The sequence below is a fragment of the Neobacillus niacini NBRC 15566 genome (genome assembly GCF_001591505.1).
GTDB lineage: Bacteria > Bacillota > Bacilli > Bacillales > Cytobacillaceae > Neobacillus > Neobacillus niacini.
In genome coordinates this window covers 1-57,671 of record NZ_BCVA01000037.1, presented here as the reverse complement: position 1 = coordinate 57,671, position 57,671 = coordinate 1, and the positions used below count along the sequence as shown (strand labels likewise).

The following is a 57,671-nucleotide window of genomic DNA, read 5'->3' as shown; positions in this document are numbered from 1 at the left end:
CCAAGCGGATTTATTTAACATTTCATCTATCTTTTTAAATGTTTTACCATTAGAAGAAAGAATGCATAAAGTGTTTCCATCAGCCGATAAGGAAGCGGTAGGGATTAACAAAAAGCTAATCCACTTCTTATCATTTGACCATTTAAATTCACTAGTAGAAGCATATAGTTCATTTTGGTCAAGTTTAACGGTATAAAAATCGTTAACAACAGGCATTTCTTTTTTTCCTAAGATAACTTTTGATAAAGTAATATCTGAATGAAGTTCAGGGCTTTTTTTAGTTGATATAAGTAAACCTTTACCGGATGGCAGCCAAGAAAAGTTTTCTATGTTTCGTGCTGCCTGCGTAAACTGGCCCAATTTGGCGGTATGTAAAATAACTAGATTTTTTGTAACCTGGAAACCAATCGTATTAGCATTTGGGGACCACTGAAAATTTACGTCAACATTCTCTTTAACTTTAAAATATCTATTGCTCTTTAAACTGTATAGCCAAAGATCCAAAATATCCCCTTCCTTTGCTCCCTTTAAATAAGCAACCCAGCTGCCATCGAATGACCACTTTGGATATCTTACATAACCAGTATCGGTAATCTGTATTTCTTTATCTTTCAACTTTATCCATAAATGATCGTCCCTTACAAAAGCGGCTTTCAAATTTTCCTGTGGTTCTGCGGAGGTAGAATTGGAATGGAAAGCAATTATCAGAAAAAACAAGAAAAGTATCTTCTTCATCATTACAGTCACCTGCCTTATATCTTTAAATCTTAGAATTCCCAATAATAGGTTAAAAGTATGTTTAATATTTTTATTTCTTAGTTTTCCGATTTTCTATTTCTTAATTTTATTTAATAATTAAGTTTGCTTAAATATTAACATTTATTTATAATGGTAATATGAAGAGGTGAAAGAAATGAACAAAGATTTAGAAATAATATGCAGTAAAATTGTAGATTACTCCAATGCCTTGAGTTCACTATTTTTAGAGGACTATAAAAAGTTAATTAACGATGAGTTTGCCGACCTATCAACAAAACAGCAAGTAATCTTAGAACTTTTGAGGGTGAAAACAAGAACCGTTAATGAAATTTCCCACTTTTTATCGATTACAGCCAGTGCAGCGAGTCAGCTCATTTCAAAGCTTGAAAAGCAGGATTATGTAAAAAGAGAGATAAATCCTGATAACCGCCGTGAAATTATCGTCCAACTAGGTGAAAAGGGCCATCACTATAATGAGATGATCGCAAAGAATCAACTCTTTATAATTGAAAAATATTATGCGCAATTGCCAAAAGATGATTTGGAAAAGCTATTAGACATCCATGAAAAACTCTATCATATTGCGGTTAAAGCACAGAAAGAATAAATTTTTTTAACTAATACTTAAGTGAGATTAACTATTAAAAGAATTAAATAATGGAGGAGAATTCGATGAGAGACCTTATGGTGCCGCTTAAAGATGGCAGAAGGTTGGCTGTGATTGAATATGGAGATCCAAAAGGGCTGCCAGTAATGTTTTTTCATGGGACACCAGGTTCACGGTTGCTTTTTCTTGAGGACGATGGAATATCAAAAACAGTAGGGATTCGATTGATATCGTTGGATCGTCCGGGCTTTGGATTATCTGACCCGAAACCAAATCGAACACTGCTGGATTGGGCTGACGACATAAACGAAGCAGCTGATTTTTTAAAGCTTGATAAGTTCTCGATTATTGGTGTTTCAGGCGGCGGGGCGTTTGCTGCATCCTGTGCCTATAAGCTCTCAGAAAGACTCCAATCAGTATCATTAGTAGCCAGCACGACTCCATTTGTAAATGGTAAGTCCCCTAAAGGTACCATGACAGCTAATAAAATCGCTTTTTTTCTAGCTAGAAAGGCACCGTGGCTTGTAAAAGCGAGCTATCGGATTACGAAAAGGCTGCTTGAAGAGCAGCCAGAAAAGTTCATGAAGCAAAACAAAAAGGGTAACAAGCATTTACATGAGTGGGATCGTCAATTTTTACAAACAGACGAACAGTTAAAAGGGCTGATGTTGCATTTGGGAGAAGCTTTTCGGATATCCGTGGATGAATGTGTGAATGAGCCTGTATTATTAACAAAGCCATGGGGATTCTCCTTTAAAGATATTACTGTTCCAATTGATGTGTGGCATGGAGTAGAGGATAGGATGGCCCCGGCTGCGGAAATGAGAAAAATCGCTTCGGCCATTCCGATTTGCTATACTCACTTTATTGCTGAGGCGGGACACTTTTTAACAGATGATGAACAAATTTGGAAGGACATACTGACAACTATTCTTGAACGTGCAAAAGAAAATCCTTCAATTTCACTCTCCTTAGTAAAATAATCCTAGTGAAGGGCCTGTCAAATGACGGGTCTTCTTCAATTTAAATGAAAAATTTAACCAAAAGGGTTACACTAACAAAAGAACAATACTAGAATTGGCTAGTATGAAAATGGGAGGTTAGGTCTTTGTTAGAAAATAGTTTTATGATGGTTTTAATTATCTTACTTATCAACATTGTTTATGTTTCATTTTTTACGATAAGAATGATTCTAACGTTAAAAGGTCAGCGTTATTTGGCTGCGGGCTTGAGTATGATTGAAGTTGTTATCTATGTTTTAGGTCTTGGTCTTGTTTTAAATAATCTTAATGAAATCCAAAATCTGATTGCTTACGCGATTGGTTATGGGATTGGGGTTATTGTCGGGATGAAAATAGAGGAAAAACTGGCATTAGGCTATATTACAGTTAATGTTATTACAAAAGAATATGATAAAGAATTGCCTAAAGTGTTAAGAGAAAAAGGTTACGGTGTAACAAACTGGGAAGCAAACGGGCTTGAGGGGAATCGGATGGCCTTACAAATCTTAACACCTAGAAAATTTGAACTGAAATTATATGACTTGATTAAATCATTGGATCCAAAAGCCTTTATTATTGTCTATGAACCAAAGTCAATACATGGAGGATTTTGGGTGAAATCTGTGAAGAAAGGGAAATTATTTTCATGAGTAAAAAGAAAATGCAATTTGAGGTACAAGAAAATGAAAGTATTGAAGATTGTTTAGAGCGGATGAAAAAACAGGGATATATACCGGTTCGAAGGACAGAAAAGCCAATTTTCCAAGAGGTAGTTAATGGAAAGGAAACTTCCTATGAACCGGTCGGAAGGCAGATTGTATTTGAAGCCATTAGCACTGAGTAAAAACGAACAATAATTTTCGAAGAAATAAAATCGTTCGTTTTTATTGACCATTTGCGTCTTAAAATGTAATATAAAGGTGTAAAAAAAATATATAACGTAACACCCTCGTATAATAATGGGAATATGGCCCATAAGTATCTACCCAATTACCGTAAATGATTGGACTATGAGGGGAAGTGGAAATGCCAGAAACGTTAACTTGTTTCATGGTCATTTACTGTGCCGATTTCAGCCCGGACAGACTGCTTTCTCTCATGAAATTGGGAAAGTATATCTGTTTTGGGCTTTTTATATTGGTAAAGTAAGAAAAAAGCGTAAGCGCCTTGAACAGGGGAAAACAGAAACTGCTTCTTTCCTAGGGTAAAATGAAGTCAATTTTACCTAAGGTATAAAATACAGTTCAATTTTTCCTAGGGGCTTATGACTGAAAGGCGCTGGAGCTAGAAAAAAGGAGAGAGAGTATGAATCCAAGTGTAGCGGTAATAATGGGGAGCAAATCAGATTGGGAAACGATGAAGCTTACTTGTGAAATCCTTGACCAGTTAGAGGTTCCTTATGAAAAAAAGGTGGTTTCAGCACACCGTACTCCTGATTTGATGTTTGAATTTGCTGAGAATGCTAGAGTAAGAGGAATTAAAGTAATCATCGCAGGTGCAGGCGGTGCTGCTCATCTGCCAGGAATGGTTGCCGCTAAAACGATATTACCAGTAATCGGCGTTCCTGTTCAATCGAGAGCACTGAATGGTATGGATTCTCTATTATCGATCGTGCAAATGCCAGCAGGGGTACCGGTGGCAACCGTTGCGATTGGTGCAGCAGGAGCAAAAAACGCAGGACTGCTGGCTGCTCAAATTGTATCCATTAACGATCCTAGCTTACAAGAGAGACTAGAGCAGGTCCGCAAAGAAGCTGAAGCAGCGGCTATAGAAAGTAGTGATGAGCTTGTCTAAAACGATTTTTCCAGGACAAACGATCGGAATTATAGGCGGAGGTCAGCTAGGCAGGATGATGGCACTTGCGGCCAGAGCAATGGGTTATCGAATTGCTGTATTAGATCCTGTAGAAGATTCACCGTGCGGCCAAGTGGCAGATTATAAGATTATCGGCAACTATGATGATCTGGCAGCCATTAGCCAACTAGCTGATGTCAGTGATGTCATTACCTACGAATTTGAAAATATTGACGCTGCGGCGCTTGAATGGCTTTGTGATCAGGCATATGTGCCACAGGGTAAAAGTTTACTTGAGATTACTCAGGACCGGGTGAAAGAAAAAGCGGCAATTGTAAATGCAGGTGTCCAGGTAGCACCATATGCAGTCATTAATTCCGTGAATGACCTTGTAGAAAATTGTGAACGACTTGGCTACCCTGTTGTATTAAAAACAGCACGGGGCGGCTACGACGGCAAAGGGCAAGTAGTTCTAAAAAATAGTCAGGATATTGAAAAGGCTCAAGTACTTCTTGAGTACGGACAATGTATCTTGGAAAAATGGATTTCTTTTACGAAAGAAATTTCAGTGATTATTACTAGAAATCCAAATGGCGAAACAGCAGTATTTCCGGTTGGAGAAAATATTCATCAGGATAATATCCTACACCAAACGATTGTTCCTGCACGTATTAGTAAACTAGCGGAGGATAAAGCAATTCAATCGGCGGTACAACTTGCTAATGCATTTGAGTTAGTAGGGACATTAGCGGTTGAAATGTTTTTATCAGCGGGGGATAAGATATACATAAATGAACTCGCTCCTAGACCGCATAATTCAGGGCATTATACGATTGAAGCATGTGAAACTTCACAATTCGAGCAGCATATCAGGGCTGTGTGTAACTTGCCCCTCGGTAAGACAGAGCTATTAAAGCCAGCGGTGATGGTTAACATATTAGGAGAGCATGTTCAAAACGTGTTAGAAACATTAACAAACGTACCGGATTGGAAAGTTCATTTATATGGTAAAAAAGAGGCTAAATTTAAGAGAAAGATGGGGCATGTAACGATTCTTTGTGATACGGTTGATACTGTCCTTGAAGATGTGGCTAACAGTAACATCTGGGAAGAAAAAAGTCTGGAGGCAAAAAGATGATTGATCGTTATACAAGACCTGAAATGGGTGCGATTTGGACAGAGGAAAACCGCTTTAAAGCTTGGCTGGAGGTTGAAATCCTTGCTTGTGAAGCATGGGCTGAGTTAGGTGAAATTCCGAAAGAAGACGTAAAGAAGCTTCGTGAAAATGCATCTTTTAATATTGACCGGATTAAAGAAATTGAAGAAGAAACTAGACATGATGTTGTTGCCTTTACGCGCGCAGTATCCGAGACATTAGGGGAAGAACGCAAGTGGGTACATTACGGATTAACTTCAACAGATGTAGTGGATACGGCTTTATCTTACTTATTAAAACAAGCTAATGTAATTATCCGGAAGGACCTTGAAAACTTTATTGAAATTTTAAAGAACAAGGCAATTGAGCATAAATTTACTGTTATGATGGGACGTACTCACGGAGTACATGCGGAACCAACAACATTCGGCTTAAAGCTTGCTCTTTGGTACGAAGAAATGAAACGAAACCTGGAACGTTTTAATCAAGCAGCTGCCGGTGTTGAGTTTGGGAAGATTTCCGGGGCAGTTGGAACATACGCCAACATCAACCCGTTTGTTGAACAATATGTGTGTGAAAAACTTGGCACTCAGCCTGCAACGATCTCAACCCAAACCTTGCAGCGCGACCGTCACGCACACTATATGTCTACTCTTGCATTGATTGCTACTTCGATTGAAAAATTTGCTGTGGAAGTGCGCGGATTACAAAAAAGCGAAACGCGTGAAGTAGAAGAGTTTTTTGCAAAAGGACAAAAAGGTTCATCTGCAATGCCTCATAAACGAAACCCAATTGGGTCTGAAAATATGACAGGTTTGGCACGCGTCATTCGAGGCTATATGATGACAGCCTATGAAAATGTTCCACTATGGCATGAGCGCGATATCTCCCACTCTTCTGCGGAGCGGATCATTTTACCGGATGCAACAATTGCCTTGAACTACATGTTAAATCGTTTTGGTAACATCATTAAAAACTTAACCGTTTATCCGGAAAACATGAAACGTAACATGGACCGGACGCTTGGTTTGATTTATTCCCAGAGAGTTCTTTTAGCGCTGATTGACAAAGGTTTATCTCGTGAAGAGGCATATGATACCGTTCAGCCAAAAACAGCGGAATCATGGGAAAATCAAGTTCCATTCCGCGGTTTGATCGAAGAAGAACCAAAAATTACAAGCCTGCTTTCTGCAGAAGAAATTGCGGACTGCTTCGATTACAACTATCACCTTCAGCATGTTAATACGATTTTTGAACGATTAGGGTTGAACGACTAAAAAATAGAAGGGGTGCACGAGCACCCCTTACTTATCAAAAAGATTCCCAATATTGGCAATTTAGGAGGCATTCTTTATGAGAGAACTTCTTTATGAAGGAAAAGCGAAGCGAATTTTTAGTACAGATGATGAACAAACTGTTTTGATTGAATATAAGGATTCGGCAACTGCTTTCAACGGGCAAAAGAAGGCAGATATTACCGGTAAAGGGCGTTTAAATAACGAAATTACTAGTTTGCTATTTTTAAACCTTCAAGCACAGGGCATCCCGTCGCATTTTATTAAGCGTATTTCAGAAACCGAGCAGCTGGTGAAAAGGGTAACCATTATCCCGCTTGAAGTTGTCGTTCGCAATATTGCTGCAGGAAGTCTTTCAAAAAGATTAGGAATCGAGGAAGGTAAAGAATTATCAAAGCCGCTTGTAGAGTTTTATTTAAAAAATGACGATCTTGGCGACCCATTACTAACTACTGAACATATTTACGAATTGAACTTAGCAACAGAAGAGGAACTAACCGTCCTAAAAGAGAAGGCATTAAAAATTAATACAGTTTTATCAAGCTTTTTTAACGAATTAGGGATTAATCTTATAGACTTCAAACTTGAGTTTGGAAAAGACGCTGAAGGCAGCATTTTATTAGCGGATGAGATTTCACCAGACACTTGTAGACTTTGGGACAAAAAGACAAATGAAAAGCTCGATAAAGATGTATTCCGTCGTGACCTTGGTAGTTTAACAGAAGCATATGAAAACATATTAGCTAGATTAGGGGGAAAACAGCATGTTTAAGGTAAAGGTATATGTCACGTTAAGAGAAAGTGTATTAGATCCACAAGGTAAGGCAGTAACTCATTCTCTGCATTCATTAAATTATCCGGAAGTATCCGATGTACGAATCGGTAAATATATGGAACTAACGATCGAAAAATCAGAGCGCGACCTTGATGAAGTAATCAATGAGATTTGCAGCAAGCTATTAGCAAATACAGTCATTGAAGACTACCGGTATGAAGTAGAGGAGTGTGTTCCTCAGTGAAGTTTGCAGTCATCGTTTTTCCGGGATCTAACTGTGACGTAGATATGTACCATGCGATTAAGGATGAACTTGGAGAACAGGTTGAATATGTGTGGCATGATACTGAGAGCTTAGATGAGTTTGATGGAATCTTACTTCCTGGCGGTTTCTCATACGGTGATTATCTACGTACAGGAGCCATTGCCCGTTTTAGTAAAGTCATGCAGGCAGTTGTAAAAGCAGCAGAAGCAGGGAAACCGATTTTAGGTGTCTGCAACGGATTTCAAATTCTTTTGGAAGCAGGATTACTGCCTGGTGCCATGAGACGAAATGAAAGTCTATCATTTATCTGTAAACCAGTTGATTTAAAGGTAGTGAACAATCAGACGATGTTTTCAACCGCCTATACGCAAGAAGAAACGATTTCAATCCCTGTCGCTCATGGTGAAGGAAACTACTATTGCGACGAAGAAACGCTTGCTGCGCTTAAAGAAAATAACCAAATCGTTTTTACTTACCAAGATAACCCGAACGGAAGTTTAGAAGATATAGCAGGAATTATCAATGAAAAAGGAAATGTCCTTGGGATGATGCCACACCCTGAAAGAGCCGTTGATGAGTTACTAGGCGGAGCAGATGGACTAAAATTATTTCAATCGATTGTAAGAAGCTGGAGGGAAGCAAATGTTGTTAAAGCATGAACCAAGACCAGATCAAGTAAAGGCAGAAAAACTTTATCAGCAAATGGGCTTATCCGATGAAGAATTTACCCTGATTGAAAACATTCTTGGACGGACACCGAATTACACTGAAACAGGCCTTTTCTCAGTAATGTGGTCTGAGCACTGTAGTTATAAAAACTCAAAACCGGTTCTAAGAAAATTTCCAACGACAGGTGAGCGTGTTCTTCAGGGTCCTGGAGAAGGGGCAGGAATTGTCGATATCGGTGACAATCAAGCGGTTGTATTTAAAATCGAAAGCCATAACCACCCATCAGCGATCGAGCCATATCAAGGGGCGGCTACAGGTGTTGGCGGGATTATCCGTGATATTTTTTCAATGGGTGCACGTCCTATCGCACTATTAAACTCACTTCGTTTCGGAGAACTTGATGAATCTGCTAGAGTACGCTACTTATTCAAAGAAGTTGTTGCCGGAATCGCTGGCTACGGTAACTGTATCGGAATCCCGACGGTTGGCGGCGAAATTCAATTTGAGCCATGTTACGAAGGCAATCCGTTAGTAAACGCCATGTGTGTCGGCTTAATTGACCATAAAGATATTAAAAAAGGTCTTGCACAAGGTGTTGGCAATACGGTGATGTATGTTGGAGCGAAAACAGGTCGTGATGGAATTCATGGTGCAACCTTTGCTTCGGAAGAATTAACAGAACAGTCTGATGAAAACCGCCCGGCGGTTCAAGTGGGCGACCCATTCATGGAAAAACTTTTACTAGAAGCCTGCCTTGAATTGATTCAATCTGACGCCCTTGTCGGTATTCAGGATATGGGTGCTGCCGGTTTAACAAGTTCTTCAGCAGAAATGGCAAGTAAAGCTGGAATGGGTATAGAAATGAATTTAGACCTTGTTCCACAACGTGAAACAGGTATGACGGCATATGAAATGATGCTTTCAGAATCACAGGAGCGTATGCTGATTGTTGTTACAAAGGGAAGAGAACAGGAAATTCAAGATCTATTTACAAAATACGATCTTGAAGCAGTAGCGATCGGTACAGTGACAGATGATAAAAAACTACGTCTTGTGCACCATGGCGAAATCGTGGCAGATGTTCCAGTAGATGCGTTAGCTGAGGACGCGCCTGTATATCATAAGCCATCAAAAGAACCAATGTACTATCAGGAATTCCAAGCACTAGATGTGGAAGTCCCACAGGTTGGAGATTTAAAAGAAACATTAAAACAAATTATCAGTCAGCCTACAATCGCAAGCAAGGAATGGGTTTATAATCAGTACGATTATATGGTACGTACGAATACAGTCGTTGCACCTGGATCTGACGCCTCTGTTGTCAGAATCCGTGGAACCCGTAAGGCATTGGCGATGACGACTGATTGTAACTCACGCTATGTGTTTTTAGACCCTGAAGTTGGCGGCGCAATTGCGGTTGCTGAAGCAGCACGAAATATTGTTTGTTCGGGTGCGGAACCATTAGCGATTACTGACAACCTTAACTTTGGAAATCCCGAAAAGCCAGAAGTGTTCTGGCAGATTGAAAAAGCAGCAGATGGAATCAGCGAGGCTTGCCGTGTTCTTAATACTCCAGTTATAGGCGGTAACGTCTCTTTATATAACGAAACAAGCGGAACTGCGATTTACCCAACACCAGTCATTGGAATGGTTGGCTTAGTCACTGACCTTGATCATATTACAACTCAAAACTTTAAGACTAGTGGAGACCTTATTTACTTAGTCGGCGAAACAAAACCAGAATTTGGAGGCAGTGAGTTACAGAAACTGCAAAACGGCCGGATTTTTGGTAAAGCTCCAGAACTTAATGTTCAACTAGAAAAGGAAAGACAGGATCAAGTGTTGGCTGCTATTCGTGCAGGAGTGGTTCAATCGGCACACGACCTATCTGAAGGCGGTCTAGGTGTAGCGGTTGCTGAAAGTCTTTTTGGCCAAGAACAGCTTGGGGCAGCTATCACAATCGAAGGTAACCCAGTAACTGCTTTATTCAGTGAAACACAATCCCGTTTCTTATTAACAGTGAAAAAAGAACATCAATCAGCGTTTGAAAGTTTAGTAGCTGCAAGACTGATTGGTGAGGTAAATGATACAGCCGTTTTAAAGGTGAATGCTGAGAATAACACGATTTTAGAAGCTTCAGTAAACGAATTAAAGGATGCCTGGAAAGGAGCTATTCCATGCTTGCTGAAATCAAGGGGTTAAACGAAGAATGCGGAGTTTTTGGTGTCTTTGGACATCCAGATTCCGCACAGCTTACCTATTACGGACTCCACAGCCTGCAACATCGTGGTCAGGAGGGTACGGGTATTGTCGTATCCAACGGGGAAAAGCTTAGTGTTGTGAAAGGTGAAGGACTAGTTTCGGAAATTTTCACAGCTGACGTGATGGAAAAATTAAAGGGTACGTCTGCAATTGGGCATGTTCGCTATGCTACAGCTGGGGGCGGCGGTTATGAGAACGTCCAGCCCTTGCTGTTCCATTCTCAAACTGGAAGCCTGGCACTTGCTCATAATGGTAATTTAGTAAATGCCAATTTCTTAAAACATCAGCTTGAAGCACAAGGAAGTATTTTTCAAACAAGCTCTGACACAGAAGTATTAGCTCATTTAATTAGGAGAAGTGGTTATCCCCAGTTGAAGGATCAGGTAAAAAATGCGCTTTCGATGTTAAAAGGTGCCTATGCCTATTTAATTTTAACAGAGAAGGAATTAATGGTTGCTCTCGATCCTCATGGATTAAGACCACTTTCACTTGGCTGTCTTGGAGAGGCCTATGTGGTTGCTTCTGAGACCTGCGCCTTTGATGTTGTTGGAGCAGAATACATCCGTGATATCAGACCTGGAGAATTATTAATCATCAATGAAGAGGGAATCACCTCAGAACAATTTGCGTTTAACTCGACAAAGTCCATTTGTGCGATGGAATATGTTTATTTTTCAAGACCTGATAGTAATATCCAAGGAATCAATGTTCATACAGCCCGTAAAAACATGGGGAAAAGATTGGCAGTAGAGGCACCTATTGAAGCAGATGTAGTAACTGGCGTTCCAGATTCTAGTATCTCTGCTGCGATAGGATATGCCGAATCGGCAGGTATTCCTTATGAAATGGGATTAATTAAGAACAAATATGTCGGCAGGACCTTCATTCAGCCAACCCAAACGTTACGGGAGCAGGGTGTGAAGATGAAGCTGTCTGCAGTTCGCGGCGTTGTTGAAGGAAAACGTGTGGTTATGGTGGATGATTCTATTGTCCGAGGAACGACGAGCAGAAGAATTGTAAACCTGTTAAAAGAGGCAGGAGCAACAGAGGTACACGTTGTGATCAGTTCACCTCCAATAAAAAATCCATGTTTCTATGGAATTGATACATCATCTAAAGAAGAATTGATCGCTTCAGATAAATCAGTGGAAGAAATTAGGCAGTTGATTGGTGCAGATTCTCTTACGTTCCTAAGTACGGAAGGAATGGTAGGAGCAATCATGAAAACTGAAGGAACAAATGGTTTCTGCCTTGGCTGCTTTACAGGAGACTATCCAACAGAAATTTATCCGGACACACTCCAATATTACTATCAAAAATAGGGGGGACCATCATGGCGAATGCTTATACACAGGCAGGGGTAAACATCGAAGCAGGCTATGAAGCTGTTGAGAGAATGAAAAAGCATGTACAAAAAACAGCCAGAGCTGGCGTAATAGGTGGTCTCGGCGGTTTTGGCGGTATGTTTGATCTATCATCGTTGAATTTGAAAGAACCAGTTCTAGTATCAGGAACGGATGGCGTAGGTACAAAGCTGATGATTGCATTTTGGATGGATCAGCATGAAACAATCGGCATTGACGCAGTAGCAATGTGTGTCAACGATATCGTTGTTCAAGGCGCAGAGCCAGTGTTCTTTTTAGACTATATTGCTACCGGAAAAGCAAAGCCTGAAAAGATTGAAGCGATTGTCAAGGGCATAGCTGATGGATGTGAGCAGGCTGGCTGTGCACTGATCGGCGGAGAAACAGCTGAAATGCCTGGATTATATAGTGAAAATGAGTATGATTTAGCAGGATTTACGGTTGGCGCATGTGAAAAAAGTCAATTGATTACAGGGGAAACCATTCAGGCTGGCGATGTGTTAATCGGATTAGCTTCAAGCGGAATCCACAGCAATGGTTATTCACTCGTAAGAAAGGTGTTTAACAATTGGGCGCTAACAGAATATGTTGACGAGCTTGGCTGCACCTTAGGAGAAGAGTTATTAAAACCAACGAAAATCTATGTTAAACCAATTCTTTCAGCATTGAAGAAGTTCAACCTAAAAGGAATGGCTCACATTACCGGAGGCGGTTTTATTGAGAATATCCCTCGGATGCTTCCTAATGGACTTGGAGCAGCCATCTTTGAAAAAAGCTGGGACATCCCGCCGATTTTTAATTTAATTACAACAGTTGGACAAATTGACCAACTGGAAATGTATAATATCTTTAATATGGGTATCGGCATGGTGATTGCAGTGGATAAGGATATCGCTGCAGACGTGATGGATCATTTAAAGCAATGCGGAGAAACTGCCTATGAAATTGGTGTTGTAACGGCAGAAGAAGGCATTACAATCGGTGGCCGCCGATGAGAAAGATTGCTGTTTTTGCCTCAGGAAACGGAAGCAATTTTCAAGCGATTATTGATGTAGTACAAACTGGAGAGCTAAAAGCGGATATAGCTCTTCTTGTTTGTGATAAGCCAGGTGCTTTTGCTATTGAGCGGGCAAATGCCGCCCGTATCCCGACATTTTCTTTTAATCCAAAGGAATTTAGCTCCAAAGAAGCGTATGAAAAAGTCATTACGGAGCAATTAACGAGTTATGGTGTAGAATTTATCGTGCTTGCAGGTTACATGAGGCTAATAGGTCCAACCTTGCTTGGTGAATATGCTGGACGTATTATTAATATACATCCTTCACTACTTCCAGATTTTCCAGGTAAAGACGCAATCGGTCAAGCATTAGCTGCAAAAGCAGAATGGAGCGGAGTGACCATCCACTACGTTGATGAAGGAATGGACACTGGACCGATTATTGTACAGGAACGCGTTCGGATAAGTGAAAAGGAAACAAGAGAGAGTCTGCAACGGAAAATACAAGGTATCGAGCATAAGCTATATCCATCTATCCTGCAAATGCTGTTAACGAGAGGGGAAGTTCAACATGACGAAAAAGCGCGCACTTATTAGTGTTTCCGATAAAAATGGTATTTCTGATTTTGCAAAAGAATTAGTCAGCTTAGGTTTTGAAATTATTTCAACAGGCGGAACGAAAAAGACTCTTCAAGAACAAGGCATTCCCGTTCTCGGTGTGAGTGATGTTACCGGCTTTCCAGAAATATTAGAAGGACGTGTAAAAACGTTAAATCCGTTCATTCATGGAGGCTTGCTAGCTAAACATGATGACGAACAACACCAAAAGCAGCTCCAAGAACATAGTATTGATCCGATTCAAATTGTTTGTGTAAACCTTTATCCGTTTCAACAAACGATTGCAAAACCAGATGTAACAACGGAGGACGCGATTGAAAATATCGATATCGGCGGGCCGGCGATGTTACGTGCTTCAGCAAAAAATCATCAATATGTAACAGTGGTTGTTGACCCTGTTGACTATAGTAAGGTGATTGAGGAATTAAAGGCAGATGGTAAAACGACGCTAGAAACACGTAGAAAACTTGCGGCAAAGGTTTACCGTCACACAGCTGCTTATGACGCATTAATTGCCGAATACATGACAGAGCTAGCGCAGGAAGAAACACCTGAAAAATTAACCGTTACATATGAGCTAAAGCAGTCGCTCCGTTACGGCGAAAATCCGCACCAAAAAGCTGCATTTTATAAAAAACCACTTGGTTCCACGTTCTCCATCGCTAATGCAGAGCAGCTTCATGGTAAAGAGCTTTCTTATAATAATATTAATGACGCCGACGCTGCATTGCAGATTGTGAAAGAATTTACAGAGCCTGCAGCGGTTGCGGTGAAGCATATGAACCCATGCGGTATTGGTACTGGAACAAATAGTTTTGCTGCTTTCGAAAAAGCTTTTGCTGCTGATCCTGTTTCAATTTTTGGTGGAATTATTGCCTTTAATAGTGAAGTGGATGCACAGACAGCTGGCAAGCTTCATGAGATTTTCTTAGAAATCATTATTGCTCCTTCATTCTCTGAGGAAGCATTATCAATATTAACAGCAAAAAAGAACTTACGTTTATTAACAATTCCATTTTCAGGTGCAAAGAAACCAGAAATGAAGTTAACAACAATCGAAGGCGGACTGCTTGCGCAGGAACAAGATCGCTTTACATTAGAAAATGCTACAATCTCTGTACCAACAAAGAGACAGCCAACGGAGCAAGAGTGGGAAGCATTAAAGCTTGGCTGGAAGGTAGTAAAACATGTTAAATCAAATGCCATTGTCGTGACGAAAGAGGATATGACAATTGGAATTGGTGCAGGTCAAATGAACCGGGTAGGTGCCGCTGAAATCGCCTTAAAACAAGCAGGTGAAAAAGCAGCAGGGGCAGCACTCGCTTCCGACGCCTTTTTCCCAATGGATGACACCGTTGAGGCAGCTGCAAAAGCAGGAATCACTGCAATCATTCAGCCTGGCGGTTCCATCCGCGATGAGGATTCCATCAAAAAAGCGGATGAATACGGAATTGCTATGGTCTTTACCGGAGTTAGACATTTTAAACATTAAAATGAGGTGGAATGGATGAAGGTTCTTATCATTGGCCGAGGCGGAAGAGAGCATGCATTGTGCCGAAAGGTAAGCGAAAGCACGCTTGTGGAGAAGGTGTTTGTGGCTCCTGGTAACCACGGAATGGAAGAAGTTGCAGAACGTGTGGCAATCGACGAAAGTAACCATGAACAACTAATTCAATTTGCGACAGAACAGGAAATAGGTCTAACGATTATCGGGCCAGAAGTACCTTTACTAGAAGGGTTAGCAGATAAATTTGAAGCTGAAGGTCTGGCAGTGTTCGGACCACGTAAATTGGCAGCCGAAATCGAAGGAAGTAAATCGTTCGCAAAGGAAATCATGAGGAAATATGAGATTCCTACTGCAGATTATGCCGTATTTACCAATTATGAGGAAGCCAAGAAGTATATTGAAGAAAAAGGCGCGCCTATCGTCATCAAAGCTGATGGATTAGCAGCAGGTAAGGGCGTGACAGTAGCATTAACACTTGAAGAGGCATTACAAAGTACAGAAGAAATGCTCGTTGGACAAAAGTTTGGTGACGCATCATCACGAGTGGTGATTGAAGAGTTTTTAAGCGGTGAAGAATTTTCTCTTATGGCATTCGTGAATGGCGAAGTGGTTATACCGTTAGAAATCGCGCAAGATCATAAACGTGCTTTTGATGGTGATAACGGTCCTAATACAGGTGGAATGGGTGCATATTCTCCTGTTCCGCATATTGCCCATGAAACAGTTGAAACAGCAATCGAAACAATCCTTATACCTGCAGCGAAAGCAATGGTTCAAGAGGGAAGAAGCTTTTGTGGAATTTTATATGCAGGGTTAATTGCAAGTGAAAAAGGGCCAAAGGTGATCGAGTTTAATGCCCGCTTTGGTGACCCCGAAACACAAGTAATTTTACCAAGGTTAAAATCTGATTTGGTTCAGACTATCTTAGCTATTTTAGACGGCGGCACCCCAGAGTTAGTTTGGGATGAACAATCAATGATTGGCGTTGTGGTTGCGGCTAAAGGCTATCCAGAGCAATATGATAAGGGTGCTGTTCTAAAAGGATTGGCGGACTTTTCTAATGAAGTCTATACCTTCCATGCAGGAACAAATAAAAATGGTTTAGGTGAATTTGAAACCGCAGGAGGCCGGGTTCTCTTAGTTGGTGCAAAAGCAGATAATTTAAAGGAAGCGCAGGATATTGTCTACCAAGAGCTGGATAAACTAAAATGTGACGGAGTTTTTTATCGAAAAGATATTGGCTTTAAGGCTATCGGGCGCGTCTTCTGTTAGAGCGGCGGATAAACACAAACAGAAGAGCAACAATACCACCGATTAAGCTAATAAGCACGAACGACATATCTAATAAATATTCCCAAAACATGACAGATTACCTTCCTTTCAAGGGCTGACCAAACACGGTCAGCCCGTTTATTTTTTGGTTTGTCGGTTAAACATTCATAAACCCCAAGAAGGGTAACAAATAGCGTCTATTCCTATTCGTTACCGTAAGCCCAAATAGTCGGGGGAGAAGGGCACGAATAACGTCTATTCGTTACCGTGAACGTAAAAAGTCGTGGAAGAAGGGCACGAATAGAGTTTATTCGTTACCACAAACCCCAAAAAGCTGAGGATAAGGGCACGAATAGCGTCTAACTATCGGAAATCATAAAAGATTAAGTCGGGTTATATGGCAGCACTTCATCAACATCGCCATTGTCTGCCCCATCACCAAGTGCCAATACCGGTTTTTCCTGTTCCATTTCCTGATATCTTTCAAATAGCGCTGTCACAGGGCAAAAACGAACGATTCCCTCTGCCACCTTCATTGCGCCGCATATCGCAATAAATAAATAGGAATCTCTCCAAGGAAACTTCACCATTTTTGCTGTACTCCAAGATAGGACGGTAAGCCCAATTGTAATCCTTATTAATGCATTCAGAATCCCGATATTTTTAGTAATGTTCACATTGTTCACTCCTTCACAATATTTTTACAGGAATTATCCAATTCTTTAATGCGTTAAAAAGTAAAGTATGTTAGTATAGAGATAAACTAATTTTTGTAAGGGCTTTCTTTATTGAGAAATCAACATTCTTACTAGATAAATAGCTTCTTAGAAAGGGAGGGTATCGTATGCTCGATCAACGTTTTCGATGGAAAAACAAACATTTACGCATGCATGTATCCGTTTTAGATGGAAAAACTTCACCAACCATTTTATTAAAAAATGCCTTATATTTAAATCAGACATTTCGCCAGTGGATGCGCGCGAATATTTGGATATATGAAGATCGGATTGTATATGTTGGCGAAAATTTACCGCCAAAAGTGGAAAACTGTGAGATCATTGATTGTACAAATGAAATTCTTGTTCCTGGGTATATCGAGCCACATGCCCATCCTTATCAATTATATAATCCCCATACGCTGGCGGCTTATGCATCCCAGTTTGGGACAACGACCCTAATCAATGACAACATGTCCTTGATTATGAATTTAAAGAAAAAGGAAGCGTTTTCTTTATTAAAGGACTTGCGATCCATACCTACAACCATGTTCTGGTGGTGCCGGTTTGATCCGCAAACGGAAATTCTAAATGAAGAAGATGTATTTTCACATAGCAATATAAAATCGTGGTTAGAGCATGACGCTGTTCTTCAAGGCGGTGAATTGACTGGATGGCCAAAATTATTAGACGGCGATGATATGATGCTGCATTGGATACAAGAAGCAAAACGAATGCACAAAAAGATTGAAGGACATTTTCCTGGTGCTTCCGAGAAAACATTAGCGAAAATGATGCTGTTAGGTTCAGATAGTGATCATGAGGCAATGACAGGTGAAGAAGTATATAACCGACTAATGCAGGGCTATATGGTTTCACTTAGATATTCTTCTATACGTCCTGATCTGCCGGAATTACTGGATGATATGAAACGATTAGGAATTGAAGCTTATGATCGTTTGATGTTTAACACAGATGGTTCAACATCCACATTTTATGAACAAGGTATCACGGATCAAATGATTCGCATCGCCATTGAAAAAGGCGTACCACTTATTGACGCCTATAACATGGCTACAGTAAATATTGCACGATATTACAATATTGATCATTTGCATGGCAATATTGCAACTGGACGTGTTGCAAACATCAACTTCTTATCAAGTATCGAGAACCCGACACCTCATTCTGTGCTGGCAAAAGGTAAATGGGTAAAACGTGAAGGACAAGTGGTCGAGGCTTATCACTCGATTAATTGGGCTGATTACGGTCTAAAGCCAATGGAACTGGACTGGAATCTAAGCATTGATGATTTACAATTTTCAATGCCGTTTGGGATTAAGATGGAGAATTCAGTCATTACGAAACCATATTCCATTGCGATTGACGCCTCATATGATGAATTGTCAACAGACCATGACGAATGCTATTTTACCCTTCTGGACAGGAACGGCAAGTGGAGGATAAATACATTATTAAAAGGATTTGCTACGAATCTTTCTGCATTGGCAAGTTCATTTTCCAATACAGGTGACATTATCTTAATTGGAAAAAATAAACGTGATATGCTTACTGCCTTTGAGAGAATGAAGGAGTTAGGCGGCGGTATTGTTATGGTCGAGGAAGAGCAAGTGGTATGTGAGATTCCATTAAAACTTAACGGAATTATGTCAAACCTTCCGCTTAAGGAATTAATCGACGAAGAAAAGAAATTATTAGTTGAATTGAAGGATCGCGGGTATTCCTTCTCAGATCCTGTGTACAGTTTATTATTTTTTTCGGCAACTCATTTACCTTATATTCGAATCACCCAACAGGGTATGTACGATGTAATGAACAAAACTGTTCTCTTTCCGTCGATAATGCGTTAAACTATAAAAGTAAATTAATTGGATAATTCCGCTTCTGAGGGAAGACGATAGGAGTGTTAAAGTATGAAGAATTGGGCTGTTGCCATAACAGCGGTTCTTTTACTCCTCACCGGCTGCAACGATAAAGAGAAGGCTAGCGACCCAAAGGAGCCGGTTAAAGAAGTAGAAGAAGTGATACAGGAAGAGGTAGAAAATGAACTCCCATATGTCTTCCCATTAACTGGGGTGGGTTCGGAAGCGAAGACAGATGGAAGAGCAGTTGCCGTCATAATTAATAATCATCCAAAAGCTAGGCCTCAATCTGGCTTAAATAAAGCGGATATTGTATATGAAATTCTAGCAGAAGGAGATGTGACCCGTTTCCTTGCTGTTTTCCAAAGCGAAAAACCAGATAATATGGGTCCAGTGCGAAGTGCAAGGGACTATTACATTGACCTGGCAAAGGGTCTGGATGCGCTTTTTATCGCCCATGGCTATAGTGAAGAGGCAAGAGAATTGCTCGAACGTGAATTTGTTGATAATTTAAATGGTATGGTCTATGATGGTACCCTGTTTAAAAGGGCAAGCTTCCGTGATGCCCCTCATAATTCCTATATTACGTATGAAAATGTTTTAAAAGGAGCCAAGGAAAAGAAATACTCAATGAATCAGTCCCCGCCGGATTTTCATTTTTTATCAGAGAAAGATAGTCAATCCATAACGGGAGACGAAGCAAATACAGTAATGATTTCTTACTCTGCTAGTGGAATTTTCAATTCCATCTACGAGTATGATGAGTCAGTCGGAAAATACAAGCGATATTCTAATGGGGATCAAACCATAGATTATGAAACGAAAGAACCCATTCTGTTAGATAATTTGTTTATCATTGAGACTAAACATCAAGTCATTGATGAGGCTGCTCATAAGGAAATTGATTTAGTTTCTGGGGGATCTGGTTACTTGCTGCAAAAAGGTAAGGTCATGGAAGTAGAATGGAAAAATGATAACGGCTTAATTGTTCCAATAAGGGATGGAGAAGTGGTACCGTTTGTTCAAGGGAAGACGTGGGTGAACGTGGTTCCGACCAATCCTGGACTTCAATCAAGCGTTTCATTTAATGTAAATAATCTTAACTAATTAAAGGGGTAAAATATATGCAAATTAATAAGTTACGTGGAAAAGAGCTTGATCAGTTATTCCAAGCTGTTCTTTCACTGAAGGACCTTGAAGAATGCTATCGCTTCTTTGACGATTTATGTACAATAAATGAAATCCAATCATTAGCACAGCGTTTAGATGTAGCAAGAATGCTGCGTGAAGGAAATACCTATCATAAAATCGAGACCGAAACAGGTGCAAGCACAGCAACGATTTCTCGTGTAAAGCGCTGTTTGAATTTCGGCAATGACACGTATGAAATGGTATTAGAGCGGGTCAAAACAGAAAATGCAAGCGAAGAGAAGTAAGCCAAACCGAAGAGACCACTCTTCGGTTTTTTATATGGGTACATTTTCTATTAAGTAATTTAGTGTTTTCTTTTTTTATCGAATGAGCTAATGCTATAATGGTGTAATGTAAGATTGAATGGGAGGATCTTGGGATGTACGATTTTCGCGAGTGGCGCCATGTGTTTAAACTCGATCCAAATAAAGAGATAAGTGATGAACAGTTAGAAAGAATATGCGAATCTGGAACAGATGCGGTAATGGTTGGAGGAACAGACGGGGTAACCCTGGAAAAAGTCCTTGATTTAATGGCGCGAATTCGCCGCTACACCGTTCCTTGTGTCCTCGAAGTTTCAAGTATTGAAATAGTTACCCCTGGATTTGACCTTTATTTTATTCCGACAATTTTAAATAGTAATGATACAAAGTGGATAACTGGTCTGCACCATCAGGCTGTAAAAGAGTTTGGTGAAATTATGGATTGGGAAGAAATTGTCATGGAAGGCTACTGCATTCTGAATGAGGAATGCAAAGCGGCAAAATTGACTTCTGCCAATACAAATGTTTCACAAGAAGAAGTAACGGCATATGCGATGATGGCAGAGAAAATGTTTCATTTACCAATCTTTTATCTGGAATATAGCGGCACGTATGGAGATGTAGAAGTGGTATCTGCAGTTAAAAAGACTTTAGAGGAAACGGTCCTGTTTTATGGCGGGGGAATCTCAACGCTTGAACAAGCAGTTGAAATGGCTGAACATGCGGATGTCATTGTGGTTGGAAATGCTATTTATAATGATTTCGACCAAGCCTTAGCAACAGTAAAAAGCGTACGTTGAAATTTGCTTAATTAATCATATAGAGTTAAAATAAGAACAAATGTTTGGTATGGTGGTGAAGGAATTGCAATATTTATCAGAAAAACTTTTAAATGGTTTGAATCCAGAACAACAAAATGCAGTGAAAGCAACGGACGGTCCGCTTTTACTTATGGCCGGCGCGGGTAGTGGTAAAACGAGAGTACTAACACATCGTATTGCTTATTTAATTGTTGAAAAACGTGTAAATCCTTATAATATTCTAGCGATTACCTTTACAAATAAAGCTGCGCGAGAAATGAGAGAGCGTATCGGAAAAATGATGGGTGGAGCAGCAGAAGAAATATGGATTTCCACTTTCCACTCCATGTGTGTAAGAATTCTCCGAAGAGACATCGACAGAATGGGCTTTAATCGCAACTTTACAATCTTAGATACAGGTGATCAACAATCGGTGGTTAAAGGAATCCTTAAAGATAAGAACCTAGATCCGAAAAAATACGACCCACGTGCGATTTTAGGTGCAATCAGCTCAGCCAAAAATGAATTAATTGACCCGGAAGAGTATGCAAAAACCGCTGGAGGCTATTTCGAACAAACAGTCAGCGATGTCTATACAGAATATCAAAAACGACTGCGAAAAAATCAAGCACTCGACTTTGATGACTTGATCATGATGACGATTCAACTGTTTCAACGTGTACCTGAGGTACTTGAATATTATCAACGGAAATTTCAATACATTCATGTAGACGAGTATCAGGATACAAACAGAGCGCAGTATATGCTAGTTAAATTTTTAGCAAACCGCTTTAAAAACCTATGCGTAGTCGGGGATTCCGACCAGTCGATTTATCGCTGGCGCGGAGCGGATATTGCGAATATCCTTTCCTTTGAAAAGGACTATCCCGCTGCAAAGGTCATTTTACTGGAGCAAAACTACCGCTCAACAAAGAGGATTCTCTTAGCAGCAAATAAGGTAATTGAAAATAATGTAACCCGAAAGGCAAAGAATCTTTGGACGGAAAACCCTGAGGGAAACAAGCTTGTTTACTATCGTGCAGATAGCGAGCAGGGAGAAGCTCAATTCGTTGCTGGTAAAATTAAAGAATTAACACGCGAAGGCAAGTATACGCTCTCCGATGTCGCGATTCTTTATAGGACGAACGCTCAGTCCCGTGTAATGGAAGAAGTACTGTTAAAATCAAATATTGAATACAGCATCGTCGGCGGAACAAAGTTCTATGACAGAAAAGAAATTAAGGACATGCTTGCCTATTTGAGGCTCATTTCGAATCCCGATGATGACATTAGTTTACAGCGTGTTATTAATGTGCCAAAACGTGGAATTGGATCGAGTTCAGTAGATAAAATGGCCAACTTTGCTGCCATGCATGATATCTCTATTTTTCAAGCACTTGATTCCGTTGAGTTACTTGGACTAAGTCCAAAAATCACCAAGGGTGCTAGAGAATTTAGGGATTTAATCAAAAACTATACACAAATGCAAGAGTTTTTATCGGTTACGGAACTGGTTGAGGATATTTTAGATAAATCTGGTTATCGTGAAATGCTTAAGGCAGAGAAATCAATTGAAGCCCAGAGCAGACTCGAGAACTTAGACGAATTATTATCTGTGACCAAGAACTTTGAAGAAGTGAATGAAGATAAGAGCTTAGTTGCGTTCTTAACAGATTTAGCACTAGTTGCTGATATTGATTCATTAGATGAAGACGGTGAAAAAACAGACGCGATTACGCTTATGACTTTGCACTCTGCAAAAGGATTAGAATTTCCGGTAGTCTTTTTAATTGGATTGGAAGAAGGGGTATTCCCGCACAGCCGGTCATTAATGGAAGAAGCTGAGATGGAAGAAGAGCGCCGCTTGGCTTACGTAGGTATTACGCGGGCGGAGCAGACTCTATTCCTGACAAATGCCCAGATGAGAACGTTATTCGGGCGTACAAGCATGAACCCTGCATCCCGATTTATTAGTGAAATTCCGGAAGATCTTTTAGAAGGCGTGGAAAAAGAGGAACGTAGAAGTACTTCGTTTGGATCCAGAGGAGGGAATTCTTTTGGAAGAAGCACTTCTGGTACAACAGGAGCCTCTTTTGGACGAAGCGCATCTGGTACAACCAGTACTTCGTTTGGTACACCAGTAACGAGAAAACCAGTTATGAGACCAATAGCCTCTTCAACTGGCGGGGATACTGTCGGCTGGAAAGTCGGCGATAAAGCAGAACACGGTAAATGGGGCATAGGCACGGTGGTAAGTGTAAAAGGTCAAGGCGAAGGTACAGAACTTGATATTGCTTTCCCAAGTCCTACTGGAATCAAGCGTCTTCTGGCTAAGTTCGCTCCCATTACAAAAAAAGTATAATCACAATAGCGTAAGATAAAAAAATGAATTGCCCCTGTTACGGGGCTATTCTCGTATCATTTTACAATGAAAGGGCTGGATATATGGACCTTCAAACAGCTGAGTTGAGAATCAATGATCTAAGAAGCCTGTTAAATCAATATGGCTACGAATATTATTTGCTTGATATGCCTACAGTACCTGACGCAGAATACGATCGTTTAATGCAGGAACTCTTAGACTTAGAGACAGCATTTCCAGAACTAATAACATCAGATTCACCATCTGTGCGTGTTGGCGGTAAAGTACTGGACGTATTTGAAAAAGTAGAGCATCGAACACCCATGTTAAGCTTAGGAAATGCCTTTAACGAACAGGACCTAAAAGATTTTGACCGCCGTGTTCGTCAGGCAGTTGGTGATAATGTCTCCTATGTCTGTGAATTAAAGATTGATGGTCTTGCAGTTTCTTTACGCTATGAAAATGGCCTGTTTATCCAAGGTGCAACAAGAGGAGACGGAACGATTGGAGAAGATATTACGGCAAACTTAAAGACAATCAAATCCATCCCGCTCCGATTGCGTGAAAATGCAACATTAGAAGTCCGCGGTGAAGCTTATATGCCGAAGAAATCCTTTGAAGCATTAAATAAAGCCAAGGAAGAACGAGGGGAAGAATTAGCTGCAAATCCACGAAATGCGGCAGCTGGATCATTAAGACAGCTTGATCCAAAAATTGCTGCATCAAGGAATCTTGATGTCTTCCTATATGGAATCGGCGGCGGTGCGATAAATGCAGCGTCCCATAGTGAAGGGTTAGATTACCTAGATCAACTTGGCTTTAAAACAAATAAAGAGCGCCGAAAGTGCCCTACAATTAACGAAGTAATCGAGTATGTAAATAGCTGGGGTGATAAGCGCCCGCATTTGCCATATGAAATAGATGGAATTGTGATTAAGGTAGATTCCTATGAGCACCAGAGCAAGCTTGGAACAACTGCGAAAAGTCCGCGTTGGGCAATTGCCTTTAAATTTCCAGCTGAAGAAGTCGTTACAACACTTTTAGATATTGAATTAAGCGTTGGAAGAACAGGTGTTGTTACTCCAACAGCGATTCTAATACCTGTGAAGGTAGCTGGTACCACTGTTCAGCGTGCCTCCTTGCATAATGAAGACTTAATAAGAGAAAAAGATATTAAAATAGGCGATCAAGTTGTGGTTAAAAAAGCAGGGGATATCATTCCTGAAGTGGTCAATGTGCTTGCAGAACAACGAACTGGAAATGAACGCGACTTCCAAATGCCAACGCATTGTCCTGAATGCGAAAGCGAACTTGTCCGGCTTGAAGGAGAAGTGGCGTTACGCTGCATTAATCCCAAATGCCCTGCGCAAATCCGTGAAGGATTGATTCACTTTGTATCACGAGATGCAATGAATATTGAAGGCCTTGGTGAAAAAGTAATCAGCCAGCTTTTCGCTGAGAAATTAATCAGTGATGTTGCGGATATTTATAAGCTTACACATGATCAGCTTATAGCTCTTGAACGAATGGGCGAGAAATCCGTTACTAATCTTTTAAAAGCAATAGAGGCTTCTAAAGGAAACTCGCTAGAAAAATTATTATTTGGCCTTGGGATTCGACATGTGGGTGCAAAAGCAGCAAAAACACTTGCTCAAAGCTTTGATACTATGGAAAAACTCGCTCATGCCAAAAAGGATGACTTATTGGCAATCAATGAAATTGGTGATAAAATGGCAGATTCTATTGTTGCTTTTTTTGATCAGGAAGAGGCAGAGGAACTGTTGAGGGAACTCGCTTCTGTTGGAGTCAATATGGAATATAAAGGTGCCAAACCGGTTTCTGCTGAAGAATCCAACAGTATCTTTGCTGGGAAGACAGTGGTTTTAACAGGGAAGCTTGAGCAGCTTTCAAGAAATGAAGCCAAGGAAAAGATTGAAGCTCTTGGAGGGAATGTATCAGGAAGTGTCAGCAAGAAAACGCATCTTGTTATTGCTGGTGAAGATGCTGGTTCCAAACTTGCCAAGGCCGAGGAGCTGGGAATTGAAGTGTGGGACGAGGAGAAGCTCTTGATAGAATTAAATAAATAAGAGGTGTATGACGTGAGAAAACTCTCATTGCTCGCTCTTTCCCTTCTCTTACTGCTTAGTGGATGTGCACCAAACTTCCAAAAGCAGGACAACGTTGTCAAAACAAAAGAAGAGGCGGAAGAGAAAGCAATTATTCCGAAATATAATATTTCCGACAACTATTATCGGACGATTTTACCGTTCGAGCCTGGGGAAGCACGTGGTTTGATCGTTGGAAATATTAATACTAGATATGACATTAATGAATTTGAGACCGGATTGATGAGGATTGCCCAGAATCAATTTGACCCTAAAACCTATTTGTTCCGTGAAGGCCAGGAGCTAAAGCGTAATACCGTAAGACTTTGGTTAAATCGTAAATTTACAGAAGCACAATTGAAGGAAGAGGGTTTAAAAGCAGATGAAAATATCGGCTTAAATCCGCTAATGGAAGACGGAGCTGATTTTAAAGAAGGGAATAGCAATAGTCCTATCTATTTAGCCCATATCTTAGAACATGATTACCTAATCAAAGGGGAAAACGATACCGTAAAATTAGGTGGTGTTGTAATCGGATTGGCATTAAATTCCGTCCACTATTACCGCACAGCAGTGGGTGAACCTTATTTTGAGAGGAAAATTGAATTTGCTGAAATGGAACGGGAAGGGAAAAAAATTGCCGAGGAGGTCATTAAGCGTCTAAGGGCTATGAAAAACTTAAAGGATGTTCCGATTACCATTGCACTGTTTGAGCAGCAGAGCCGATCGTCTGTTGTGCCTGGCACCTTTTTTACGTATACAAATGTCGAAAAAGGAAGCTCAACGATTAATTCGTGGGAGCCTGTTGCGGAAAAGTATTTCCTCTTTCCTTCTACTGAGGCACAAGAGGCACATCGTGATGATGTAACGGCATTTTTAAACTTTAAGCAGGATGTTGAGGAATATTTTCCAAACTTTAATGGTGTTATTGGACGTGCCTTTTATATTGGAGATCAATTTACTGACTTAGATATTTCGATTCCCATTCAGTTCTACGGAAAGTCAGAAGCCATTGGGTTTACTCAATATGTAACAGGGCTTGTCTTAGAACATTTTCCAAATTATATATCGGTTTCGGTAAGTGTTACATCTGTCGATGGACCAGAGGCAATAATCGTCCGCAAGGCAAATGAAGCAGAACCGTTTGTGCATATTTATTAACCTGGTGAAAATTAGCAAGACCTAAATTTAAAAAACTTTATTAAATAAAGGACAATACATCTTTTATATGACTAACATGTATTGTCCTTTTGTTTATTTATTTCTACAGCACTCCAAGAATTTTATTGATAAATATTACCCCCAGATTGTTTAAACTCTGTAGCTTTTTCCTTCATACCCTTTTCGATAGCTTCATTCGTATCAAGCTTGTTTTCTTTGGCGTAATTACGAATATCTTGAGAAATTCTCATGCTGCAAAACTTTGGTCCACACATTGAACAGAAATGTGCCGTTTTGGAACCTTCTGCAGGTAACGTCTCATCATGATATTCTAAAGCTCGTTCAGGGTCCAACGATAAATTAAACTGATCTCTCCAACGGAATTCGAAACGAGCTTTTGATAAGGCATCATCTCTTTTGTGTGCACCTGGATGTCCTTTTGCTAAATCAGCAGCATGTGCAGCTATTTTATAAGTTATAACACCTTCACGTACATCATCTCGGTTTGGTAAACCTAAATGTTCTTTTGGTGTTACATAACAAAGCATAGCCGTACCAAACCAGCCAATCATGGCTGCACCAATCGCGGATGTAATATGATCATAGCCAGGAGCTATGTCAGTTGTAAGTGGGCCTAGAGTATAGAAAGGGGCTTCCTTACAAATCTCCAGTTGTTTGTCCATGTTTTCTTTTATAAGGTGCATAGGTACGTGTCCTGGACCTTCAACCATTACCTGTACATCATGCCCCCAAGCAATTTTTGTTAATTCTCCAAGAGTTTCTAATTCCGCAAATTGTGCTTCATCATTGGCATCCGCAATTGAACCAGGACGTAGACCATCTCCTAAAGAGAATGAAACATCATAAGTTTTCATAATCTCACAGATTTCTTCAAAGTGAGTATATAAAAAGTTTTCTTTGTGATGGTGAAGACACCATTGCGCCATAATAGATCCACCTCGAGATACAATACCTGTTAAACGCTTTGCTGTTAACGGAACATATCGCAAAAGAACACCAGCATGAATGGTGAAGTAATCCACGCCTTGCTCGGCTTGTTCAATTAAGGTATCACGATAAACCTCCCATGTTAGATCTTCGGCAATACCATTTACTTTTTCAAGTGCTTGGTAGATAGGAACGGTTCCTACAGGAACAGCCGAATTGCGAATAATCCATTCCCTTGTTGTATGAATGTTTTTACCTGTTGATAGGTCCATAATATTATCAGCACCCCACCGTGTGGCCCATGTCATTTTTTCGACCTCTTCTTCGATGGATGATGAAACAGCAGAATTCCCAATATTTGCGTTGATTTTAACATGGAAGTTCCGTCCTATAATCATAGGCTCTGCCTCTGGATGATTGATATTGGAAGGAATAATTGCTCGCCCTCTTGCAACCTCTTCACGCACAAATTCAGGTTTCATATTTTCCCTTATTGCGATAAATTCCATTTCAGGAGTGATAATACCCTTCCTTGCATAATGAAGCTGTGTGACATTTCTCCCTTTTTTTGCACGTAAGGGTTTACGCTTTAAACCAGGAAAAACGTTATGATTAGCACGAGGATCTTTCTCATCCTTATATCCATTGTCTTCAGCCTTAATTTCTCTTCCTTCATATTCCTCAACATCTCCGCGTTCATGGATCCATGAGCTTCGAAGAGAAGGAAGACCTTTTGTAATATCTACTGAATAATCAGCATCCGTATAAGGCCCACTTGTATCATAGACCCGAACTGGCGGATTTTCTTCTTCACCAAAGGTGCCTGTTGTCGGACTAAGTTCAATTTCCCGCATAGGTACCTGGATATTGGGTCTTGAGCCTTCAACATAAACCTTTTTACTACCTGAAAAGCTAGACATGATGGAAATGCGTTTTTCGTTTAATGAATTTGTTGACATAGAGTAAATCTCTCCCTGTTTTTAAAATTAAAGGTCGAGATCTAGAACAAAACGAGTGGATGAAAAGTAATGAAGTACAAAAAAAAAGCCGAGTCCAAAAAGGATGGACCGGCTTTTTATGTAGAAGTTTATTCAATACATGATGACTTTTTCTAACTTCCCCACGCTAGTATGATCTAGATCAGGTCCAAAGGGTCAAGAAACTTCAACGTGTTTCTCTCTCAGCCCACCTTATTGGACTCCCCTAGTTATTTCTATTCAATTTGGTTTTAGTATACATAAATTATAAGAAAAGTTAAAGAAATATTAAAAAATAGTAAAAAAGTTATATACCCTTCTATGCCTCAATGGTATCCGTTGATACGTGTAAAAGAAACATGTTAGAATGAACGAGGATGTAATGTTTTTAATACATAGGAGGTTTTAAGACATGGTACAACCTTATAAGCATGAACCATTCACAGACTTTTCAATTGAAGAAAACCGCCAGGCATATCTTAACGGAATTAAGACAGTTGAGAGCTATTTAGGCAAAGATTACCCACTTGTAATTGGCGGTGAAAGAATTACAACAGAAGATAAAATTGTTTCTTATAATCCTTCAAATAAAGAAGAAGTAATTGGTACGGTTTCAAAGGCTAGCAGAGATCTTGCAGAACAAGCAATGCAGGCTGCTGTGGAAGCGTTTAAATCTTGGAAAAAAGTGAAAGCAGAAGTACGTGCGGATGTTTTATTTAAAGCAGCGACCATTATTCGCCGCCGTAAGCATGAGTTCTCCGCTCTTTTAACAAAGGAAGCAGGTAAACCATGGAAGGAAGCGGACGCAGATACTGCAGAGGCAATTGACTTTCTTGAATATTATGGCCGTCAAATGCTGGCACTAAAAGATGGTGTTCCCGTTAATAGCCGTCCAAATGAATTTAACCGTTATAACTATATTCCACTAGGTGTTGGAATCATTATCTCACCTTGGAATTTCCCATTAGCGATTATGGCTGGTACAACAGTAGCAGCGATTGTTACAGGTAATACGGTTCTATTAAAACCAGCTTCAACAACTCCAATTGTTGCAGCAAAATTCGTAGAAGTAATGGAAGAAGCAGGTCTGCCTAAAGGCGTACTAAACTTCGTACCAGGAAGCGGTGCCGAGGTGGGTGACTACTTAGTAGACCATAAGGATACTCGCTTCATCAGCTTTACAGGTTCACGCGATGTTGGACTTCGTATATTCGAACGATCTTCTAAAGTAAATCCAGGTCAAGTTTGGATGAAGCGTCTCATTGCGGAAATGGGCGGAAAAGATACGATCGTGGTAGATTCAGAAGCAGATCTTGAACTGGCTGCACAATCAATCGTTGCAGGAGCTTTTGGTTTCTCTGGTCAAAAATGTTCAGCATGTTCACGAGCGGTAATCGTTGAGGATGTTTATGATACGGTATTGAGCCGTGTGGTTGAATTAACCAACCAATTAACGGTAGGAGATCCAACAGAGCAAGGAACGTTTATGGGGCCAGTAAACGACAACAATGCGTTCAAGAAAATCATGGAATATGTTGAAATTGGAAAGCAAGAAGGTAAGGTAATGACTGGCGGAGAAGGAGATAATTCCAAAGGGTATTTCATTCAACCGACTGTTATTGCTGACCTTGCTCCAGATGCACGAATAATGCAGGAAGAAATCTTTGGGCCTGTTGTTGGTTTCACTAAGGCTAAGGATTTCACGGAAGCAATCGAAATTGCCAACAACACTGAGTATGGCTTAACAGGTGCGGTTATCACAACGAATCGTGAACACCTAGAGCAGGCTCGTGAGGACTTCCATGTAGGTAACTTGTATTTCAACCGTTCATGTACGGGAGCCATTGTTGGATATCAGCCATTCGGTGGTTTCAACATGTCTGGAACGGATTCCAAAGCAGGCGGTCCTGACTACCTGTTGCTGCATATGCAAGCTAAGACTACATCTGAAATGTATTAATATCTATATTTCAAGCCCAATTCATATGAATTGGGCTTTTTTAATAGTGATAAATTTCATGGATTATTCACTATTTACGGATGCTATCGAATCAATCCATTTAACTTGTCGGACGCATTAGGTAACGTCCGACAACAAAGTTTATAGTTTATAAAAATGTGCTGCAATAGCAAGAGCGTTAGATATAATCATACATAGACATTCGCTGAACTTTATTATTCTCATACATTTTTTCAACGACTTCTTGATGGATAGCTTCTTCAATACTTATTTCTCGTTTTTTGACCATAATGGTTAAGAACAAAATATTCACAGTCATTAAAATCCCTCCTCTAAATGACCATTTATTAATTATAATTTTTCCTTAAACTTTTATAGGTAAAGTATATAAAGTGTGTGAACGAAAGAAATCGTGACTATGGAGTATTGTTTATTACTGCTTTAGTCTGATATATTTCTCCAAGCTTTGACGTATATAAACTAAGAATAGTCAGAGTCATTTACAATTCCCCTTTCTAAATATCTCTTCAATCTATAAACGTTTTGAATTAGGATCAAAGATACGGGGCAATAAATTAAATTCTTTTAAACAATGGTGAATGATCGTTGCACAAGTGTACAAATTAAATCGTCATGAACAATTTACATTATTGTCATGAAAAAATTATAGTATATGTGGAAGCTATGTAAAATAATGTATAAATGTCCAAAACTCACTGAAAAAAGTCCAAAATCATTTGAAAAACGTCCATGTTCCTACAAAAATGATTCAAAACCCCACTAAAGTAGTCCAAAACATTATTACCCTTTCAATTTCATATTAATATTTGACAATGATGTGAAACGATTCACAAAGTAAGAGTATATTGTGACGTACCTCACAATTTTTTAACACCTCAGCATTTACAATGTAACTATAGAGAAAAACTTAAATAAGGGAAATTCATAGATAATCAAATATAAGGAGCGATCCAACATGAAAAAACTAGTAATGATTGGAAACGGGATGGCGGGCGTTAGAACGATTGAAGAAATTCTTAAACTTTCACCAAATCAATTTGAAATAACTATTTTTGGACAAGAACCACATCCAAACTATAACCGCATAAAATTATCGAATATCCTTCAAGGAGATACAAGTTTCGAAGAAATCATTATTAATCCGCTAGATTGGTATAAAGAAAATAATATTCAATTGTTCACCGGTGAAGCAGTAACGAAGATTGATGTAGAAGCAAAGAAGGTTATTTCTGACCGAGGCCGTGAAGTAGAGTATGATGACTTAATTATTGCAACAGGTTCGAATTCTTTTATTCTGCCAATTCCAGGTGCGGATAAAATTGGCGTTACCGGTTTTCGGGATATAAAAGATTGTGAAATGATGATCAATTCAGCGCGAAACTACAAAAAGGCTGTAGTAATTGGGGGCGGGCTTCTTGGACTTGAAGCAGCAAGAGGATTACTGAACCTTGGAATGAAGGTCGACGTGGTACACTTAATGCCGAATTTAATGGAACGGCAGTTAGATCCAATTGCTTCTAGTCTCCTAAAAGCGGAATTAGAATCCCAGGGCATGCGATTTTTAATGGAAAAGGAAACGGTTGAAATTATCGGAGATGAGCGTGTTGCGGGCCTTCGTTTTAAAGATGGGTCACACATACCAGCGGATCTTGTTGTAATGGCAATCGGTATTAAATCAAACACAATGGTTGCTAGAGAAAGCGGAATTTATGTAAATCGCGGAATTGTCGTCAATGATTTTATGGAAACAAGTTTACCAAATGTGTATGCAGTAGGTGAATGTGCCGAGCACAGGGAGATTGTTTATGGGCTGGTTGCACCATTATACGAACAAGGTAAAATTCTTGCCGAAAGAATTTGTGGGAAAAATTCAACACTATATGAAGGCTCCGTAACTGGAACTCAACTTAAAGTCGCTGGAGTGGATCTTTACTCAGCAGGTGAGATTTATGAAGACGGTACAATAAAATCAATTATGGTCTATAACGAATATGAAGGTATCTACAAACGCGTTCTAGTTCGAGATAACAGAATTGTTGGGATTGTTCTTTATGGCGACACCAAAGATAGTACAAGGTTGTTCCGAATGCTTTCAAAAAAGGAGGATATCACAGAAATCTCTATTTTTGAATCACAATGTTCAGCCGAAGGCGGAAGCGGAGATATTGCCTCTATGCCGAATGATGAATTGGTGTGCGGCTGTAATGGTGTAACAAAAGGAGCAATTGTAGAGGCAATTAAAACTCAAGGTCTGACTACACTTGATCAAGTTAGTCATTGTACCAATGCTGGCCGTTCCTGCGGCCGCTGTAAGCCAATGGTCAATGACATTCTTGCTTATACACTAGGTGATCAATTTGACGCAGCTGCTGCACAGAAAACAAGTATTTGCGGATGTACGACCATCAGCCGTGAAGATCTGGTTGCTGAAATTAGAGAAAAGGGCTTAACAAGTGTCAAAGAAGTGATGAACGTTCTAGAGTGGAATAACGAGGAAGGCTGTACGAAATGCCGTCCTGCAATTAACTACTACCTAGGTATGATTCACATGGATGAATATAAGGATGACCGTGACTCCCGTCTTGTAAACGAGAAAATACACGCCAATATCCAAAAAGATGGAACATACTCCGTTGTTCCCAGAATGTATGGCGGTGTTACGACTGCTGCCGACTTGAAAAAGATTGCGGAAGTGGCAGAAAAATATGAGGTTCCACTTGTGAAATTAACGGGAGGACAGCGGATCGGCTTGTTTGGAGTTAAAAAAGAAGACCTTCCAAGTATGTGGGAGGAGCTAGATATGCCATCAGGCTATGCATATGGAAAAACACTTCGTACGGTAAAAACTTGCGTAGGAGCACAATTCTGCCGCTATGGAACACAGGATTCAATGTCACTAGGTATTGAACTGGAAAAGAAATTTGAACGTCTTGATACTCCACATAAAGTGAAGATGGGAGTATCAGCCTGCCCAAGAAACTGCTCAGAAGCAGGTATTAAAGACATTGGCTTTGTTGGAATTGATGGAGGCTGGGAAATCTATGTGGCAGGTAATGGCGGTGTAGACCTGCGAGCAGGTGATCTATTAGCTACAGTAAAAACAGAAGCTGAAGTAATGGAATTGACCAGTGCATATCTACAATATTATCGTGAAACTGCAAATTATTTAGAGCGTACTTCTAAGTGGGTAGAACGTGTTGGCTTAGAGCATGTAAAAGAAGTCCTAGCAAACGAAGAAACTAGAAAAGAATTAAATGCGCGTATGGATCAGACATTGAAGAGATATATTGAGCCTTGGAATGAAGCAATCCAAAGTGAAGACATTAAAGATAAATACTACGCAGTACACACTGTTAAGGCTGGGGAGTGATGATAAAATGATCGTAACAAAAACTCGGACTCTAGTTGCTAATTATTCTGAACTTCAAGTTAGGTCTGGCTATTCTGTGAAAATCGATGATAAAGAGATTGCTTTATTTAAAGTAACAAATGGTAAGGTATATGCTATTGAAAATAGGAGTCCGCATCCAAAAGGCGGAGTCTTAACGGAAGGCCTCGTAAGCGGTGAATATGTTTTCTGCCCAGTCTATGATTGGAAGATTTCCTTAAGTGACGGAAAAGTTCAGGCACCAGATGAAGGTCAGGTAAAAGCGTATCAAGTGGAAGTCGAAGGAAATAACGTTTATATTATTATTTAAGATAGTTCTCGTAAGATTGTTGTGTAAAGGATCTTATATAGAGAGTTTGGAAGGATGGCTGCAGAATGGAGACAGGAAAAGTATTTTTAGTAGGAGCAGGGCCAGGGGATGTTCGTTTAATCACCGTAAAAGGATTGGAAGCCATTAAACAAGCAGAAGTCATTCTTTATGACCGGCTGGCCAATCCTAAATTGCTAGAGTATGCACCAGCGGATTGCGAGCTGATCTATTGCGGTAAATTACCTGACCGCCATACTTTACGCCAAGATAATATCAATGACCTTTTAGTAGAAAAGGCACTAAAAGGGAAAGTGGTCGTCCGGTTAAAAGGCGGAGACCCTGGTGTTTTTGGACGTGTCGGTGAAGAAGCAGCAGCCCTTGCTCATTATCAAATTCCATTTGAAATCGTTCCTGGTATCTCATCGGGGATTGCAGCCCCCCTTTATGCAGGAATTCCTGTCACCCACAGGGAACATGCTGAAAGCTTTGCAGTTGTAACCGCACATGATAAATCGAAAGATGGAAAGCCAATGCTTGATTGGGAAGGGCTTGTCCGTGGTGTCGATACGATTGCTTTTTATATGGGGGTAGGAAATCTCCCTTATATTTGTGAAAGTCTTATTGCACATGGCAAACCATCCTCAACTCCTGTCATCTTGATTCAATGGGGTACCTTTGGCCGTCAGAAAACATTGCAGGGAACATTGGAAGATATCACAGTTAAGGTTCAAAAGGCTAAATTTAGCAACCCGGCAATTATTCTTGTTGGAGATGTTATCTCATTACGTGAAAAAATCAGCTGGTTTGAAAAAATGCCTTTGTATGGCCGTCAAATATTGTTAGCACGGACTAGTGAGAGTGTTAGCGGCTTAGCAAAGGAATTAATGGAAAAGGGAGCAGATGTGATTGAATTTCCAAAATGGAAAAAGACCATTCTACCTGTTGATTTAGGGAAAGTAGCAGAATATGATAGAATACTGTTCTTCTCTCCTGAAAGCGTCAGTGATTTTTTTAATGCGATGATAGAGGAAGAAATTGATATACGAAAAATAAAGGCTGATTTCTATGGCGGCTCCAGCAAATCAATAAATGCACTAAAAGGACGCGGATTTATCGCTGGACACAGCCAGGACATGCCAAAAGAAGGCCGTTTACTGGTGGTCGGAGACGATCGGCAATATGAGGTTGAAAAGGCTGATTTCTTAGTGACAAGTAAAAAAGAGCTCGACCAACAGTTCCTGCCAATTTTTCAACGAATGCTTGAGGAAGCTCAAGTAAATACAATGGTATTTCCAAGCGGGGCATCTGTAGGCGTATTTATCGAAGGCTTAAAGAAATGCGGTATTGACCTTTTCGACCTTTTAGAAGATGTACAAGTAGTCTGTATGGGACAGCACTCAAAAGAGCAAGTGGAACGTGCAGGTCTAGAATCAGTTGGCATGCCGATTTCTGCAACGAGAGAAGCGTTGATTGACTACTTAATTCAGTGTCCGATTGTTTAGGGAAGGCAGGGTGTATGCTTGAATTCGAATTATCCAATTATGTTAAAGCTAGAGGGTAAAAAAGTAGTCGTTGTAGGCGGCGGAATGGTTGCTGAACGGAAAGTTACCGGTTTGCTTGGTACGGGCTCACATATCATTGTGATTAGTCCTAATGCTACAGATGAACTAAAAAGGCTAGCTGGCTCCGAAAGGATAGAGTGGCTAGAAAAATCATTTTCAAAAGAAGATATGGATGATGCGTTCTTAGTCTTTGCCGCGACGAACGACAATGAATTAAATCAATATATTAAAATGGCGGCCAGTGATCATCAGCTTGTTACCATTGCCGATGACCCGGAAGGATCGGATTTTCATGTTCCCTCCCATATTCAGCGGGGACGATTAAGTATTGCAGTATCAACAGGTGGAGCGAGTCCAACGTTGGCAAGGAAAATAAGGGAACAGCTAGAACAGCAATTTGATGACGAATATGAGGGCTATCTAGAATTCCTATTTTCAGCAAGGCAGCGTATTTTGAAAGATGTGAACGAAACTACTATAAAACGAAAACTATTAACAGCAATCGCTAGTAAAGAGTTTTTAAATAGCCAGAATCGTGAGGCTGACTTGTTACGGTTATTGCAAAACACAAGAAATGACGTGTGAATCCACACGTCATTTCTTTATAAATTGATTACGTCGTTATCGTATTCTTCTAGTTGTTCTTGTAAATTTATAATGTAATTCATCATTGCTATTCTTACGATCGAAGGATAATACCGATTATTAAGCTCATGTTCACATTCCTCTAAGTCCATCTTTTTTACTGCAATAATTTTACTTAATTCATCAACGCTCATCTCTAAACACTCCCCATTTTAATCGTTCCTTCCTTTTTCCAACCATCAAAATTATCACACTCTCCTAATCTATTTCTATATCTTCAGCATTGGCAAATGTTTGCTAGTTTATACATCATTTTTCTTGTATAAAAAGTCCATGAATTGGCCAAAAAGATAGAAAAAAGCTGCGAGGGTGAATTATGAACGAAAAAATAATCCATAGCTATCAAATCCTAGATCAGTTACGGTTACCGCATGGTTTGTATTTAGCTTCTTCGTCCCATGACTATCAATATGTTTGGTTACGTGATTCTTTTTATATGTCACTGCCATATTTGAATCAAAACAATCAGATTTATGAGATGACCTACCACCGGATTCTGGACCTATTCAGAGAATACGAATGGAAGCTGGATATTCATACCGTTCAAAGACCAAGAGAGCAATGGGAATACATTCATTCGAGGTACTCTGCTTCGGAAGTAAGGGAAATGGATACCCCTTGGGGACATGCTCAGCATGATGCCATTGGAGCGATACTGTGGGGAATTGGAATGGGTCAGAAGAAGGGGAAAAATATTATTAGAGATGCAAAAGATCATGAAATTGTTCAAAAGCTGGTTGGCTATTTAGGTTGTGTTCGATACTGGGAGGACGAGGATAATGGAATGTGGGAGGAATGGAGAGAGATCCATTCAAGCTCAGTCGGTGCCTGCGTTGCTGGCCTCCAAGCTGTAAGAGATCTCGTATTTGTTCCCGGAGAATGGATTACTAATGGGTATCAAGCCCTATCGAATATCTATCCACAAGAAAGTAACCAGCGCCCATTTGATTTAGCTCAATTGAGTTTAATCTATCCATACCGAGTTTTTTCAGGGGGAGAAGCGAAAGTAGTTGTCGACCAAATTGAAACGCATCTTTTACGGGAACGAGGCGTAATCCGCTATAAGGGAGATTCCTATTATTCAACCATCGAACATATGGGAAGGCACCACGATTTATCTTTTTATTATGGAACTGAAGCAGAGTGGACATTTGGATTACCATGGCTGGCGCTATGCCATTTAGAATTAGGTAATGTCAAAAAGGCAAAACAGTATATAGAACAAACCGAGAACGTCATGCTTGATGATGGCAGCTTACCAGAATTGTATTTTGCCCAATCCGAAAGGTACAACTCTAATACCCCATTAGGCTGGGGAAGCGCAATGTATATCCTAGCTAAAGAACGATATGAAGGATTAATGTAAAGTGCGGGGCTGTTGAGAATTTCAACAGCCTCTTTTTTTAGTTTTCAAAGAACAGCACCTGGCTAGTTGATATGGAATTGGTTAGGCAGATAAACAAGGGGAAATTGCAGGTGAAATGAGAAATAGCCAGGTAAGAGGTATTTGAGCGACTGGCTTGTTAATAAAAATAGGACTAATGTATTATTTTACCTATTTTTATAAAATTTTCTGAAAACTAGTTCCATTTTTAAAAAATGTGTTATATAATACAACACATGGTAATACACTGTATTATAACAAAGAGGTGAACGAGTCCATGTCGACGCAAACAGCAGGTATAGAAGTAGTTGGAGCTCTCAAAGCGCATTACAATGAGATTTTAACACCCGAGGCGCTGAAATTTATTGAGGAGTTGGAGCAAAATTTCGGGGCAAGGCGGATTGAACTGTTACAGTACAGAGAAAAACGCCAAGAGGAAATCAATAACAGTAATCTTCCAGATTTCCTTCCTGAAACAAAACAAATTCGTAATGGTGATTGGACAATCGCGCCATTACCGAAAGACCTTCAGGACCGCCGGGTAGAGATTACCGGACCAACAGAAAGAAAGATGGTCATCAATGCTCTAAATTCGGGCGCAAAAGTTTTTATGGCGGATTGTGAAGACGCTACTTCACCAACCTGGGAAAATATCGTCGAAGGACAAATCAACTTAAGAGATGCAGTAAATCGGACGATATCGTATGAAAATCAAAATGGAAAAAGATATGTGTTGAATGAAGAAACAGCTGTCCTGTTTTTAAGACCGCGTGGACTTCATTTAGAAGAAAAACATGTGCTGCTTAATGGCAAGCCTATTTCTGGGAGCTTTTTTGACTTTGGTATGTACTTTTTCCACAATGTAAAAAATTTGTTAGCTCGTAGAACAGGACCCTATTTTTATTTGCCTAAGTTAGAAAGCCATTTAGAAGCAAGGCTATGGAATGATGTCTTTATTTTTTCGCAAAGCAGACTTGGCATCCCTCAAGGTACCATTAAAGCGACTGTCTTAGTAGAAACGATTATGGCGGCGTTTGAAATGAATGAAATCCTATTTGAATTAAAGGAACATTCAGCGGGCCTTAACTGCGGCAGATGGGATTATATTTTTAGTTACTTAAAAAAACTGCGTAACCATGAAACAATCATTCTGCCAGATCGATCCCAGGTAACCATGACTGTACCGTTTATGCGTTCCTATTCATTGCTTACCATTCAAACCTGTCACCGCCGGAATGCACCAGCAATTGGAGGAATGGCGGCACAAATACCCATTCGCGATAATCCACAGGCAAACGAAGAAGCATTTGCGAAGGTTCGTGCTGACAAAGAACGGGAAGTACGTGATGGTCATGATGGTACATGGGTAGCACACCCCGGGTTAGTACCAGTAGCGCTTGAAGTATTTGATAGAGATATGCCGGTAGCCAACCAAATTCATACCACCAAACAACAAAAGATCACGATAACAGCTAGTGATTTGCTCGAGGCACCAGGCGGTAAGATTACCGAAGAAGGTGTCCGCGTTAATATCAATGTTGGAATTCGTTACATTGCTTCCTGGTTATCAGGAAGAGGAGCTGCACCCATTCATAACTTAATGGAGGACGCAGCAACTGCTGAAATCTCACGGGCTCAAGTTTGGCAGTGGATCCGCCACCCAAAAGGTATTCTCGCGGATGGCAGAAAAATTACTTCAGCCATGTATGAGCAGTTAAAGGCAGAGGAATTAGAGAAAATTAAAGATGAAATTGGCTTGTCTGCCTATGAGAATGGGCGTTTTACTGAGGCTGTAGAGCTGTTTGACAGCTTAATCTTAAATGATGAATTTGAAGAGTTTTTAACCTTACCTGGATATACGCTTTTATAAAAAATTTAAATAGATTAATAGGAGGAATTTAAAATGACAAATTCAAGAGCGATGGAGTTACAAGAAAGCTGGGAAATGGATAATCGTTGGAATGGAATTACTCGGCCATATAGTGCTGAGGATGTTATTAAGCTTCGAGGTTCCATTGACATCGAGCATACATTGGCTAGACGGGGAGCAGAAAAACTTTGGAAGCAAATGAATGAAGAAGACTACATTAATGCTTTAGGAGCACTAACAGGAAATCAGGCTGTTCAGCAGGTCAAAGCAGGATTAAAGGCCATTTATCTAAGCGGCTGGCAGGTTGCAGCGGACGCTAACCTCTCTGGACATATGTATCCGGACCAAAGCTTATATCCAGCAAACAGTGTACCGAGTGTGGTAAAACGAATCAACCAAGCACTTCAACGTGCAGATCAAATCACCCATTCAGAAGGTGATAATTCTATCGACTGGTTTGTGCCGATTGTAGCCGATGCAGAAGCAGGCTTTGGCGGGCAGCTAAACTGCTTTGAATTGATGAAAGGCATGATTGAAGCCGGAGCTGCCGGTGTTCACTTTGAGGATCAGCTGTCTTCTGAGAAAAAGTGTGGTCACTTAGGAGGTAAAGTCTTGCTTCCAACACAAACAGCAGTTCGTAACTTAATTGCTGCTCGTTTGGCCGCAGATGTTATGGGTGTTCCGACTGTATTGGTTGCCCGAACAGATGCAAATGCTGCTGATTTAATTACTAGCGATATTGATATGAACGACGCACCGTTCATTACAGGTGAGCGGACTGCGGAAGGTTTTTTCAGAACAAAAGCAGGACTTGACCAGGCGATTGCACGCGGTCTAGCTTATGCACCATATGCTGATCTGATTTGGTGTGAAACATCTGAACCAAACATTGAGGAAGCAAGACGCTTTGCAGAAGCAATTCATGAAAAGTTCCCTGGCAAAATGCTTGCTTATAACTGTTCACCATCCTTTAACTGGAAGAAGAAGCTTGATCAGGATACAATTGCAAAATTCCAGCAAGAGCTTGGAAAAATGGGCTATAAGTTCCAATTCGTTACACTTGCCGGGTTCCATGCCCTAAACCACAGCATGTTTGAACTTGCTCGCGGCTACAAAGAGCGCGGTATGGCGGCATACTCTGAATTGCAGCAAGCTGAGTTCGATAGTGAGCAATACGGCTACACAGCCACAAGACACCAGCGTGAAGTAGGAACAGGCTACTTTGACCAAGTTTCAATGGTAATTACAGGCGGAACCTCCTCCACAACCGCTTTAAAAGGATCAACAGAAGAAGAGCAGTTTACAAAATAATTTTTGGTGGTATAACCCCTCTCTCCAATTGGAGAAGGGGGTTTCTTGCGTATTGGCGGATTACATCTCACAGATAGCCGAAAACACTCTCAGATAAAACCAACACTAAACCCGCATTTTTGGAAAAGAACACTTTTTAGGGTATTATCATACATAATAATAGCCCTTTTAATGGAGTTGATCTATTTGAAAAAGCAGAATGTGGAGGAAGTCCTTCAACAGGGGATTCATGGCCCTTTGGAAACGAAGCCGGATGAGAGACGGGAGTTTTTAGGAACATTACGGGAACGTATTATTCTTGCTCTTAAGAAGAACCAAGTGGCGGAAGCAACGATTTATCCTCAAGTGGAGAGGGAAATGAAAAAAAATCCACAGGCAAATCTCTTATTAAATGGAAATATCGAGTACTCCGCTTTATCCAAATATGTAAAGTTGGCAGCCAAACACAAGATTGAACACACAATTGTAACCAATAAGGAACACGATACAGATATCGGCCTGCTGTTGGCTATGGACCATGCCATTGATAAGGATGATATTTATATCACCCAAAAGGAAATCAGCCAGCCTGAACCCCCAAAAAGCAAAGGCCTATTTGCGAAATTATTTAAACGATAATAGGCAAACAGCCAAGCAGTCAATGAGACTGCTTTTATTATTTATTGGGTTAATCAGAGGAGGTAATTCGACCTATATTTGGGTATAACTGGAATTACGTAAGGAATTAGAATATTATAAATATATGGAAGCTCTATTTAGAATCATTTATAAAAGGGGGAAAGAAGAACTCATAATGGAAACGAAAAGAAAAATGGTCAGGTAAGGTCCGGGGATTAATAATCCTTTTACCTTTCACAAGATTACTAGATTACTATACTCTGACCAAGTCTAGGAGGAGAATTATGAGAAAAGGTAAGGTTCTTATTATCGTGATTATTCTAATGCTTACTCTTACGGGGTGCAAGTATCCAACACTAGAAAAAGCCATTGCTGAAACGATACCCTTTAAAGTTCAAGAGGTTTTGTACAAGAAGAAAAGTGATGGAATAACGATCGTTCTTTACACTACGAAAGCAGAAGGAAAAGAAGTAGAACATATTAAAGAGCCAGTTCTAGGTGTCTCGTTCTTTGAAGGGAATGATGACAAGGGATGGAAAAATGATGGTCCAAATGGCTGGGAGCATGCAGAGAGCGAAACATATTCTATTTACAATGAAAATTACACAAAATATGATGAAAAAGGGAATGTTCTTAAAGATATTTACGTTGTATTTGGAGAAATCAAAAATGAAGATATCACTACGATTGAAATAGCCAATCAGGATACCGAGGATTATAAAAAGGCAAAGATAATTAAGAAAGATGGAAAACGCTACTATGTGGGAATTGGCTTTCGCCCGCATGTTAGAGCTTTAAATAGTAATGGAGAGGTTATTCCACAGCAATAAACGAATACATAATTCAGGGAGCTAAATGCTCTTTTTTTTTTGACTAATAATCTAAAAAGAACATAATACGCCAATACTGATGAAGCAATCATTGCGGTGAAGCGAAAAAGTTTGGTATTATCAATAGTAAATTAACTAAGACATAAGGGATTGGGGGATTGAAAAATGACACGAATCTCAAACGAGCAGGTTAAGCATGTGGCCAACCTAGCGAGATTAGCCATAACGGAGGATGAGACGGAAAGGTTCACGAAGCAGCTTGACGCGATTATTACTTTTGCAGAACAGTTAAATGAACTGGATACGACAAATGTTGAACCAACTTACCATGTACTCGATATGAAAAATGTATTCCGTGAGGACATTAAGGAAAAAGGATTGCCGATTGAAGAAGTATTAAAAAATGCACCTGAACATCAGGAAGGCCAAATCAAAGTTCCAGCGATTATAGGCGAGTAATGCCTAGTTGCTGGAGCTAACTAAAGGAGGGGAAAAAATGAGCTTATTTGATTATAAAGTTTCAGATCTTCATGAACTTTTACATAAAAAGGAACTAAAGGTTACTGATCTGGTAGATGAGTCGTATAAACGTATTGCCCAAGTAGAGGGCAAGGTTCAAGCATTTTTAACATTGGATGAAGAGAAGGCTCGGCAAACAGCCAGTTCCCTTGATGACAAGCTTACCACGGAATCCAAAAATGGTTTGTTGTTTGGAATGCCAATTGGCATAAAGGACAATATTGTCACCAAAGGACTTCGGACAACCTGTGCAAGTAAGATTCTAGAAAACTTTAATCCCATCTATAATGCTACCGTTGTGCAGAAGCTGCAGCAGCATGAGACGGTAACAATCGGAAAGTTAAATATGGACGAGTTTGCAATGGGCTCTTCTAACGAAAATTCCCACTATCAAAAAACACGCAATCCGTGGGATCTTGATAGAGTACCAGGCGGTTCTTCAGGCGGCTCTGCTGCTTCGGTAGCTGCAGGTGAGGTGCTATTTTCTTTAGGTTCCGATACGGGGGGATCTATACGACAGCCAGCTGCTTTTTGCGGAGTAGTAGGGTTAAAACCGACTTATGGAAGAGTATCCCGCTTCGGACTAGTTGCATTTGCTTCGTCCCTTGATCAAATTGGTCCTATAACAAGAACCGTTGAAGATAATGCCTATTTATTACAAGCAATATCCGGATTAGACCAAATGGATTCAACATCAGCAAATGTAGAAGTGCCGAATTTTGTATCTGCGTTAACGGGGGATGTGAAAGGGTTAAAAATAGCGGTCCCAAAAGAGTATCTTGGTGAGGGTGTGACTGACGCTGTCCGACAGTCTGTCCTAGATGCATTGAAGGTCCTTGAAAAACAAGGTGCTGTTTGGGAAGAGGTATCCTTGCCGCATTCTAAATATGCATTAGCAGCCTATTATTTGCTATCATCTTCTGAAGCGTCTGCTAATCTAGCCCGCTTTGACGGTGTTCGCTATGGGTACCGGAGTCCAAATGCTGATAATTTACTTGATTTATATAAGAAGTCAAGAGCGGAAGGTTTCGGGGATGAGGTAAAACGCCGTATCATGCTTGGTACGTTTGCATTAAGTTCAGGTTATTACGATGCCTATTATAAAAAAGCACAGCAAGTCCGTACTCTCATTAAGAAGGACTTTGAGGATGTGTTTGAAAAATATGATGTTATCATTGGACCAACGACTCCAACTCCAGCGTTTAAAATCGGTGAAAATATTGAGGATCCGTTAACTATGTACATCAACGATATTTTGACGATTCCTGTGAACCTAGCAGGGGTACCGGGAATCTCTGTACCGTGTGGATTTGATAATGGGCTGCCGCTTGGATTACAAATCATTGGCAAGCACTTTGATGAGGCGACCATTTATAAGGTGGCACATGCATTTGAACAAGCAACAGATTATCATAAACAAAAGCCAGGAATATAGGGGGTGAAATAGATGGAATTTGAAACTGTCATTGGTCTAGAAGTTCATGTTGAGTTAAAGACGGATTCGAAAATCTTTTCGGCAAGCCCAAACCATTTTGGTGCTGAGCCTAATACAAATACAAGTGTCATTGACCTTGGTTATCCCGGTGTACTGCCGGTCCTAAATAGAAAGGCCGTTGAATACGGAATGAAGGCAGCGATGGCCTTGAATTGCCAGGTAGCCACTCATACAAAATTTGACCGGAAGAACTATTTCTATCCCGATAATCCGAAGGCCTATCAGATTTCTCAATTTGATAAGCCAATTGGAGAGCATGGCTGGATTGAAATTGAAGTGAATGGATATACAAAACGAATTGGAATCACAAGGATTCATCTAGAAGAAGACGCAGGAAAACTCAGTCACGGGAATGGTTATTCACTAGTCGACTATAACCGCCAAGGAACACCGCTTGTGGAAATCGTTTCTGAACCTGATATCCGTACACCTGATGAAGCTTATGCTTATCTTGAAAAACTAAAATCGATTATCCAATATACTGGAGTATCAGATTGTAAGATGGAAGAGGGCTCTCTTCGCTGTGACGCCAATATATCCATTCGTCCCGTTGGACAAGAAGAGTTTGGAACGAAGACAGAATTAAAGAACTTAAACTCGTTCAATTTTGTTCGAAAAGGGCTGGAGTTTGAAGAGAAAAGGCAGCGTGAAGTGGTCTCGAATGGCGGAAAAATTGATCAGGAAACACGTCGTTTTGATGAAGCAACAGGCGCTACCTTACTTATGCGGGTAAAAGAAGGATCGGATGATTATCGATACTTCCCGGAACCAGACTTGCTGGATATTTATATTGATGAGGAATGGAAAGCTAGTATAGCAGCTGAAATACCAGAACTCCCTGATCAGCGCCAAAAGCGCTATGTAGAAGAGCTGGGATTACCTGTTTATGACGCTAAAGTTTTGACGGTAACGAAAGAAATGGCGGATTTCTTTGAAGGTACCGTCGCTGCGGGTGCAGAGGCGAAATTAGCTTCAAACTGGATCATGGGAGATGTGTCTGCTTACCTAAACGCAGAAGGGAAAGAACTTCATCAAATTTCCCTGACACCGGAAAGCTTAGCAGGTATGATTAAGCTCATCACAAACGGAACGATTTCATCAAAAATTGCTAAAACCGTTTTTAATGAGCTGATTGAAAACGGCGGGAATGCTGAGCAAGTTGTTAAGGACAAAGGCTTGGTGCAAATTTCTGATGAAGGAACACTGTTGAAAATCATATCGGAAGTTCTTGACGCAAATCCACAATCCATTGAGGATTTTAAAAATGGTAAGAATAAGGCAGTTGGTTTCCTCGTTGGCCAGTTAATGAAGGCAACAAAGGGTCAGGCGAACCCACAACTGGTAAATCAATTATTGCAGCAGGAACTAGGCAAACGATAAACGGCAAACAGACAGATTCTACTCTGTCTGTTTTTTTGTCGAATCTATCATCGACTTATTCCGCATCATTTCCTGGGAAAAAGCTTTATTTCCTAAGGCTTTGAGCAAAACTAATTAAACGTTTGATTAGACGACAAAAATCTACTCTTTTTTGGGAATAAATCCTTTTGCAATAGGCATGAAAGCCATTTTAATTAAACGTTTAATTAGTATATTTTGAGTGGTTTTTTGTCGAGTAGTTAGGCAAATATAAAAAAGTTGAAAATTCAGGAAATAATAGTGTGAAAAGTGACAATAAATTCATAAGAAAAGCTGTAGAAAGTAAGTGGTTACAAGGGTTTATTCCAATTCTAATCAAACGTTTGTTTAGTCGACAGAATTCCGCCCTTTTTTATAGATAAAATCCTTTATAACAAAGGTTAAAGTCCATCCTAATCAAACGTTTGTGTAATGGAAAAAGGAGAAATTTGCTGAATACCCAATAGAAAAACGCTCGAAATATTTCGAGCGTTTCTTCGTGACTTAATTTTGTTTTAATAAACGTACACTTTCATCAAACTCTTTTTCAATTGCTTCATTTTTCTTGTATGTGATTAGACTTACGATAACAGCAACAAGTAAGTTAAAAACAAATCCAGGAACGATTTCATAAAGTGTATCGCCAAGTCCAATATTTTTCCACACAATAACGGTGACTGCACCGACGATCATACCAAAGAGGGCTCCCCAATTCGTAATCTTCTTCCAGAATAAGCTTAATAGAATAATTGGACCGAATGCTGCACCGAAACCAGCCCATGCATAGGCAACTAAATCTAGAATCGTACTGTTTTGTTTGAAAGCCAGTGCTGCTGCAACCACAGCTACAAGGAGAACAGCCATTCTTCCTAAGAATACTAGATGTTTATCACTTGCATTTTTGTTCATGACCACTTTATATAAATCTTCAACAAGTGCACTAGAAGTGACGATTAATTGAGAAGAAATGGTACTCATTATCGCAGCAAGAATTGCAGCCAATGCAAATCCTGCAAACAATGGATGAAACAAGATTTGACTTAATTCAATGAAAACAGCCTCAGGGTTTTCCAATACATGTTGTGGATTCTGATGGAAGAAGGCTATTCCAATCAATCCTGTAAAGATAGTACCGACAAGCGAAATAATCATCCAGCTCATACCAATACGACGAGCACTTTTTGTTTCATTAACCGTTTTGATTGCCATAAAGCGGACGATGATATGCGGCTGGCCAAAATAACCAAGTCCCCATGCCATTGCAGACACGATACCTAAAAAGGTCGTTCCTTTTAATAAATCAAGTTTAGACGGATCGATTGCTCTGATGGTATCAAATGTTTCGGCAGGACCACCAGTACTGAAAATGCCAATTGCCGGAACAAGCATAAGGGCAATGAGCATCATCAATCCTTGGATAAAGTCTGTATAACTTACGGCTAAAAAGCCGCCAAATAAAGTATAGGCAACGACAACGCCGCCAACGATATAAAGACCTGTATGGTAGCTTGTGCCAAAGGAGCTTTCAAAAAAGACAGCACCTGAAACCATCCCGGAAGAAACATAAAAAGTAAAGAATATTAGTATGACGATACCAGATACGATTCGGAGAAGTTTCGTATTGTCTTTAAAGCGATTTTCAAGATAGCTTGGAATGGTAATAGAATCGTTGGCTACCTGTGTATAAGAGCGCAGGCGAGGTGCAACCAATAACCAGTTTAAATAAGCGCCAATCGTTAAACCGATAGCAATCCAAGCATCCGCTAAACCGGTAACATAAATACCCCCAGGCAACCCCATTAATAACCAGCCGCTCATATCAGCAGCCCCAGCACTTAAGGCCGTTACAGCAGGTCCTAAGGATCTTCCTCCAAGCATATAATCTGTTAAGTTGCTTGTTTTGCGATAAGAATACCAACCGATGAAAAGCATCATCGCAATGTATATTCCAATCGACACAAGCTGAAGTGTTTCAGTGGACATCCATTTTCCCCCTTTATTATCTTAGAAAAAATTTAAAATAATTTTTTTTATATATAAAATATTCTATCAACTTGATATAGCAATATCTACTAGTATTTTTTTACTTTCTCAAAATAGGTTAAACTACTCTTGGAATAGTAGTAAAAAAGGCAGAAAGCCTTTTATTTGTAAGTAGAAAATGAAAGGATTATGATAAGAGAAATTGAAGGGAGTGTTACATTTGGAATTAAATTCTTGGTTTCAAAAGGGACTAACGAAAGATGAGTACATAAGCTTAATGACTCGGAATAAAGAAGAAATGACCTCCATCTATAATCGCTTTGAGTTAACGGAAAGCGATAAACAGAAACTTAAAGCTGTTCAGTCAAAAAAATTACGCGCGATTGTTCTAACAGAGGATTGGTGCGGTGACGCTATGCTTAACAATCCAGTATTGCTAAGAGTGGCTGAAGCTGCAGGCATGGAGGTCCGGTTTGTACTACGGGACCAGAACCTTGAACTAATGGACCAATATTTAACGAATGGCACCTCCAGAGCAATTCCTATTTTTATTTTCATTGATCAAGAGGGAAATGAAGTTGGGGTATGGGGACCGCGTGCGCCTGAAATGCAAGCCCTAGTGGAAAAAGGCCGTGCAGAACTGCCTGATAAGGAAGCTCCGGAGTTTCAGGAGAAGCAGATGGCGTTATACAAGCGTCTAGGTCAATCTTATCAGATTGACTCATCGATTTGGCAGACCGTAGCAAATAGTATTATGACTGCCTTCTTGTAATAATTAAGAATCCCTGGCCATTGGCCAGGGATTTTCTACATTTTTAGGTTGCTGTTCTTTGGTGGAATGCGGTCATCAATTAAATTTTTATCATTAATTTTTGGTTCAATTCCTAAGATGAGGTTACGAATATTTGAGCGGTGAAGATAAATTAAAAAGAAAGTAAAGAATAAGAAGATAAGTTCAAAATCGACTTTAGATGAAAAGTAAGAATAAATTAAAAGGCTTAAACCAACTGAAATGGAGCCAAAGAATACGTATTTCGATATAAAAATTACCAAAAAGAAAGTACCAAAAGCAATCAAGGCTAATGGGAAATTAGCTACTGCCAAGGTTCCTGCAGTGGTAGCAATGGCTTTCCCTCCGCGAAAACCAGCAAAAATGGGATAGCAATGTCCAATCACAGCCAGAAGACCAAAATAAAGCGGTTCCACACTAAGGTTGAAGTGTAGAGGAAGGTAAGCAGCGAGTGCCCCTTTACCAATATCCACAAGTACCACGATAACGGCTGATCCTTTGCCAAGAACCCTTAACGTATTGGTGGCACCAGGGTTTTTACTCCCATGGTCACGAATATCAACACCAAATAACAGCTTGCCCACAATTAGTGCAGTCGGAATGCTTCCAATCAAATAGGAGGAAAGGAGCAGCAACCAAAGCATATCATCATTCCTTTGTCAGATTCTCTTCTATAACAATAGCATTTTACTATACTTAAATGGTATCATTTTTATAATTCCTAAAATAGGAAATATTAAAGGGGCGACCAGCATGAAACAGATCGATTTTGGTCAAGTTGCTACAAGTTATGCGAAAGCAAGAGAAGATATTCCTGTAAGTTTAATGGATAGCCTTTATGTCCGAGGGATTTTTTTCGATGGGAGAAAAGTCGCGGATATTGGCTGTGGAACAGGAGCATTAACAAGGAAAATCGCTATGAGGAAGGCAGAAGTCACTGGAGTAGATCCATCAAAAGAATTACTTCATCATGCAGTTGCGTTAAATAGGACGAAAAATTATACGATTCCGTATCTGCAAGGTACTTCGGAGAATACAGGTTTAGATGATTCCAAGTTTGATATCGTAACGGTTATGCGCGCCTGGCACTGGTTTGACCGTGAACTGGCAATCGCTGAAATGAAGCGAATCTTAAAAGAAAAAGGGACACTAATTGTCATAGATTCTGGTTTTCTTGCGGGATCCTCAGTGATTGAAAAGACGTTTGAAGTTCTATCAAGGTACATTAGTGGAGGTCTTAAGCCAGCAGGAACAAAGGCCAATTCGAGTCAGAGGATCAACGGCTTTCCGGTAGAGTGGTTTGATGAATGGCAAACCAATGGATTCGCGTTAAGAGATTTTTATAAACTTAACTATAATGTGTCCTTTACAAAAGAGGCATGGATAGAAAGAGTGGAATCCATCTCATGGTTAGCAGGGTTAGAAATAGATGTTAGGAATGAGGCGCTGAATGCTTTAACCGAATCCTTATCTGGCCATGAAGCGTTTGTCATTCCACACGAATGTAATGTTTGTATATTAAGGCTTCAAGAATAGTTATCCTTAAGACGTGCGGTTCTTCCGTACGTTTTTTTATGTGGTTTTCGTAGTGTTTGTTCTCTTGAACTAAACTCAGTTTATTTTAAGAATTTTAAAATAGCAGCTAATTGGATCAGTTGCGTTCGTTTTCTTAGGCTAGTTTGAATACGGCAGGAAGAATAGTCTTAAGTAGGGGTCTTGGGGACAAAACGCATGCAGTGGCCAAAGGATTTGTCCTCAATGGAGGGTCTTGAGGATAAAGTGCATGCAGTCGTCAGAGGGATTTGTCCTCAATCGATGGTCTTGGGGACAAAACCCATGCAGTGGTCAAAGGATTTGTCCTCAATGGAGGGTCTTGAGGACAAAGCACATGCAGTCGTCAGAGGGATTTGTCCTCAATCGATGGTCTTGAGGACAAAACGCATGCAGTGGTCAAAGGATTTGTCCTCAATGGAGGGTCTTGGGGACAAAACGCAGGAGCCACCAGAAGGATATGTCCTCAATGGCGGGTCTTGAGGACAAAGCGCATGCAGTCGTCAGAGGGATTTGTCCTCAATCGATGGTCTTGAGGACAAAACGCAGGAGCCACCAGAAGGATTTGTCCTTAATGGAGGGTCTTAAGGACAAAACGCAGCAGTCGTCATAAGGATTTGTCCTCAATCCATGATTTTGACACGTATTCTATCATCAGCACATAAATCCATGACAAGACTCTTTTATGCTACTATTTTAAATGGAATCAAAAATATTTTTTAAAATAGTGTAGGGGTTTCAAGATTGTATATCGTCTATTAAGGTGAAGGTCAGAGAGAAAGGGGGAGAGTGCGATTAGTGATTCAGCTTTAATACAAAAAGTGATCGATGGCAGTGACCATGCCTTTCGCCTTTTGGTTGAGAAGTACCGTAATGATGTGTTCCGGACCGTCTTTGCTGTTCTTCGTGATCAAAAGGAAGCAGAGGACGCTGCTCAGGAAGTATTTATGAAAATATATTCCTCTCTCTCCCAATATGAAAATCAAGGCTTTAAGACGTGGATGACCAGGATCGCTGTTAATCATGCAATTGATATAAAGAGAAAGCAAGCACGAAGAAAAGAAGAAGTGATGGAGGCTTTGGAGCAGGAGACGCTTGGCACTCCAAAGGATGGCGTGGAAAAAGAACTAATCGTCAGTGAAAGACGAAGGCTGGTAAGAAAGAGACTGGATCAGCTTCCTGAGAATTATCGGGATGTCATTTATGGTTTCTATATAGCGGAAAAAAGCTATCAGCAGATGGCTGAAGAACAAAATGTACAGGTGAAAACAATTGAAACAAAGCTTTATCGGGCACGTGTTTGGATGAAAAAGAATTGGAAGGAGGACGATTTTTCATGAAGCATTTCAGTTATGATGAGTGGTTGAGTTATGTTAAAGACGAAGTAAACGACCGGAATCGAGAGGAACTTGAAAGTCATTTGTATACTTGCGACCAATGTCTAGAGAATTATTTATTAGCTGTCTCAGAACATGAATCATCACTTCCAGTTCTTTCAAATGAGATCAGCTTTACAGACTTGGTAATGGCGGAAGTCTCTAAACAAAAAGAGTTCAGAGAAAAACCGGCAGTATTGAAACAACCTGTAAAAAAGAAAAAGCCATTCTATCAACAGTCGGCTTTCCACTATTTAATCGCAGCTGCTGCAACACTATTACTTACTTTTTCAGGAGTGTTTCAATCACTTGCCACGTATGCAAGTGCTATAGAGGCACCACAGCATATCAAGGAAAAAAAGCCAACAGTCACTGAGGGCGTTATTGATAAAACATTTGCATGGATGGATTCTTTGGAGAAAAAGGAGGCAAATAAAAAATGAAAAGTTCAACGAAGGCGTTAACACTATCACTCTTTCCAGGCCTCGGTCATATTTATTTTGGTAACATGATTCGTGGTGTACTGTATTTAATGTCTGTGGTGGGTTTAGCATTCATTACGGTCATAGCGGTTTTTTCCAACAGTGGTGAAGTGGCTGTACTATGCTTTATGGTAGGAATCTTTATCTATTTAGTTAGTTTTATCGATTTGGGGTTAAAAATCTCAAAACAAAAGAGGGCATTGACAGCAGCAAATCCTGATGTACCACCTGCACAGGCTACACAGGAATCAGAGCGGTTTTATACGATTGTCCTATCATTTGTCCCGGGTTTAGGCCATTTTCAGCTTGGACTGATGAACCGAGGACTCACCTTGTTGGCAGCTTTTTTAGGCCTTGGTGTTATGGTAATTTTCATAACGGCTCTTAGCAGTCGTTCGGAGTTTCTCGTTTTCTTAGCAGGCTTGCCAATTATCTGGGTGTATGGTTTTTTTGATTCTGTCCAGCAATTAAACAAGAAACAGCGTGGCGAGGAACTTGTTGACCGCACTATTTTTGAAGACTTTGAAACACGAAGAGAGGATGGGAAGAAGAGCAAATCCATTGCCACATTCCTTGCGATTTTTCCTGGTGCAGGACACCTTTATCTAGGTTTACAAAAACGTGGGATTCAGTTAATGGCAGCTTTCCTGTTTTCCATCTATATTTTAGATATCTTACGCCTTGGAATCTTCTTGTTCCTAATCCCGATTATCTGGTTTTACAGCTTCTTTGATGCTATGCAAAAGGTTTCTAAGTATGGGGAGGAAGAAATGGAGGATGTTCCGATTATTTCTTACCTCATTAATCATCAAAAGTGGGTTGGAATTGGTCTAGTGGTGATGGGGCTCTATTACCTATTAATGAATGTAATCATTCCTGTCTTTGCTCCAATGCTATCAAATTTAATCCAAATCGATTTAATGTATTGGGTACAAAGCTATTTTCAAACGGGTATTGTTTGTGTGCTGTTAATTGGCGGCGGTATTAAGCTTTTAGCAGGCAGCAAGCATAAGAGGGAGGAGAAAAAATCATGAAAAGGTGGCAAAACGCACTGACAGGGGTGCTCTTAATTGGGGCTGGAATAGGTTTTCTTTTTAGAAAAAGAAAGGAGGAACAGGCATGAGAACATGGCGTGTTGGTACGTTTTCAATGGGGGCCTCACTTCTTTTCCTAGGTCTCTTCCTCTTTCTCTTAAGGTTCATGGGGCTGGATCTTGTCCATGTGATGTCGGCATGGTGGCCGGTTCTATTGATTGTTTTAGGGATTGAAATTCTACTTTACCTATTCTTCTCAAGACAGGAGAAGCCAATATTGAAATATGATTTTGTCAGTATCCTCTTTGTTGGTTTGCTCGGAATGGTTGGAATATTGTTTGCTACACTAAGTGCAACCGGTATTATGGGAAAAGTGGAGGAAGTGGTAGCTAGGGAAGAACGATCGTTTGAGCTGCCGGACTTCTCCTATCAAATAGACGATACGATTAAACGAGTGGTCTTAAAAACGACAGCCTATCAAACGACAATTGAAGCAACCGATGAAAAAGAGGTATCCATGTTTGGGACGTACCGTACCCAGACCGCGAAAAAGGAGAAGCTCTTAGCGAGTGCAGATGATTATGTGTATGCAAATAAAAAGGGAGATACTCTTTATGTAAATGTGAAGACACTTCCGAACGAATTAGGTCCTTTTTATAGTCATCAGGAAGTTGCTTCTACCATTCTCATTCCAAAGGGTGTTGAACTTGAGGTAATTAGTACCGGAGCAGATCTTACGTTAAATCCGAGGGCACTCGAGAATAATTGGAGTATTAAAGGTGCATCGTCACTGGATGTAAAAGTTGATCAAAGCAGCAATTTGAAAATTGAAGCTGTTGGTGTAGACTCCATTAATGGTGCATGGAATGTAACAGAAGAAGGTGATCCAAATACAGGGGATAGTGTTGACGCTGTTCACCAGTCTGGTGAGGGTAAGTATAATATTACAATTTCGAATACCCATTATGTTAATTTAACAACTAATTAATTCACATCTAATTTTTTGCAAAAAAATAAAAAAAAGGTATGATAGAAGACGGCAGTGATATGGACATAATAATATTTGTGTCTAGGGTTAATAATTGTAAGCCTAGGAGTTAATTGGTAGAATATTGAACATATCCATCAGATACCATTTATTTATTTGATTTCATAAAAATAGGATGATGAATAATGAAACGAGCACGATTAATATATAATCCTACTTCAGGGCGGGAAATCCTTAAGCGTCATCTAGCAGAAATATTAGAAAAACTTGAGATTGCCGGGTATGAAGCCTCTTGCCATGCAACCACAGGTGCTGGTGATGCAACGGCTGCTGCTCGGATCGCGGTTGAACGGCAATATGATGTTGTCATAGCTGCTGGAGGTGACGGTACCATTAATGAAGTGGTTAACGGGCTTGCTGAGCAGGAGTTCCGGCCAAAACTAGGTATTATTCCAGCAGGTACGACAAATGATTTTGCGAGAGCGCTGCATATACCAAGAGATATTGGCGCAGCGGTAGATATTATCACAAAGGGTGATCGAATCCCGGTGGATATTGGCCGGATTAATGACCGTTATTTTATTAATATCGCCGGCGGCGGGAGAATCACGGAGCTTACATACGAAGTTCCAAGTAAACTAAAGACGATGCTTGGCCAGTTAGCCTACTATCTAAAAGGTATGGAAATGCTGCCTTCCATCAAGGCGTCAGATATCAGTATTGAGTATGATGGCAAGCTTTTCGAAGGAGAGGCCATGTTGTTCCTTGTAGGGCTGACGAATTCAATCGGCGGCTTCGAAAAAATAGCTCCAGATTCATCGATTAATGATGGGTTATTTTCATTATTGATCTTGAAAAAAATTAATTTGGCGGAGTTTATTCGAGTTGCAACGCTGGCCATTCGCGGAGAGCATGTGAATGATCCCAATGTTATTTATGCGAAAGCGAGCCGAATTAAAGTACATTCTAATGAAAAGGTTCAATTGAATCTTGATGGAGAATTCGGTGGATTGCTGCCCGCTGAATTTGCAAACTTGTACAGGCATTTAGAAGTATTTGTACCAATCGATGACATCCGTCCCCTCGATAAACCAACCGATTGGGTGCCGGGGCAGAGATATAGCTGATAAAGGGTTCGTTCCGCTGTGGAGCGAACTTTTTTATTTAGAGGAAAAAAGATATTGGTACAGAATATAATAATAAAGTATGAAAGGGGAGGCAGTGAAATGGGAAAAAAGGCACTCATTAATATTGATTATACATACGACTTTGTTGCAGATGCAGGGGCATTAACCTGCGGGGAGCCGGGGCAGCTTATTGAAGAGAGAATTGTTCAAATAACGCAAGAGTTTATCGAAGATGGCAACTATGTGGTTTTTGCTATCGATGTTCATGATAATGGGGACTCTTTTCATCCAGAGACAAAACTATTTCCGCCGCATAATCTTCGTGGTACTTCCGGAAGACATCTGTTTGGCAGACTGCAAGCACTTTTTGAGGAGAATAAAGAGTGCGACAATGTGCATTTCATGGATAAAACCCGATACTCCGCATTTGCTGGTACAGACCTTGAAATTAAGCTTCGGGAACGAGGGATTTCGGAGCTGCACCTCGTTGGGGTTTGCACCGATATTTGTGTTCTTCACACAGCGGTAGATGCCTATAATAAGGGGTTTAACATCGTTGTTTATAAAGACGCAGTTGCTTCATTTAATCAAAAAGGACATGAATGGGCATTAGGGCACTTTGAACAATCCCTTGGAGCGCTGGTTAAATAGTTTTTATAATGGTAAAATTATTTAATATGTTGAAAAAGTAGTTGTTCGGAGGGTTATGATGAAAAACATTTATCAGGATGATAGCTTAGCTTTACATACTGATCTATACCAGATCAATATGGTAGAAACCTATTGGAGAGACGGCAGATATAATAAACGAGCAGTGTTCGAATTGTTTTTCCGTAAACTTCCCTTTGGAAATGGATATGCGGTATTCGCTGGCTTGGAAAAGGTCATTCAGTTTATCCAAGGCTTCCGCTTTTCTGAAGATGATCTGGAGTATTTAAAAAATGAAGTAGGCTATCAGGATGATTTTTTAGCTTATTTAAAAGACTTACGCTTTACGGGCACCATTCGCTGTATGAAAGAAGGCGAGCTTGTTTTTGGAAATGAGCCGATTTTAAGCGTAGACGCTCCACTTTGTGAAGCTCAGTTGATTGAAACGGCACTATTGAACATCATTAATTATCAAACATTAATTGCGACGAAGGCTTCTAGAATTAAACAGGTTCTTGGAAGTGAAATTGCAATGGAGTTTGGTACTCGCCGCGCTCAGGAGATGGACGCTGCCATTTGGGGGACGCGAGCGGCTTACTTAGCGGGTTTTGATGGAACGAGTAATGTTCGAGCGGGAAAATTATTTCAAATTCCTGTTTCTGGCACGCATGCCCATTCGATGGTCCAAGCCTACAAGGACGAATATATCGCATTCAAAAAATATGCTGAATCTCATAAAGACTGTGTCTTTTTGGTTGATACATATGATACCCTGCGTTTGGGTGTTCCGAATGCAATTAAAGTGGCAAGGGAGATGGGCGATTCTATTAATTTCATAGGAATCCGTTTAGACAGCGGTGACCTTGCCTATCTTTCGAAGGAAGCACGAAAACTGCTCGATGAGGCAGGCTTTAAGGACGCAAAAATCTTTGCTTCCAGTGATCTCGACGAGTATACCATTCTTAACTTGAAAGCACAGGGTGCAAAAATAGACAGCTGGGGAATTGGAACTAAGCTTATTACCGCTTACGAGCAGGCGGCACTAGGGGCCGTCTACAAGATTGTTTCTATAGAAGACGATAACGGCAAAATGGAGGATACGATTAAGATCTCTTCCAATCCAGTAAAAGTCACGACTCCTGGCATTAAGAAAATTTACCGTATCATCAATAATAAGAATAACCATGCTGAAGGAGACTACATTGCGCTCGAGGATGAAAAATTGCCAGAGAAGCGCCTGAGAATGTTCCATCCAACACATACTTATATGAATAAGATCGTGACAAATTTTACTGCAAAAGAGCTCCATGAAGTGATTTTCTCCAAAGGTGAGCTTGTCTATGAAATGCCATGTCTCGAGGAGTCACGTGATTATTTAAAGCAAAACCTGGATGCCCTTTGGGATGAGTATAAACGTACAATGAACCCTGAGGAATATCCGGTCGATCTTAGCCAAAAATGCTGGGATAACAAAATGAGAAATATTGAAGAGGTAAAAGAAAAAGTAGCTGAGATGAAGGCAGAATAGGTAAATGTAAAGGCACCCTTTAATGGGTGTCTTTTATGTAGTAATCTCATTACAAGAACTGTTGATGGTGACCGCTTTAGTCCATTTTTGAGGAATATGGTCATCA

55 protein-coding genes and 2 riboswitches (1 of these 57 running past the window's edge) are annotated in these 57,671 nt (G+C 40.2%); of the genes, 47 read left to right on the top strand and 8 right to left on the bottom strand.

Translation table 11 applies throughout. From position 1 onward, the window contains the following. Positions 1–735 carry the 5' portion of a TolB-like translocation protein gene (locus BANA01_RS21595; RefSeq protein WP_052106276.1) on the bottom strand. Its footprint begins 486 nt before the window's first position, so 735 of the gene's 1,221 nt are visible here — the first part of the coding sequence; its start codon is at positions 733–735; its stop codon lies off the left edge, out of view. Between the two features lie 178 nt (positions 736–913). Between BANA01_RS21595 and BANA01_RS21590 the strand changes: the two genes are divergently transcribed. From BANA01_RS21590 to purD, 16 genes are all read left to right on the top strand, one after another. Beyond that, positions 914–1,366, top strand: coding sequence for a MarR family winged helix-turn-helix transcriptional regulator (locus tag BANA01_RS21590; RefSeq protein WP_034672973.1), 453 nt, complete (start codon positions 914–916; stop codon positions 1,364–1,366). A gap of 65 nt (positions 1,367–1,431) precedes the next feature. After that, a complete protein-coding gene (locus tag BANA01_RS21585; protein ID WP_034672968.1) occupies positions 1,432–2,349 on the top strand; it encodes an alpha/beta fold hydrolase in 918 nt (305 codons plus the stop codon). Positions 2,350–2,492: 143 nt separating this feature from the next. Further along, positions 2,493–3,017: a DUF2179 domain-containing protein gene (locus BANA01_RS21580; RefSeq protein WP_169803733.1), complete on the top strand. Its 525-nt coding sequence runs from the start codon at positions 2,493–2,495 to the stop codon at positions 3,015–3,017. After that, positions 3,014–3,211, top strand: coding sequence for an NETI motif-containing protein (locus tag BANA01_RS21575; protein WP_063254700.1), 198 nt, complete (start codon positions 3,014–3,016; stop codon positions 3,209–3,211). The genes BANA01_RS21580 and BANA01_RS21575 overlap by 4 nt, the downstream gene beginning before the upstream one ends. Positions 3,212–3,296: 85 nt before the next feature. Next, a riboswitch (purine riboswitch) is annotated at positions 3,297–3,398 on the top strand. 274 nt (positions 3,399–3,672) lie between these two features. Further along, positions 3,673–4,161, top strand: coding sequence for a 5-(carboxyamino)imidazole ribonucleotide mutase (gene purE / locus BANA01_RS21570; protein ID WP_063254699.1), 489 nt, complete (start codon positions 3,673–3,675; stop codon positions 4,159–4,161). Then, the gene (purK, locus tag BANA01_RS21565) at positions 4,148–5,299 is read left to right on the top strand and encodes a 5-(carboxyamino)imidazole ribonucleotide synthase (RefSeq protein WP_063254698.1); all 1,152 of its coding nucleotides are present in this window, start codon (positions 4,148–4,150) and stop codon (positions 5,297–5,299) included. The genes purE and purK overlap by 14 nt, the downstream gene beginning before the upstream one ends. Further along, positions 5,296–6,594: an adenylosuccinate lyase gene (purB, locus tag BANA01_RS21560; RefSeq protein ID WP_063254697.1), complete on the top strand. Its 1,299-nt coding sequence runs from the start codon at positions 5,296–5,298 to the stop codon at positions 6,592–6,594. Before purK ends, purB begins: the two co-directional genes overlap by 4 nt. A 76-nt stretch (positions 6,595–6,670) precedes the next feature. Beyond that, the gene (gene purC / locus BANA01_RS21555; RefSeq protein ID WP_063254696.1) at positions 6,671–7,384 is read left to right on the top strand and encodes a phosphoribosylaminoimidazolesuccinocarboxamide synthase; all 714 of its coding nucleotides are present in this window, start codon (positions 6,671–6,673) and stop codon (positions 7,382–7,384) included. Further along, the gene (gene purS / locus BANA01_RS21550; RefSeq protein WP_063254695.1) at positions 7,377–7,631 is read left to right on the top strand and encodes a phosphoribosylformylglycinamidine synthase subunit PurS; all 255 of its coding nucleotides are present in this window, start codon (positions 7,377–7,379) and stop codon (positions 7,629–7,631) included. The genes purC and purS overlap by 8 nt, the downstream gene beginning before the upstream one ends. Then, a complete protein-coding gene (purQ, locus tag BANA01_RS21545) occupies positions 7,628–8,311 on the top strand; it encodes a phosphoribosylformylglycinamidine synthase subunit PurQ (RefSeq protein WP_063254694.1) in 684 nt (227 codons plus the stop codon). Before purS ends, purQ begins: the two co-directional genes overlap by 4 nt. Next, entirely contained in the window at positions 8,295–10,523 is a 2,229-nt protein-coding gene (gene purL / locus BANA01_RS21540; protein WP_063254693.1) for a phosphoribosylformylglycinamidine synthase subunit PurL, read from the top strand. Before purQ ends, purL begins: the two co-directional genes overlap by 17 nt. Further along, positions 10,499–11,905 (top strand): amidophosphoribosyltransferase, encoded by a 1,407-nt coding sequence (gene purF, locus BANA01_RS21535; RefSeq protein WP_063254692.1) that lies wholly within the window; start codon positions 10,499–10,501, stop codon positions 11,903–11,905. Before purL ends, purF begins: the two co-directional genes overlap by 25 nt. A gap of 11 nt (positions 11,906–11,916) precedes the next feature. After that, positions 11,917–12,942: a phosphoribosylformylglycinamidine cyclo-ligase gene (purM, locus tag BANA01_RS21530; protein ID WP_063254691.1), complete on the top strand. Its 1,026-nt coding sequence runs from the start codon at positions 11,917–11,919 to the stop codon at positions 12,940–12,942. Further along, complete coding sequence (gene purN / locus BANA01_RS21525) at positions 12,939–13,541, top strand: phosphoribosylglycinamide formyltransferase (protein WP_063254690.1); 603 nt, start codon at positions 12,939–12,941, stop codon at positions 13,539–13,541. The genes purM and purN overlap by 4 nt, the downstream gene beginning before the upstream one ends. Beyond that, positions 13,516–15,054 (top strand): bifunctional phosphoribosylaminoimidazolecarboxamide formyltransferase/IMP cyclohydrolase, encoded by a 1,539-nt coding sequence (gene purH, locus BANA01_RS21520; RefSeq protein ID WP_063254689.1) that lies wholly within the window; start codon positions 13,516–13,518, stop codon positions 15,052–15,054. The genes purN and purH overlap by 26 nt, the downstream gene beginning before the upstream one ends. 15 nt (positions 15,055–15,069) lie before the next feature. Next, entirely contained in the window at positions 15,070–16,341 is a 1,272-nt protein-coding gene (purD, locus tag BANA01_RS21515) for a phosphoribosylamine--glycine ligase (protein ID WP_063254688.1), read from the top strand. Here the strand turns inward: purD and BANA01_RS30790 are convergent. Both BANA01_RS30790 and BANA01_RS21510 read right to left on the bottom strand, forming a co-directional pair. Further along, positions 16,319–16,408 carry an EYxxD motif small membrane protein gene (locus BANA01_RS30790; protein ID WP_326160974.1) on the bottom strand — a complete coding sequence of 30 codons (90 nt, stop codon included), beginning with the start codon at positions 16,406–16,408 and terminating at the stop codon, positions 16,319–16,321. The two genes, purD and BANA01_RS30790, sit on opposite strands and share 23 nt — an antisense overlap. A gap of 316 nt (positions 16,409–16,724) precedes the next feature. Further along, positions 16,725–17,018: a YgaP family membrane protein gene (locus BANA01_RS21510; RefSeq protein ID WP_063254687.1), complete on the bottom strand. Its 294-nt coding sequence runs from the start codon at positions 17,016–17,018 to the stop codon at positions 16,725–16,727. A 167-nt stretch (positions 17,019–17,185) separates the two neighbouring features. Between BANA01_RS21510 and BANA01_RS21505 the strand changes: the two genes are divergently transcribed. The 7 genes from BANA01_RS21505 to BANA01_RS21475 all read left to right on the top strand — a co-directional run bounded on the left by BANA01_RS21505 (position 17,186) and on the right by BANA01_RS21475 (position 26,822). Beyond that, a complete protein-coding gene (locus BANA01_RS21505; RefSeq protein WP_063254686.1) occupies positions 17,186–18,928 on the top strand; it encodes an adenine deaminase C-terminal domain-containing protein in 1,743 nt (580 codons plus the stop codon). A 63-nt stretch (positions 18,929–18,991) separates the two neighbouring features. After that, positions 18,992–20,047, top strand: a complete 1,056-nt coding sequence (locus BANA01_RS21500; protein ID WP_063254685.1) for a DUF3048 domain-containing protein — start codon at positions 18,992–18,994, stop codon at positions 20,045–20,047. Positions 20,048–20,064: 17 nt separating this feature from the next. After that, entirely contained in the window at positions 20,065–20,376 is a 312-nt protein-coding gene (locus tag BANA01_RS21495) for a YerC/YecD family TrpR-related protein (protein ID WP_063254684.1), read from the top strand. 134 nt (positions 20,377–20,510) lie between these two features. Beyond that, positions 20,511–21,194 (top strand): heptaprenylglyceryl phosphate synthase, encoded by a 684-nt coding sequence (pcrB, locus tag BANA01_RS21490; protein WP_063254683.1) that lies wholly within the window; start codon positions 20,511–20,513, stop codon positions 21,192–21,194. A gap of 64 nt (positions 21,195–21,258) precedes the next feature. Then, positions 21,259–23,556 (top strand): DNA helicase PcrA, encoded by a 2,298-nt coding sequence (gene pcrA, locus BANA01_RS21485; RefSeq protein WP_063254682.1) that lies wholly within the window; start codon positions 21,259–21,261, stop codon positions 23,554–23,556. An 83-nt stretch (positions 23,557–23,639) separates the two neighbouring features. Then, the gene (ligA, locus tag BANA01_RS21480; RefSeq protein WP_063254681.1) at positions 23,640–25,643 is read left to right on the top strand and encodes an NAD-dependent DNA ligase LigA; all 2,004 of its coding nucleotides are present in this window, start codon (positions 23,640–23,642) and stop codon (positions 25,641–25,643) included. A 12-nt stretch (positions 25,644–25,655) separates the two neighbouring features. After that, positions 25,656–26,822, top strand: a complete 1,167-nt coding sequence (locus BANA01_RS21475) for a CamS family sex pheromone protein (RefSeq protein WP_063254680.1) — start codon at positions 25,656–25,658, stop codon at positions 26,820–26,822. 122 nt (positions 26,823–26,944) lie between these two features. Here BANA01_RS21475 and thiC read toward each other — a convergent pair whose 3' ends face one another. Continuing rightward, on the bottom strand, positions 26,945–28,729 hold the full coding sequence (gene thiC, locus BANA01_RS21470) for a phosphomethylpyrimidine synthase ThiC (RefSeq protein ID WP_063254679.1): 1,785 nt from the start codon (positions 28,727–28,729) through the stop codon (positions 26,945–26,947). A gap of 141 nt (positions 28,730–28,870) precedes the next feature. Next, positions 28,871–28,985: riboswitch (TPP riboswitch) on the bottom strand. 174 nt (positions 28,986–29,159) lie between these two features. Here thiC and pruA point away from each other — a divergent pair. Further along, the gene (gene pruA / locus BANA01_RS21465) at positions 29,160–30,707 is read left to right on the top strand and encodes an L-glutamate gamma-semialdehyde dehydrogenase (RefSeq protein WP_063254678.1); all 1,548 of its coding nucleotides are present in this window, start codon (positions 29,160–29,162) and stop codon (positions 30,705–30,707) included. Positions 30,708–30,885: 178 nt separating this feature from the next. Here pruA and BANA01_RS29225 read toward each other — a convergent pair whose 3' ends face one another. Beyond that, the gene (locus BANA01_RS29225; protein WP_082799625.1) at positions 30,886–31,026 is read right to left on the bottom strand and encodes a YrzI family small protein; all 141 of its coding nucleotides are present in this window, start codon (positions 31,024–31,026) and stop codon (positions 30,886–30,888) included. A gap of 657 nt (positions 31,027–31,683) precedes the next feature. Between BANA01_RS29225 and nirB the strand changes: the two genes are divergently transcribed. From nirB to BANA01_RS21445, 4 genes are all read left to right on the top strand, one after another. Then, complete coding sequence (gene nirB / locus BANA01_RS21460; RefSeq protein ID WP_063254677.1) at positions 31,684–34,098, top strand: nitrite reductase large subunit NirB; 2,415 nt, start codon at positions 31,684–31,686, stop codon at positions 34,096–34,098. A 7-nt stretch (positions 34,099–34,105) separates the two neighbouring features. Beyond that, positions 34,106–34,426: a nitrite reductase small subunit NirD gene (gene nirD / locus BANA01_RS21455; RefSeq protein WP_157411852.1), complete on the top strand. Its 321-nt coding sequence runs from the start codon at positions 34,106–34,108 to the stop codon at positions 34,424–34,426. A gap of 65 nt (positions 34,427–34,491) precedes the next feature. Beyond that, positions 34,492–35,928, top strand: a complete 1,437-nt coding sequence (cobA, locus tag BANA01_RS21450) for a uroporphyrinogen-III C-methyltransferase (RefSeq protein ID WP_063254676.1) — start codon at positions 34,492–34,494, stop codon at positions 35,926–35,928. Between the two features lie 39 nt (positions 35,929–35,967). After that, on the top strand, positions 35,968–36,573 hold the full coding sequence (locus BANA01_RS21445) for an NAD(P)-binding protein (protein ID WP_235847201.1): 606 nt from the start codon (positions 35,968–35,970) through the stop codon (positions 36,571–36,573). A gap of 17 nt (positions 36,574–36,590) precedes the next feature. Here the strand turns inward: BANA01_RS21445 and BANA01_RS29645 are convergent, their stop codons facing one another. Next, a complete protein-coding gene (locus BANA01_RS29645; protein ID WP_157411851.1) occupies positions 36,591–36,767 on the bottom strand; it encodes a hypothetical protein in 177 nt (58 codons plus the stop codon). Between the two features lie 182 nt (positions 36,768–36,949). Here BANA01_RS29645 and BANA01_RS21440 point away from each other — a divergent pair, with 182 nt between their 5' ends. From BANA01_RS21440 to gatB, 8 genes are all read left to right on the top strand, one after another. Continuing rightward, complete coding sequence (locus BANA01_RS21440; protein ID WP_063254674.1) at positions 36,950–37,999, top strand: glycoside hydrolase family 15 protein; 1,050 nt, start codon at positions 36,950–36,952, stop codon at positions 37,997–37,999. Between the two features lie 295 nt (positions 38,000–38,294). Further along, positions 38,295–39,887, top strand: a complete 1,593-nt coding sequence (gene aceB / locus BANA01_RS21435; protein WP_063254673.1) for a malate synthase A — start codon at positions 38,295–38,297, stop codon at positions 39,885–39,887. A 33-nt stretch (positions 39,888–39,920) separates the two neighbouring features. Then, complete coding sequence (aceA, locus tag BANA01_RS21430) at positions 39,921–41,198, top strand: isocitrate lyase (RefSeq protein ID WP_063254672.1); 1,278 nt, start codon at positions 39,921–39,923, stop codon at positions 41,196–41,198. Between the two features lie 186 nt (positions 41,199–41,384). After that, positions 41,385–41,816 (top strand): YueI family protein, encoded by a 432-nt coding sequence (locus tag BANA01_RS21425; RefSeq protein ID WP_174524439.1) that lies wholly within the window; start codon positions 41,385–41,387, stop codon positions 41,814–41,816. Between the two features lie 284 nt (positions 41,817–42,100). Continuing rightward, positions 42,101–42,646, top strand: coding sequence for a hypothetical protein (locus tag BANA01_RS21420; RefSeq protein ID WP_063254671.1), 546 nt, complete (start codon positions 42,101–42,103; stop codon positions 42,644–42,646). 165 nt (positions 42,647–42,811) lie between these two features. Further along, entirely contained in the window at positions 42,812–43,105 is a 294-nt protein-coding gene (gene gatC / locus BANA01_RS21415; protein WP_063254670.1) for an Asp-tRNA(Asn)/Glu-tRNA(Gln) amidotransferase subunit GatC, read from the top strand. Between the two features lie 37 nt (positions 43,106–43,142). Then, on the top strand, positions 43,143–44,600 hold the full coding sequence (gene gatA, locus BANA01_RS21410; protein WP_063254669.1) for an Asp-tRNA(Asn)/Glu-tRNA(Gln) amidotransferase subunit GatA: 1,458 nt from the start codon (positions 43,143–43,145) through the stop codon (positions 44,598–44,600). A gap of 12 nt (positions 44,601–44,612) precedes the next feature. Then, a complete protein-coding gene (gene gatB / locus BANA01_RS21405; RefSeq protein ID WP_063254668.1) occupies positions 44,613–46,040 on the top strand; it encodes an Asp-tRNA(Asn)/Glu-tRNA(Gln) amidotransferase subunit GatB in 1,428 nt (475 codons plus the stop codon). 522 nt (positions 46,041–46,562) lie between these two features. Here gatB and putP read toward each other — a convergent pair. Next, the gene (gene putP, locus BANA01_RS21400; RefSeq protein ID WP_063254667.1) at positions 46,563–48,041 is read right to left on the bottom strand and encodes a sodium/proline symporter PutP; all 1,479 of its coding nucleotides are present in this window, start codon (positions 48,039–48,041) and stop codon (positions 46,563–46,565) included. A 211-nt stretch (positions 48,042–48,252) separates the two neighbouring features. Here putP and BANA01_RS21395 point away from each other — a divergent pair, with 211 nt between their 5' ends. After that, positions 48,253–48,813 (top strand): thioredoxin family protein, encoded by a 561-nt coding sequence (locus BANA01_RS21395; protein ID WP_326160972.1) that lies wholly within the window; start codon positions 48,253–48,255, stop codon positions 48,811–48,813. A 35-nt stretch (positions 48,814–48,848) separates the two neighbouring features. On the opposite strand, the gene plsY is transcribed toward BANA01_RS21395, so the two are convergent. After that, positions 48,849–49,475, bottom strand: coding sequence for a glycerol-3-phosphate 1-O-acyltransferase PlsY (gene plsY / locus BANA01_RS21390; protein WP_063254665.1), 627 nt, complete (start codon positions 49,473–49,475; stop codon positions 48,849–48,851). 109 nt (positions 49,476–49,584) lie between these two features. Between plsY and BANA01_RS21385 the strand changes: the two genes are divergently transcribed. The 10 genes from BANA01_RS21385 (at position 49,585) to BANA01_RS21345 (ending at position 57,565) form a co-directional block, all read left to right on the top strand. Then, positions 49,585–50,367, top strand: coding sequence for a class I SAM-dependent methyltransferase (locus BANA01_RS21385; RefSeq protein WP_063254664.1), 783 nt, complete (start codon positions 49,585–49,587; stop codon positions 50,365–50,367). A gap of 195 nt (positions 50,368–50,562) precedes the next feature. Next, complete coding sequence (locus tag BANA01_RS21380; protein WP_063254663.1) at positions 50,563–50,865, top strand: hypothetical protein; 303 nt, start codon at positions 50,563–50,565, stop codon at positions 50,863–50,865. A 338-nt stretch (positions 50,866–51,203) separates the two neighbouring features. Then, positions 51,204–51,722 (top strand): sigma-70 family RNA polymerase sigma factor, encoded by a 519-nt coding sequence (locus BANA01_RS21375; RefSeq protein ID WP_235847200.1) that lies wholly within the window; start codon positions 51,204–51,206, stop codon positions 51,720–51,722. Further along, positions 51,719–52,201 carry an anti-sigma factor family protein gene (locus BANA01_RS21370; RefSeq protein ID WP_063254661.1) on the top strand — a complete coding sequence of 161 codons (483 nt, stop codon included), beginning with the start codon at positions 51,719–51,721 and terminating at the stop codon, positions 52,199–52,201. The genes BANA01_RS21375 and BANA01_RS21370 overlap by 4 nt, the downstream gene beginning before the upstream one ends. After that, positions 52,198–53,274: a hypothetical protein gene (locus BANA01_RS21365; RefSeq protein WP_063254660.1), complete on the top strand. Its 1,077-nt coding sequence runs from the start codon at positions 52,198–52,200 to the stop codon at positions 53,272–53,274. The genes BANA01_RS21370 and BANA01_RS21365 overlap by 4 nt, the downstream gene beginning before the upstream one ends. Continuing rightward, on the top strand, positions 53,271–53,363 hold the full coding sequence (locus BANA01_RS29640) for an LPXTG cell wall anchor domain-containing protein (protein WP_157411850.1): 93 nt from the start codon (positions 53,271–53,273) through the stop codon (positions 53,361–53,363). Before BANA01_RS21365 ends, BANA01_RS29640 begins: the two co-directional genes overlap by 4 nt. Next, positions 53,360–54,262 carry a hypothetical protein gene (locus BANA01_RS21360; RefSeq protein WP_063254659.1) on the top strand — a complete coding sequence of 301 codons (903 nt, stop codon included), beginning with the start codon at positions 53,360–53,362 and terminating at the stop codon, positions 54,260–54,262. The genes BANA01_RS29640 and BANA01_RS21360 overlap by 4 nt, the downstream gene beginning before the upstream one ends. 185 nt (positions 54,263–54,447) lie before the next feature. Next, on the top strand, positions 54,448–55,389 hold the full coding sequence (locus tag BANA01_RS21355) for a diacylglycerol kinase (protein ID WP_063254658.1): 942 nt from the start codon (positions 54,448–54,450) through the stop codon (positions 55,387–55,389). A gap of 99 nt (positions 55,390–55,488) precedes the next feature. Beyond that, positions 55,489–56,040, top strand: a complete 552-nt coding sequence (locus tag BANA01_RS21350) for a cysteine hydrolase family protein (RefSeq protein ID WP_063254657.1) — start codon at positions 55,489–55,491, stop codon at positions 56,038–56,040. A 58-nt stretch (positions 56,041–56,098) separates the two neighbouring features. Beyond that, a complete protein-coding gene (locus BANA01_RS21345; protein ID WP_063254656.1) occupies positions 56,099–57,565 on the top strand; it encodes a nicotinate phosphoribosyltransferase in 1,467 nt (488 codons plus the stop codon). Positions 57,566–57,671 lie beyond the last annotated feature (106 nt).

Bases quoted from the DNA above. Each gene is read 5' to 3' on its own strand.
- BANA01_RS21585 (WP_034672968.1), top strand. From the start codon at position 1,432: ATGAGAGACCTTATGGTGCCGCTTAAAGATGGCAGAAGGTTGGCTGTG.
- thiC (WP_063254679.1), bottom strand. From the start codon at position 28,729: ATGTCAACAAATTCATTAAACGAAAAACGCATTTCCATCATGTCTAGC.
- BANA01_RS21355 (WP_063254658.1), top strand. From the start codon at position 54,448: ATGAAACGAGCACGATTAATATATAATCCTACTTCAGGGCGGGAAATC.
- BANA01_RS21380 (WP_063254663.1), top strand. From the start codon at position 50,563: ATGCAGTGGCCAAAGGATTTGTCCTCAATGGAGGGTCTTGAGGATAAA.
- cobA (WP_063254676.1), top strand. From the start codon at position 34,492: ATGGAGACAGGAAAAGTATTTTTAGTAGGAGCAGGGCCAGGGGATGTT.
- gatB (WP_063254668.1), top strand. From the start codon at position 44,613: ATGGAATTTGAAACTGTCATTGGTCTAGAAGTTCATGTTGAGTTAAAG.
- BANA01_RS21580 (WP_169803733.1), top strand. From the start codon at position 2,493: ATGATGGTTTTAATTATCTTACTTATCAACATTGTTTATGTTTCATTT.
- BANA01_RS21420 (WP_063254671.1), top strand. From the start codon at position 42,101: ATGAGAAAAGGTAAGGTTCTTATTATCGTGATTATTCTAATGCTTACT.
- BANA01_RS21440 (WP_063254674.1), top strand. From the start codon at position 36,950: ATGAACGAAAAAATAATCCATAGCTATCAAATCCTAGATCAGTTACGG.
- nirD (WP_157411852.1), top strand. From the start codon at position 34,106: ATGATCGTAACAAAAACTCGGACTCTAGTTGCTAATTATTCTGAACTT.
- pruA (WP_063254678.1), top strand. From the start codon at position 29,160: ATGGTACAACCTTATAAGCATGAACCATTCACAGACTTTTCAATTGAA.
- gatC (WP_063254670.1), top strand. From the start codon at position 42,812: ATGACACGAATCTCAAACGAGCAGGTTAAGCATGTGGCCAACCTAGCG.
- BANA01_RS21500 (WP_063254685.1), top strand. From the start codon at position 18,992: ATGAAGAATTGGGCTGTTGCCATAACAGCGGTTCTTTTACTCCTCACC.
- BANA01_RS21385 (WP_063254664.1), top strand. From the start codon at position 49,585: ATGAAACAGATCGATTTTGGTCAAGTTGCTACAAGTTATGCGAAAGCA.
- BANA01_RS21345 (WP_063254656.1), top strand. From the start codon at position 56,099: ATGAAAAACATTTATCAGGATGATAGCTTAGCTTTACATACTGATCTA.
- purB (WP_063254697.1), top strand. From the start codon at position 5,296: ATGATTGATCGTTATACAAGACCTGAAATGGGTGCGATTTGGACAGAG.
- purF (WP_063254692.1), top strand. From the start codon at position 10,499: ATGCTTGCTGAAATCAAGGGGTTAAACGAAGAATGCGGAGTTTTTGGT.
- purD (WP_063254688.1), top strand. From the start codon at position 15,070: ATGAAGGTTCTTATCATTGGCCGAGGCGGAAGAGAGCATGCATTGTGC.
- purN (WP_063254690.1), top strand. From the start codon at position 12,939: ATGAGAAAGATTGCTGTTTTTGCCTCAGGAAACGGAAGCAATTTTCAA.
- BANA01_RS30790 (WP_326160974.1), bottom strand. From the start codon at position 16,408: ATGTCGTTCGTGCTTATTAGCTTAATCGGTGGTATTGTTGCTCTTCTG.
- BANA01_RS21360 (WP_063254659.1), top strand. From the start codon at position 53,360: ATGAGAACATGGCGTGTTGGTACGTTTTCAATGGGGGCCTCACTTCTT.
- purH (WP_063254689.1), top strand. From the start codon at position 13,516: ATGACGAAAAAGCGCGCACTTATTAGTGTTTCCGATAAAAATGGTATT.
- pcrB (WP_063254683.1), top strand. From the start codon at position 20,511: ATGTACGATTTTCGCGAGTGGCGCCATGTGTTTAAACTCGATCCAAAT.
- BANA01_RS29645 (WP_157411851.1), bottom strand. From the start codon at position 36,767: ATGAGCGTTGATGAATTAAGTAAAATTATTGCAGTAAAAAAGATGGAC.
- BANA01_RS21575 (WP_063254700.1), top strand. From the start codon at position 3,014: ATGAGTAAAAAGAAAATGCAATTTGAGGTACAAGAAAATGAAAGTATT.
- aceB (WP_063254673.1), top strand. From the start codon at position 38,295: ATGTCGACGCAAACAGCAGGTATAGAAGTAGTTGGAGCTCTCAAAGCG.
- BANA01_RS21495 (WP_063254684.1), top strand. From the start codon at position 20,065: ATGCAAATTAATAAGTTACGTGGAAAAGAGCTTGATCAGTTATTCCAA.
- purM (WP_063254691.1), top strand. From the start codon at position 11,917: ATGGCGAATGCTTATACACAGGCAGGGGTAAACATCGAAGCAGGCTAT.
- BANA01_RS29225 (WP_082799625.1), bottom strand. From the start codon at position 31,026: ATGACTGTGAATATTTTGTTCTTAACCATTATGGTCAAAAAACGAGAA.
- BANA01_RS21505 (WP_063254686.1), top strand. From the start codon at position 17,186: ATGCTCGATCAACGTTTTCGATGGAAAAACAAACATTTACGCATGCAT.
- purE (WP_063254699.1), top strand. From the start codon at position 3,673: ATGAATCCAAGTGTAGCGGTAATAATGGGGAGCAAATCAGATTGGGAA.
- purL (WP_063254693.1), top strand. From the start codon at position 8,295: ATGTTGTTAAAGCATGAACCAAGACCAGATCAAGTAAAGGCAGAAAAA.
- purC (WP_063254696.1), top strand. From the start codon at position 6,671: ATGAGAGAACTTCTTTATGAAGGAAAAGCGAAGCGAATTTTTAGTACA.
- BANA01_RS21445 (WP_235847201.1), top strand. From the start codon at position 35,968: ATGTTAAAGCTAGAGGGTAAAAAAGTAGTCGTTGTAGGCGGCGGAATG.
- ligA (WP_063254681.1), top strand. From the start codon at position 23,640: ATGGACCTTCAAACAGCTGAGTTGAGAATCAATGATCTAAGAAGCCTG.
- purS (WP_063254695.1), top strand. From the start codon at position 7,377: ATGTTTAAGGTAAAGGTATATGTCACGTTAAGAGAAAGTGTATTAGAT.
- BANA01_RS21370 (WP_063254661.1), top strand. From the start codon at position 51,719: ATGAAGCATTTCAGTTATGATGAGTGGTTGAGTTATGTTAAAGACGAA.
- gatA (WP_063254669.1), top strand. From the start codon at position 43,143: ATGAGCTTATTTGATTATAAAGTTTCAGATCTTCATGAACTTTTACAT.
- putP (WP_063254667.1), bottom strand. From the start codon at position 48,041: ATGTCCACTGAAACACTTCAGCTTGTGTCGATTGGAATATACATTGCG.
- BANA01_RS21590 (WP_034672973.1), top strand. From the start codon at position 914: ATGAACAAAGATTTAGAAATAATATGCAGTAAAATTGTAGATTACTCC.
- BANA01_RS21350 (WP_063254657.1), top strand. From the start codon at position 55,489: ATGGGAAAAAAGGCACTCATTAATATTGATTATACATACGACTTTGTT.
- BANA01_RS21365 (WP_063254660.1), top strand. From the start codon at position 52,198: ATGAAAAGTTCAACGAAGGCGTTAACACTATCACTCTTTCCAGGCCTC.
- BANA01_RS29640 (WP_157411850.1), top strand. From the start codon at position 53,271: ATGAAAAGGTGGCAAAACGCACTGACAGGGGTGCTCTTAATTGGGGCT.
- purK (WP_063254698.1), top strand. From the start codon at position 4,148: ATGAGCTTGTCTAAAACGATTTTTCCAGGACAAACGATCGGAATTATA.
- plsY (WP_063254665.1), bottom strand. From the start codon at position 49,475: ATGCTTTGGTTGCTGCTCCTTTCCTCCTATTTGATTGGAAGCATTCCG.
- aceA (WP_063254672.1), top strand. From the start codon at position 39,921: ATGACAAATTCAAGAGCGATGGAGTTACAAGAAAGCTGGGAAATGGAT.
- nirB (WP_063254677.1), top strand. From the start codon at position 31,684: ATGAAAAAACTAGTAATGATTGGAAACGGGATGGCGGGCGTTAGAACG.